The organism is Streptomyces sp. NPDC048142, assembly GCF_043202835.1.
Taxonomy (GTDB): Bacteria; Actinomycetota; Actinomycetes; order Streptomycetales; family Streptomycetaceae; genus Streptomyces.
In genome coordinates this window covers 1-43,530 of record NZ_JBIDBC010000047.1, presented here as the reverse complement: position 1 = coordinate 43,530, position 43,530 = coordinate 1, and the positions used below count along the sequence as shown (strand labels likewise).

The following is a 43,530-nucleotide window of genomic DNA, read 5'->3' as shown; positions in this document are numbered from 1 at the left end:
CACCCGTCACAACGTGGGCAAGACGACCAAACGCCCCGAGAGCATCACCGAACGTAATCACCTGAAAGCTCACAAAGGTTAAATTTTAAGCTGAGGGCCGGGCCACCCTTTCCGCTGGACCGGACACCCGCACCGCCGCCGCCCCTCACCGGCCCCGGGCCCCGTCCGTGACCCGGTCGAGCCCGTAGAGGTCGGCGACGCAGCCGCCGGGCCAGTACGAACGCCCGCCCTGGCTGAACGGCTCCAGCATCTGGCTGATCACCATGCGCTCGTACGGCAGGACCCGCTCGCCGGCCGCCGCCCCCTCGCGCAGCCGCCGGTCCTGGGCGTCCCACTTCTCGGCCCGCGCCCGCATCGCGGTGTCCAGGTTGCCCAGCGCCACGGCCGGGCCGAAGCACACCAGGACGCAGAGCGCGGCGCAGGCGGCCTTCGCCGGGGCGGTGCGGCGGGTGTGCCGGCGCAGGAGCAGGCCCAGCAGGGTTCCCGCGCCGACGAGCAGGATCACGTACAGGAGGAGGTAGTCGTTCCACAGCCGGTTGGCGGCCGGGTCGCTCACCCGGTCGCCGAACACCGGGTAGGCGATGACCGTGCAGAGGTAGCCGGAGACGAGGAGCACCAGCACCCCGGCGGCGGTGAGCAGCGGCGCGTGCGCGGGCGGGCGGGGTGTCGTGCCGTCCGCCCGCCCGCACAACAGCCCCAGCAGTACGCCGACCGCGACCGCGCCGGCGTACTGCCAGGTGGTGGCCACGGTGACGGTGATCTCGGCGAACGCGCGCAGCGACGCGGCGAGGGAGTCGGGGGCGAGCAGGGAGGTGGTCTCCGCGCCGAACCGCTCCCTGCGGCGCACGGAGCCGGGTGAGGTGATGAGGACGACGGCCCCGGCCGCCGTCCCGGCGATTCCCGCCGCGCACCACCGGCGGACGAACCCCCGGTCGGGGGCGGGGACGACCCGGCCGGACAGCAGGAGCGCGGTCAGGAGCACCATCACGACGACGATCGCCGTCTCCTCCGACAGCGTGGCGAGGAAGGCCCCCATGAGCGCCGCGACGGCGACCGCGAGGGCCCGTCCCCGGCGGGAGCGGGCGAGCAGGAGCGGGATCAGGGCGGCGCAGGCCAGGACGGGCGGCAGGGTGTGCGAGACGGCCGCGGCGGGCCAGTAGAACGTCTTGTACGTGTTCGGCGTGACGAACAGGAAGAGCGCGGTGGTCAGGGCCGCGAGCAGGAGCGGCAGGCCTCGCGGGGTGCGCAGCCGGGCCCGGCGCAGCGCCAGGACGGCCACCGCCCAGAGGACCGCGAGCACCAGGACTCCGCTGACCACGGGAAACCACTGGTGTCCCGCGACCTGGAACTTCGCGTACGCGCCGACCAGGAGCGCGTTGGCGACCCGCCCGTTGTCGTCGAAGTAGAACTTCCCGACCAGGCCGGTGACGCCGTCGTCGCGTACGGCGGGCAGGAAGCACCAGTCGTCCGCACCGGGCCTCACCCACCGCCCGGACCAGGACGCGGCGGCGAGCAGGGCGAGGGGCGGGAACGCGAGGGCGCTCACCCAGAGGGCGGTCCAGGGGCGGCCCGAGGGGCGCTCGGCCCGGTCCGCCGTCTCCTCACCCCGCGATCCCTGCGGGGCCTCGGTCACGGGAGCGTCGTCGGACTTCGCGGCTTCTTCACCTCTCCTGGGGCGAGTGGGTGGGCAGCGGTGCGGCCGCCGGACCGCCGGGCGGCGGTCCGGCCGGGACTTCCACCGCCTCCGGTACGACGGTGGCGCCGGCCCGGCCCGAGGTGATCGCCCACCGCGCCAGCAGGAACGAGACGGGCGTGACGAGGACGCCGGCCGCCAGCGCCGCGAGGTTCTTGTCCATCCCGAGGCCGCTGACCGCTCCGTAGAGCAGCGCTCCGGACGCCACCAGGTTGACGAGGCTGGAGAGGGGGTAGCGGACGAACGCGTGCCAGGTCGGCCTCGTCCGGCAGGTGACGTAGGAGTTGAGCAGGAACGAGCACACGATGCTGACCGCGTAACCGATGACGTGGGCGGTCAGGTAGGGGACCCAGCGGTTCAGCGAGGCGTAGACCGCGAGGTAGACGGCGGTGTTCACGCAGCCGATGAGGATGAAGCTGCCGAACTGGCGGACGGTACGGGACCGGCCGGGGGCGAGGACGGGGACAGCTGTGGCGGGGGCGGCTGCGGTGGGGGCGGCTGTGGCGGGAGCGGGGCGTTCGGCCGGGTCGCTGGTGACCGCCGCCGCGCCTCCGGTGAGCCGTGGGCGCTGGGGCGGGCCGTCGGGCAGCGTCCGGCAGGTCGCGTCGGTCTCCCGCACCACGTAGGGCGGGCGGTGTTTCGCCTCGTGGTAGATGCGGCCCACGTACTCGCCGATGACCCCGAGCGTCACGAGCTGGATGCCGCTGAGCGCGACGACGGCGGTGAGGAGGGTGGCGTAACCGGGGGTGTCCGCACCGTGCAGGACGACGCCCACGACCGTCCACAGGGCGTAGGCCAGGGCCGAGACGAAGACCCAGAAGCCGGTGTAGATCGCGAGGCGCAGCGGCCGGTTGTTGAAGGAGAGCAGTCCGTCGATGCCGTAGTTCAGCAGCCGCTTGCTGCCCCACTTCGACCGGCCCGCCGCCCGCTCGCTGTTGCGGTAGCGGAAGGTGACCGTGTCGAAGCCGATCCAGGAGAAGATTCCCTTGGAGAAGCGGTTGCTCTCGGGGAGGGACAGGACGCTCTCCACGGCCCGCCTCGACAGCAGCCGGAAGTCCCCCGACCCGTCGATGAGCTCCACGTCCATGCAGCGGCGGACCAGCGCGTAGTAGGTGTGGCTGAGGGTGCTGCGGAGCATCCCCTCGCCGGCGCGGTCGCGGCGCGGGATGACCTGGTCGTAGCCGTGCCGGTGCAGTTCCAGCATGCGGGGGATCAGCTCGGGCGGGTGCTGGAGGTCGGCGTCCATGATCACCACCGCCGCCCCGCGCGACATGCGGAGGCCGGCGAGCATGGCGGCCTCCTTGCCGAAGTTGCGGCTGAAGGCGGTGTAGTGGGCCCGGGGGTCACGGGCGGCGAGGGCGCTCAGCAGTACGCGGGTGCGGTCCCGGCTGCCGTCGTCCACGTAACAGATCTCGAAGCTGTCCCCGAGGGGGTCCAGGACGCCGACCAGGGCGGCGTGGAAGGCCTCGATCACCTCGGCCTCGTCGAAACACGGCACGACGACCGACAGCTGAAGGCCAGTCACACACCACCTCCGGACTTCGGGCCGCTCGTGGGGCCGGGTCTGACCGGCGCGGCACCCGGCCTCCGGCGCCGGGCCCCGGACCGCGTACGTCTGCCCATCTGACGACGGGCGGCGGTCTCCTTCCTCTCCGCACACGCGCGGGAGGGCTTCTTTCGCACGCCCTTTCATGCGAACAGCGGACGCGGGCGGGTGGAACGCCGGGTCGCGGGGGCCGAAATGCGCACATAGCCTCGCAAAGGTGACGCTTCCTCGATCGCCACGGACCCGGAGTGCCGCGCCCGGCGGGGTCTGGCTCACCGGTCCACTCACCGGCCCGCTCGCCGGTGCGCTCATCAGCCTGCTCGCCGTGCTGTCCGCCGTGTGCTGGCTGATGCTCCCCGCCGCCGCGACCGCCCGCGCCGACGACCCCGTGGAGCTGTCCCGGGACGGGCAGATCACCGACCGGGTGGGGGCCCTGGGTGACCGGGAGGGGCAGGTGGAGGACGCCCTCGACCGGTTGTACGACGACGAGCGCATCCAGCTCTTCGTGGTGTACGTACGCGATTTCTCCGGCCGGTCCGGACAGAGTTGGAGCGACGAGACCGCCGACCGCAACGGCCTGGGCCAGGACGACGTGCTGCTCTCCGTCGCCACCCACGACCGGCAGTACGCCTACTCCGTCGACGCCGGCTCCCCGCTCACCGACGCGCGGCTGCGGGAGGTGGCGGGCACCGCGATCGAGCCCGCGCTGCGGGAGAACGACTGGGCGGGGGCCGCGATCGGCGCGGCCGACGGCTACGCCTCCGTGCTGGCCGGACGCCCGGTGACCGCCCCCGCCATCACCCCGGGCCCCGCCGACCCCGGAGCGGGCGGCTCCGGTTCCACCGGCGCACGCGACTTCATCCTGCCGGTGGCTGTCGTGGTGGGCGCCGGCGCGTTCGGCGTCTACGCGTACGCCCGGCGCAAGCGGCGCACGGCGACCCGCACCACCCCGGCGGCGACCGGCTGGGGCCGGGGCGCGGGGGCGGGCGGGGCGCCGGAACCGCCGACGCCGCTGCCGGAACTGGACGCGCGGGCCAAGGAGGTGCTGGTGGACACGGATGACGCGGTGCGCACCAGCGAGGAGGAACTCGGCTTCGCCACCGCCCAGTTCGGCGAGGAGGCGGCGAAGCCCTTCACCGAGGCGCTCACGCGGGCGAAGGACGAGCTGACGCGGTCGTTCCGGTTGCGCCAGCAGCTCGACGACGCCTTCCCCGAGGACGACGCGACCCGCCGCCGGATGCTGGAGGAGATCCTGCGGCGGTGCGCGACCGCGAACGAGGGTCTGGACACCGTCTCCGAGGACTTCGACCGGCTGCGCGCCCTGGAACGCACCGCCCCGGAGGCCCTGGCCACCGTGGACGCCACGCACCGCGGCCTCGCCGGACGGGTCGCCGCTGCCGAGTCGGGCGCCGCCGGGCTGCGCGAGCGGTACGGGGAGGGTGCCGCCGCGCCCGTGGCCGCCGACGTCGAGCAGGCCGAGGACCGGCTCGTCTTCGCGGCCTCGGCCGTGGAGCAGGCCCGTACGGCGGTCGGGGGCGGCGAGAACTCCCGGGCCGCGGTGTACATCCGGGCCGCCGAAGGCGCGGTCGGCCAGGCGGGCACGCTGCTGGACTCGGTGGACCGGCGGGCGGCGGAGCTGGGCGAGGCCGCGCGGAAGCTGCCCGCCGCGCTGAACGGGACGGAGGCCGACCTCGCGGATGCGGGCGGGCTGCTCGAAGGGACCGCCGAGGGCGCGTCGACCGCGGACCTGCGCGGCCGGATCGCCCGCGCCGAGAGCGTACTCACCGATGTCCGGGGCGCGATGGCCGCAGGACCGTACGACCCGGTCGACGCGCTGCGCCGGGTGGAGGAGGCGGACGCGGCCCTGGACGAGGCGCTGGCCGTGGCCCGGGAGCAGGAGCGGGGCGAGGTGAAGGCCCGGTCCCTCCTGGATCAGGCGATGCTCACCGCCCGGTCCGCGATCGGGGCGGCGGCCGACTTCGTCACGACCAACCGGGGTGCGGTCGGCAGCCAGGCCCGTACCCGGCTCGCCGAGGCGCAGCGGCGGTGGGAGCGGGCCCGGGAACTGTCGGACACGGACGCGCGGGAGGCGCTGGCCGAGGCGCGGCAGGCGGACGCGCTGGCCCGGCAGGCGATGGGCCTGGCGGAGCAGGACGTCCGCGGCTTCGGCGGAACGCGGGGGCCCGGCGGTATGCGGGGCGGCGGCGTGGGCGGGGCGGTGCTCGGCGGCATCATCCTCGGCGGGCTGTTCGGGGGAGGTGGCCGGGGCGGGGGCATGGGCGGAGGGTTCGGCGGGGGTGGCCGATCCGGTGGCTTCGGCAGCGGGCCGGGCAGTTTCGGCGGGGGCGGAACACGGGGACGCCGGGGCGGGGGCGGCCGCTTCTGAACGACCGAACGACCTGGGGGCAGGACCACAGCGTGACCCACCTCGACATCCAAGGAGCCGTGCCATGTCCAAGCAGACCGTCCTCGGCCGCGTCACCCAGCTCGCGAAGGCCAACATCAACGCCCTCCTCGACCAGGCCGAGGACCCGCGGAAGATGCTGGACCAGCTGATCCGGGACTACACGAACAACATCGCGGAGGCCGAGCAGGCGGTGGCGTCCACCATCGGCAACCTCCGGCTGATGGAGCAGGACCACCAGGAGGACGTCGAGACGGCGGCCGGGTGGGGCGGCAAGGCGCTGGCGGCCAGCCGGAAGGCGGACGAGCTGCGCGGGGCCGGGTCGGTGGCGGAGGCCGACACGTTCGACAACCTGGCCAAGGTGGCGCTGGGCCGTCAGCTCCAGTCGGAGCGGGAGGCGAGGACGGCCGAGCCGACGATCGCCTCGCAGTCCGAGGTGGTGGACAGGCTCAGGACGGGGCTCGACCGGATGAAGGCCAAGCTCTCCGGGCTGACGGCCAAGCGCGACGAACTGGTGGCGCGCGCCGAGTCCGCGCAGGCGCAGAACCAGATGATGGACGCCGTGAAGAACATCGACGTCCTCGATCCGACGAGCGAGCTGAGCCGGTTCGAGGACAAGGTGCGGCGCGAGGAGGCGAAGGCACTGGGCAAGCAGGAGCTGGCCGCCTCCTCGCTGGACGCCCAGTTCGAGCAGCTGGACGGGCTGGGCGCCGACGCGGAGGTCGAGGCCCGGCTGGCGGCCCTGAAGACGGGCGCGTAACGCCTGGTGCGCGGGCCGGGCTCAGTACATGCTCAGGAGCTGCTCCACGGAGAGTTCGGCGGCCGGGGCCCCGTCCGGCAGGGCCAGTTCGAACCAGACGGTCTTGCCGCGCGGGGTGCGGCGCGAGCCCCAGGCGGCGCTGAGCAGGCCGACCAGCTGGAGGCCGCGTCCGCCCTCGTCGGTGTCGCGGGCGCGGCGGCGGCGCGGCTGGACGAGACCGGCGTCCCACACCTCGCAGACCAGGGTGCGGTCGCGCAGTAGCCGGAGCCGGATCTCGCCCTCGCCGTAGCGCAGGGCGTTGGTGACCAGCTCGCTGACGAGGAGTTCGGTGGTGTCGACCAGCTCGTCGAGGTCCCAGGCGACCAGCTGGGAGCGGGCCAGCTCGCGGGCCCGGCCCACCGAGCGGGGTTCGCGCGGCAGCCTCCAGTCGCCCACCGCCTCCCCGGGGAGTCCCTGGATACGGGCCATCAGCAGGGCGATGTCGTCCTCGCCGTGCCGGGTGTCGAGGGTGCTGAGCACGTGGTCGCAGGCGTCCTCCAGCTCCATCTGCGGACCGGTGAGGGCGGCCCGCAGCGCGTCCAGGCCCTCGTCCAGCGGCTGGTCCCGGGACTCGACCAGGCCGTCGGTGTAGAGGGTGAGCAGGGCGTTCTCGGTGAGCTCGACCTCGACCTCCTCGAACGGCTCGCCGCCGACGCCGAGCGGCATTCCCGGCGGTACGTCGATGAGCCGGGCGGGGCGGCCGGGCTCGACGACGGCCGGGGGGAGGTGTCCGGCGTTGGCGAACGTGCATCGCCGGGTGACCGGGTCGTAGACCGCGTACACGCAGGTCGCGAGATACACCTCGGAGAGGTCCGCCTCGCGGGACTTCTGCGCGGCGCGCGAGGGCCACTGCGCGCCCCCGCTGCCGCCGAGGCCCTCGCTGCGCTCGCCGCCGCCCGGGGAGCCGAGGCCGCGGGCGACCTCGTCGAGGGCGGAGAGCACCTCGGCCGGCTCCAGGTCGAGGAGGGCCAGGGTCCGTACGGCGGTGCGCAGTTCGCCCATGGCGACGGCGGCGCGCAGGCCGCGTCCCATGACGTCGCCGACGACGAGGGCGGTGCGGTGGCCGGGCAGCTCGATCACGTCGAACCAGTCGCCGCCGACCTCGGTGGCGGTGTTGCCGGGCAGATAGCGGCAGGCGATGTCGAGCCCGGCGGCCTCCGGATCGCCGGGGGGCAGCAGGCTGCGCTGGAGGATCAGGGCCCGTTCGTGCTCGCGGCGGTAGAGGCGGCCGTTGTCGATGCAGACGGCGGCGCGGGCGGCCAGCTCGGTGGCCAGAGCCCGGTCGCGCTCCCCGAAGGGCTCGCTGCCCTTCGTACGGGAGAACTGGACGAGGCCGACGACGGTGTCGTGCGCGACCATCGGCACGGCGAGCGTCGACTGCACGAAGCCCATCTCGTCGCCGGGGACGTCCTCGACGCGGCCCGAGCGCAGCGCGGCGGCGCAGGGCGAGCCGAAGGGGAAGCGGTGGACGGAGCCGAGCGCGGGGGGCAGGTCGTCCGGGCCCGAGGGCCCGTTGCCCGCGACGGCGGTGGGCAGGGCGTCGGCGACCGCACTGGCGTGGGCCACCCGGCGCAGCTCCGCCGAGCCTCCGGCGGACTCGCGGTGCGCGGGCGCCCAACTGCCCGGAGCGGCCTCCTCGCCGGTGAGCAGCCCCTGGTAGAGGTCGACGGTGGCGAGGTCGCAGAAACCGGGGACGGCCACGTCGAGGAGCTCGCGTGCGGTGGTCTCCAGGTCGAGGGAATTGCCGATGCGGGCGCTGGCCTCGTTGAGGAGGGCGAGGTTGCGGCGGGCGCTGGCCGCCTCTCGGGCCGCGATGTGCCGGCGGGTGACGTCGGTGGCGAGGCCCGCGACGCCGACCGGGCGGCCGGCCCCGCTGTGCACCCGGTAGAGGTTCATGGACCAGTGGCGGCGCTCGGTGCCGCCCGGAACGGTGCCGCCGGGGGCGGTGCCACCCGGGACGGTGCCGACGGAGGCGGTCCCGCCCGGGACGGTGCCGACGAGTTGGAGGTCGGTGACCGACTCCCCGGTCTCCAGGACCCGCTTCAGGATGGCGGACAGCCGGTCGGCCTCGGCCCGCGGCAGATAGTCCTCCACCGTGCGGCCCCGGTGGTCCTCGGCCGCGCCGCCGAATACCGTGGCGAAGCGCTGGTTGGCCCGGACGACGGCGAAGTCCGTACCGAACAGCACGAAGCCGAACGGAGATTGACCGAATATGGCTTGTGATGCGGCGAGGTCCGTCTCGATGCGCCGCAGAGCCCGGACGTCCACGACGATGCAGAGCGCGGCCCGCTCCCCCCGGCCCGTCAGACTCGGCATCACATAGACCTCGGCGACGCCGTGCGCCCCGCCCTCGGCCGGGATCCGGAACGGGACGAGGCCCGTCCACTCCTTGCCGTCGAGGATCTCGCCGACCCGCCGATGGCCGTCCGAGCGCAGTTCGGCGGGCATGAAGGCCTCCACCGGGTCGCGGCCGATCGCCTCGGTCGAGGCCATGCCGAACAGACCGGCGGCCCGGCTGCTCCACTGCTCGATCAGACCATCGGGGCCGATCGAGAAGGAGGCGACCCTGATGTAGTCATAGATGGAGCCGGGCGGGCTGCTCTGCCACACGACATCGCCCGTGGTCCCGACGACATCACCCGTTGTTCCAGGTATTTCGCTCACGCGACCGTCCCCTCCAGCTCACGCACCGGACCGGTCCTGCCCGCAGTATTCAGCACTACGGCCCCGACCGACACGGCGTTCACGATCACAGCAAGGTCTCAGTCCCTTTCAGCCAGGTCCTGCCTGACCTCTGGTGATCGCTGTGCTTCCCTCCACTCTCCTAACCAGGGAGAGCCAGCTCGAACCACACGGTCTTGCCACTCTTTCCGCGACGGGTCCCCCATCGACGCGCGGAACAGGCCACGAGCTGGATTCCCCGGCCGCCTTCGTCGTCGGGTCCCGCACTGCGTTCGGTGGGTGGATCCGGAAGCGGATCGGAGACTTCCACCAGCAGCCCCGGGGCGGTGGGAGGGCGGTCGGCGAGTGGAAGGACCCCGGCCAGACCCCCGGCGAAGTCCCCGGTATGCCCGCCGGCCGCCGGACCGTTGCCGTTGCTGCTGTTGCCGCCCTTGACCCTGTCGCCCATGCCGCTGTTGCCCATGCCGTTGCCGTTGCCGCCGCTGCGGCCGTTGCCGTTGCTGCCGTTCGAGCCGTCGGGCTGCGATCGGACCAGGCGCACGCCGATGGGTCCGGAGGCGTACCGCAAAGAGTTGGTCACCAGCTCGCTGACGAGCAGAACCGCCAGGTCACCGACCGCCGCGTCCAGGCCCCACGAGCCCAGAGCGCCTCGGACGGCGTGCCGGGCGCCGCGCACGGAACCGGGTTCGGCCGGGAAGGTCCACTCGGCGCAGTCGCCTTCGGTATCGATCACGCCGATCACTTCCCAGGGGCACCACGGGCGCGCCCATCTATAAATAGGGACTAAACAGCCCATACCCACCATTTGTTGGTTGCTACCGTGCGATCTGGCGTTTGGTGCATACGGCCGTACCGGGGGTATCGGGCGCACCGGGGGTCAGGTCAGGGCACCCGCCGCCTTGAGGTCGTCGAAGAGCAACTGGTCCACGGGCGGCACGAGGGCCCGGTCGGCGAAGGAGAACCACGCCATCTCCTCGATCTCGCTGCTCGCGGCGAGCGTGCCGCGGTAGTCGCCGTAATAGCAGCTCATCCGTACGACGGCGGCGTCGGGCAGGTCGTCCACGGGCGCCTCGTACGTCCCGGCATGGACGACGGTCTCCCGGATCAGGCCGACCGTCAGCTCCTCCTCGACCTCGCGCAGGAGGGTCTGCAGATCGGTCTCCGCGCCTTCGCGCTTGCCTCCCGGGATGTAGAAGACATCCTTGCCCCGGGGCCGTGCGCAGAGGATCCTGCCGCCCTCGATCCGCACCCACGCCACCGTGTCGATCAGCACCGTCATCACTCCGCCCCGCTCGCCGCGCCTCCGGCGGTCGCACCCCCGGTCGGGCGGGACCCTACCGCCCGGTCCGCCGACGCACGGAATGCGGGGCCGGGCCGGGCCGGAGCAGCGGACGGGGCCGGGGGCCGGGGCCAGAGGCTGGAACCAGGGGGCCAGGGCCGGGGGCGGAGACGCACACAAGGGCGCACGCGGGCGCGGAGGCACTCCGGGGAGGCCGCAGGGCCCCGGGAGAGGCGGAACAGTCTCCCCGGGGCCCCACGGGGCGGTCCGGCACGTCAGGGCCTGTTGCCCTGCCCCACGCGCTCCACCCGGTAGAGCTGGTGGCGGTGGCGGTCGTCGAGGCCGTCGGCGACTTCCTGCGCCTCGGCCTGCGTGGCGTACCTGCCCACGCGGTAGCGGTTGCCGCCGTCGTCCTGCCGTATCACCTGCCAAGGGAGCACGGCGCCGCTGTCGCTCATCGTGTCGCTCCCCCGCATATCGCCCCTCTCCCCACCGGCGTGCACGTCTCTAAGGATCCCCAGGAAACCGCAGTACGCATATGCCGGAGCGTACGCCCGACCTTCACTCAGTGCAGGCGGGTTTACACAAAGAGATACACATCCGGCCATCACGAAAGGGGCGCATCGGCAGAATGCGCCCCCTCATGCCCCAGCGGCATGCCCCATCAGTCCCGGCCGTCACCCCTCACCGGGCCCGACAAGGCGTCACCTCGGCTCATCTCACCGGCAGGTGGTAGGCGATCCGATACCGGTCGGCCGGCACCACCACGTCGGCCGTCTCCACGGCCCGGCCCGAGGCGTAGTACGTACGCCCGATGACGATGACCACATGGCCGGGCACACCGCCGAGCGCCAGAAGCTCCTCCGCGAGCCCCGGGCGTGCGCCGACCTCCTCGGCGACGTTGTCCACGACGACGTCGATCGCGGCCATCCGGTCGACCACCCCGCAGCCGCCGAGCGGACCCTCCTCCGGCAGCATCACGGGCGTCCGGCCGGTGACGGCGAGCGGCTCCCAGGAGGTGGAGAGCATGATCGGTTCGCCCGCCTCCCGGAAGACGTAATGCGTGCGCATCACGCGGTCGCCCGGTTCGACACCGAGCCGCGCCGCGACCTCCGGGCTCGCCCCCTCCTGCTCACTGCGGGACTCCCAGGTCCCGCGCGCCCCCTCGGCCGTCTGTTCCTGCCGGAACGGACTGGGCCCCTTGTCCGGCCGGTTGCCGGAGCGGGCGATCATGCGGGGCACGGGGCGCTCACGCACATACGTACCGGAGCCGGAGCGGCCCTCGACCAGTCCCTCCGCCATCAGGACCTTCCGCGCCTCCAGGGCGACGGTGTCCGAGACCCCGTACTCCTCCCGGATGCGGGCCTGCGACGGCAGACGGGTATGGGGCGGCAGCGCGCCGTTGACGATCTTCTCCCTGAGATCGCTCGCCACGCGCAGATAGGCGGGCTGCTCACCGAAAGTCACAGGCCACTCCCAACAGGTTGACAGTCTGCGACAGCCTGACAACCGTGGGTTGTACATCGCAAGCATAGGCCAAGGTTTCACCCAATGTGATGATTCTGTGGCGCTCCACGCATACCCCGGACGTGGGCACCGGATCAGCCCGGCCGCGCGCGAAAAGGGGGCTGGGGCGGTCGGGTGTCACCCGATCGCCCCAGCCCTGTCGTGTCAGTGGTTCACCGGTGCTGCCGTCCGGTCAGAACTGCAGCGCCCAGCCGTTGATCTTGCCGGTGTCGTACGTCCAGTTGTCGCTCACCCGAAGCTTCCAGGTGCCGTTGGCGGTCTCGGAGGAGGCGTCGACGGTGTACGTGGTGACCACGTCGTTGCTGCTGCCGCCGGAACCGTACGCCTTCAGGTTGTAGACCGAACCGTCGGGCGCGACCAGGTCGATCTTCAGGTCACCGATGTAGGTGTGCGAGATGTCGACCGGGACGCTCAGCGCGGCCGGGGCGTTGCCGGAGACTCCGGTGACGGTGATCGGCGACTCGACGGTGGAGTGGTCGTTGATCGGGTAGTCGGTGTTGTTCTCGAACCTGTCACCGGGCGGCGGCGGGGTGCCGCCGTCGCCCACGTTGAGAAGGCGGTTGGGCGAGCCGCTGCCCGGGTTGCCCACGACGCCGGTGGTGGCGGCCGCGACGATGGCGGAGGAGACCTCCGCCGGGCTCGAACCCGGGTTGTCGGCGAGGTAGAGGGCGGCCGCGCCGGCGACGTGCGGGCTGGCCATCGACGTACCGGAGATGGTGTTCGTCGCGCTGTTGCTGGAGTTCCACGCCGAGGTGATCGAGGAACCGGGCGCGAAGATGTCCACGACCGAACCGTAGTTGGAGAAGCTGGAGCGGGCGTCGCTGCTGGTCGTCGAACCGACCGTGAGGGCCTCGCCGACGCGTGCCGGGGACTTGGTGGAGGCGTTGGTCGACTCGTTGCCCGCCGCGACGGCGTAGGTCACGCCGGAGGCTATGGACCGGCGCACGGCGTCGTCGAGCACCGAGTCCGCCCCGCCGCCGAGGCTCATGTTGGCGACAGCGGGCTTGACGGCGTTGGCCGTCACCCAGTCGATGCCGGCGACGACCCCGGCCGTGGTGCCGGAACCCTGGTTGTTCAGCACCCGGACGCCGACGATCTTCGCCTTCTTGGCGACACCGTAGGCGGTGCCCGCGACGGTGCCCGCCACGTGCGTGCCGTGGCCGTGGCCGTCCTGGGCGACGTTGTCGTCGTCCACGGCGTCGTAGCCGTTGAAGGCCCGGCCGCCGAAGTCGTTGTGGCTGATCCGGACGCCGGTGTCGATGACGTAGGCGGTGACGCCCTCGCCGGCCGAGTCCGGGTACGTGTAGCTCTGGTCCAGCGGGAGTTGCGGCTGGTCGATCCGGTCCAGACCCCAGGAGGGCGGGTTGTTCTGGGTGGCGGAGACCGTGAACGTACGGTTCTGGGAGACGGACGCCACAGCCGGGTCGGCGGCGAACTTCCGGGCCTGCGCGGCGGAGAGCTCGACCGCGTAGCCGTTGAGCGCCGACCGGTAGGTCCGCTCGATGCTCGCGCCGTACTTCTTCGCGAGCGCCTTGCCCTTCGCGGTGTGGGACTTGGCCACGGCGTCCTTGAGGGTGACGATGTAGCTGCCGCCGATGACGCCGGGAGCGCCCTCGTTGGCGATCACCCCTTCGGGCGCCCGCTCGCTCGCGGTCGCCGGGAATGCGGCGGCCGCGGAGAGCGCGACGGCGGCTGCTGCGATGACACTCGCCGTGGCGAGTCTTCGCCTGGCGTGGGGGGTGTGACGCATCACTGACATGTGAGGGGTCCTCCTCATAGGCGGTGCTCTGGGGGGTGCCGGAGCCTCATGCCGCACGACAGCTCCGGGCAGGGGCATGACAAATAGCCGGTCCGACGCTCCGTTCTCTGCGCCGAACGCGAGCCGCATGTCCTGCTGCCAGCGAAAGATTGACCGATGCATGGCAAACCCACAAGGGTGCCTGTACGTGCGCCATTCATCTTCTCTACGCCTGAGCGCCCGGTCTTCAAGACGGTCCGCCCCCGCTCCGCGGATGGGGCCAGCTCTGCGAGCGCCGCCCTGACCTGGCACTTTCTGCTCGACCGGAGCCCTGGGACCGGGTCGGGAACCCCTCCGGGGCCATCGGATCGAACGCGCTTTCTCCGCAGGCGGATTCATTGTGCTGTCAGAAGGATTTCCTGCCGATCGCCGCCCCCGCGGACCCCGGATCGGCCGACAGGGTCCGTGTGACGGTCCGTCCGGAGGGCCTGGAGGACCCGGAAAAGCCGGAGAAACGGGCGGGGCGGCCGGGGTTGCGGAGACGGCGGGGGCTACGGGTGGAGGCGGACGCGCGATAAGGGGGCTCCCGGCGGACGCTCGCGCGAAGCCCTCACTCCGTCGCGGGCCGGACCGTCTTCCGGCCGGCGGCGGCCCCGCCGTCCACGGCGACCGAGGCGCCCGTCATGTACGGGAAGTCGTCGGACGCCGGCGCCGGCAGCGACCGGGCGATCCCGTCCGGCTCGGCCATCCGCTCCAGGCCGTCGATGTTGACCGACCCGAACGCCTCCTTGTACCGCGCCGTCGATGTTGACCGACCCGAGCGCCCTCCTTGTACCGCGCCCGGTCCGCGTCCGGGGTTCCGGGCGGCCGCACCGGCGCGGTGCCCGTCGTCCCGGGGAGGACGGCGTTGCCCCGGATCCCCCGACCCCGTACGCGAGGGCCGCTGCCTTCAGTCGAGGCAGCCGCAGTGTGAGGCGACCCGGTCGCCTCACACTGCGGCTGACGGACCGCCCGGCGAACCGGCGCCCCCCTGCCGGTGCGGGCGTCTGCGGCGTAGGTCCGCCCGCTCCCGGAGGACCCGGGAGCAGGCGGACGGCGGAGGCGAAGGCGGCCGTGGAGGCGGCGAGTCCGGGTGCGGCGGTGCCGAGAACGGTTCGGCGGCCGGGGAGCGGCGAGTCGGACGTGCCGGGGCACGCGGACAGCGGTCTCGTACGGCGTACCGGGGCACGCGGACGACCGTCTCGTACAACGTACCGAGGCACCCGGACAACGGTCTCGTACAGCATGAACCGGCCATCCGGGACGCGGTCCGTCCCGGATGGCCTCCGGATGTCCGCCCTCGGCCGGGCCCGGCGGCAGCCTCAACTCCCGGGCATCTGCCCCCGGCCGGGCAGCCGTGTCTCTCCTGCGGCCTCGGCCTCGGCCTTCGCGTCGCTCACCGCGGCGGCGGCCTCCTTCGCGGCTTCGTCGGCGGCGGCGACGGCATCCAGCGCGAGCGTCGAGTTCGGCTCGATCTCCGGAACCCCGACGTTGTCCTTGTCGCTGTCCGCGACATCGTCCGCTGCGGCAGCCGCTGCGGCGGTGACTGCGGCCTCGCGCTGGGCGGACGAGAGCGACCCCGTGGCCGACGCCTGGTCGCCGAACGCGGTGGTGACGGTACGAATCGCCTCGGTCAGCTCGCCCGGGATGACCCAGAACGTGTTGTTGTCGCTCTGCGCCAGATGCGGCAGCGTCTCCAGATACTTGTAGGCCAAAACCTTCGCGTCGGCGTTGTTGCGATGGACGGCCTGGAAGACGAGTTCCACCGCCTTCGACTCACCGTCCGCCCGCAGGATCATGGCCTGCTGGGTGCCCTGCGCCTCCAGGATGTCCTTCTGCTTCGTGCCTTCCGCGGTGAGGATCTTGGCCTGCCGCTCACCCTCGGCGTGCAGGATGGCCGCGCGCTTGTCACGCTCGGCCCGCATCTGCTTCTCCATCGCCTCTTTGATGGTGTTCGGCGGATCGATGGCCTTGATCTCGACCCGGTTGACCCGGATACCCCACTTCCCGGTCGCGTCGTCGAGTACGGCACGGAGCCGGGCGTTGATCTCCTCACGCGAGGTGAGCGTCCCCTCCAGGTCCATGCTGCCGATGACGTTACGCAGGGTGGTCACGGTGAGCTGGTCGATGGCCTGCAGATAGTCGGCGACCTCGTAGGCCGCCGCCCGCGGGTCGGTGATCTGGTAGTAGAGCACGGTGTCGATGTTGACCACGAGGTTGTCCTCGGTGATCACCGGCTTGGGGTCGGACGAATACACCTGCTCGCGCACGTCGAGCTTGGTGTTGACCCGGTCCGCCACCGGCAGGACGAAATTCAGGCCGGGCTGCAGCGTCCGGCGGTACCGGCCGAACCGCTCGATGTTGTAGCGGCGTGCCTGCGGAACGATCCGTACGGTGGCGGCCACGAGAAAGACCACGACAATCGCCGCCACAAGGATCGGGATGACGACCGGATCCATGCTTCCTCCTTCGCTGCGTGTTCAGTCGTTCACGGAAGGAGCTCGCGGGGATACACGACAGCTGTGGCGCCTTCGATCTCCATGACGTCCACCAGCGCTCCCACCGGGATCACCTGACTTTCGTCGAGGGCGCGAGCGGTCCACTCCTCACCGGATATCTTGATCAGCCCATGAGTCGCGGTGACCTCCTGCACGACCTCGGCCCGCTTCCCGATCAGCGCCTCGCTGCCCTCGTGCGTCAGGGGCGCCTGTGCCATGTGACGCAGCGCGACCGGACGTACGAGCGCGAGACCCGCCACCGCCGTCAGTCCCAGCGCCACGAGCTGGCCGAGCAGGCCTACGCCCACACCGGCCACGACCGCGGCGACCAGCGCCGCTCCGGCCAGCAACCCGAAAACCAGCGTCAGAGTGAAGAACTCCGCAGCGCCCAGCGCCGCGGCGGCGAGCAGCCATACGAACCACGGCATCGAATCAGCCTCCCCAAGGGGACCTACTCACCTATCTACCCTTCGGACCCCGGACGGAACCGTTTGTCCTGCCCGATCTACGGGCGGGACGCGGGGATCATGCCCGGAACACGCCGAGACCTCGGGGAAAGGCACGCAATGCCATGTTGTACGAGGCGGTGCGCATGGCTTCTCCACGCCGTGGCGGGCGGTCTGCTCGCTGCTGTCGTCGCCGGGACTCCGGTGCGGTTCCCGGCCGACCGGGCCCGGCAGCGCGCCGCCCATCCGACTCAGCTGGACCGGGCCTGCGCGGGATCGCTGCCCCGTGAGCGGTTGCGCGGCTTGGTGCCGGGGGGCGAGGCCGGAGTCCTTGAGGGGTACGGCACTATGCTCGGTCCCGGCCAGGAGAGCCGGGTGCTCTGCTGAACTGCACGCTCTCCTGGGGAACGGGCCGGTGGGAGCCGGAGTCCGCGAGTCCGGGCGGGGCGGGGGCGTGGATCGCGGTCGTCCGGATCCGGATCCGCGCGGAGGCGTGGATCGCGGCGCAGGTCGACAAGGCCGACGCGGGAGACACGGGAGACCGGTTCCTCACCGACTTTCCGCTGCCTCTTCCGCCTGGCGCGCGGCCGGCAGCACGGGAGCGGAAGACCGGGTCGTGGGCAGCGAGGTGAGCGCCTCGTTGCAGGTGGAGTGCCCCGGCGGGCTGCGCGGCCGGGCCGAACCGTCCCGGACGTTCCATGTCTCGGTGGAGCTGCCGTCGAAGTCGGACAGCGACTACGACGTTCCCACCACCGAGCACCTGCCCACCGCCCGCACCGCGTGGCCGCCGCCAACTGGGTCACCGAGCGTCAGGAGCACGGTCGGTGACCCACAGCCGGTTCGGCCCGTTCGTGGTGAAGTCGCGTTGAACCAGGTCAGGAGCCGGCCCGGCGTCCGTGCCCCGTCGGGTGAAGCTCTTGTCCCGGCGGGGGCTGATCCCGGCCAGCCCGGCCTGGCCGGGATCAGCCGTTCGACGCGCTTGGGGCCGACGTGGACGCCCCCACGCTTGAGGACGGTGCGTAAGCGGGGTGAGCCGTAGGTCGCGCCGGACCCGGCGTGGATCTGCTGGATCTGCTGGATCCTGCTGGTCAGCTCGGCGTCCCGGCGGCGTCGTTCGCACGGCTCGGTCCCAGCCTGGCGCCATCGGCAGTAGGTGGAGGAGGGGATGTTCAGTTCCCGGAGTACGGGCTCGACTCCCAGGTGCGGGTGCTCGTCGACGAGCGCTGTCGGCTGGGCCGGGTCGGGTCGAGCTGGGCCGCGAAAAAGGCCGAGGCGTCCGCAAGACCTCGTTCGCCCGCTTGAGCTGGACATTCTCCATCCGCAGAGCGGCAAGCTCCTCACGCTCGGCGGTAGTGAGCATGTCGCCTCGCCCGCCGGCGTCGGCCTGCCGGATCCCGCTACGGAGGCTTCGTGGTGCACACCGAGTTCCTCGGCCATGCGTCGGATCGCGGGCTTCGGCTCGGCGGTCCGGTACATCCGGACCGCACGCTCACGCGACTCCAGCGGTCAGTTCCTCGGGCGCAGGCATCGTCTGGGCTCCTCTCATGAGACCCATCTGACCGGCTGTCACCTACCCCGCATCTCGGCGGAGCCTCAAACTCGGGGCGGCTCAGCGTCGTGCGAACTTTCCGGCCACGCCCTGCCTCGATGTGGCCGAGTTCGATGCAGGCCATCAGGCCGACGCTGGACTCCGCCGCTCGACACCTGCTCAGTTTCGGCCAGATCCTGGAACTTCTCGCCACGAAGGATGTCTGAGATTTATCGTAGCTGCGGCAAGCTCGAGCCTCGGTACGCGGAACTGAGGCCGGCCGGCACGCTCAGGGGGAGCAATATAAGGTACGCATAAATGGGGTCATCGCCGCACCTTACTCGCCATGCCGGTCTGAAACATACCGCGCCCAACAGGCGCGAGGTACGGGGGCTGCCGGGCTGCAAGAACAAACGTCGCAGCCCGAAGATTCGGCGATGAGCCGCAGCGACGGAGAAGTCTTAGCCATCACGCCGCGCTTATTACGTGTCCGCGATCGAATTCGCGAGCCAGGCTTCGAACGTGCCTGCCTTGGGCGGACAGGCAATCCATATATGCACAGTTGACCCGGAACCAATGCTCACGTTGCCGACACACGCGACACATGGGGGTTTCCAGCACGTCGACAACCTGGTGAAACAGCGCTCGCGTGCCCATCCGATGCCGCGAGCAGCCGTGCACGGAAGGGGGAATACATAATGCCCAGAGTGGGCCGCTCACAAACCCGGTGTCAGGAACCGGAAAGAGGGATCGGCGGTCGGCGGCAGCCCATCGGGACGGGATCCACGGAATGAATGGGACCTCCCGTCGCAACAATCCCGAATCCGGAGCTCTCTCGGGACCCCACCGCCGCCTACATGCCGACCGGCTGCACTTTCAGGTCGAACAGGAAAGTGAGCGCCTGATCGCCTCCATGCCCCTCCCGGACCCCTTCGACTTCGACCAGCTGGTCGGGAACATCGCGGAGGCCGGCGGCCGACAGATCGTCATGAAGCCGATCCCGGACCACCTGACCGGACTCGACGGCATGTGCGGCCTCCTCATCAAGCACGACACACATCCGGTCGACCTGATCCTCCATCCCAGGGGCTACTCGCCGTCCCATGAACTCGCGTTGAAGGTGCACCAGCTGGTGCACCTCTGGGCCGGGGACAACACCGGCATCGTCACATCGCCCGACATCCTACGGACACGCTCGGTGACACCGGGCGGCCGGCTCTCGACGACCGGGCCCACGGACCACGACGCGCTCATCGAACTGCGCGCCGACAACGTGGCGCGGCTCATCGGCCAGAGGAGCGCGCACCGGGCCGTCGGCGGGGGCCGACCGCCGCGCGATGTCCCGCACCGTGGCGGAGCCCCCGCCCGGCCGTGAATCCCGGCAGCCGCCGGCCGACCCGACGGGCGGCGGGCTCTCGTCCGGGCGGCTCCGAGGCGGGCCGCCGGGCGGACTGGTTCGGCTGCGACGACCGTGCTCAGGTCTCGGCAGTGGGCCGGTCGGCGTTTGACGTACTTCACGCCTATGGCCAGCAAGAATGAGGATTACCGAGGCCCTTGTCCCTGCCGCTGCCGGAGGCACTTCCCAGGTGAAGAAGCGCATCGGGTCCTATCCGCGTGTCCGCGCCGAGGAAGACGGCCGGGCGGTGGTCTCGCAGGCAGGCGGCGTTCCGCTGGTTGAGATGATCCGGACGTGATCTCCACCAGCGGCCCAGCTACCGGCTCAAGAACCGGCTCGCGGCCATCGAACGAGACCAGGAAGGCGCAGCCTCATAGTTCATGTGGTCGAAAATGAGCGCATGGACGTCCCTGAGCTGCTCGAATCAGCTTCTCTGCTTGTTCCGGAAGCGACCGCCACCGAGAACGACATCACGGTGCGGGACATCTGGGACTACCTCGTCCACGACGAGTGGGAGGTCGCCCTGGGCCTGCTGGAGGAACTCGGGGACGGCTGCTCGCTCCCTCTCGCATTCTGGGAGAAGCTCGCCGACGCGGCTGAGCAGCTCCGGCTTGAGCGGAGCGCGGCCTGGTGTCATTGGCGGTGTTCCGAGATCCGCAACGGCGTGATCCGGGCGGATCTGACACTCCGTCCCGCCGCCGAGGCGCGACGCACGACGCCAATCTCCGGCGCCGGTGTTCTGCGGCCCATGTGGGACATCGGCCACCACTCGCCCACCGCTGGACGTGCGGTCAGCATCGCCTCGCTCTGGGTTGAGGACATGCCCTGTCTGGAGCCCGGCGGGCGAGCCACGGTTCGCCTCGTGCCCCTCACTCCATCCCACTGGACGCACCTTCAGCCCGGCCGGCGGATCACCATGCACGAGGACCGAACCGTGGCCGGCACCGCAGTCGTACTCGAAGTTCGCCACCCTGCCACCGCCACGCCCGCGGGATGACGTGACTGGCTCACCGCTTCCCTGCTGGTGCACACATCTATCGAGGTCAGGCCGAGCGCCCGTTCTCGTCATCGGCCAAGATCTCCCCCATCGTCTCGCCGACGAAGTCGCGGAGTTGGTCCCAGGATTCCTTGGGCATGTCCTGGCCCGCACCGCGCGCGACCATCACGGTGAACCTGTTGCGCACGGCCCGGGTCGACAGGATCAGTGCGTCGACCTCCGGCTCGTCCTGCCGGAAGTAGACCGGCGGCACGTCGAAGGCGAGCGCCAGGGCGTCGAGGGCCTCGTCCTCCGGCTCGGCGACCTTGCCGGCCCGCAGTGCCCGGACCATCGCCTCGGTGAGCACCGTGGAGCCGCTCTTCCGGTTCCCCTCGGACGCGAGGTGCGCGTCCGAGGGCGCCACCCCTCCGTAGACCTCGGTGCGCAGCGACTCCAGCTTGCGGGCCATGCGAGCGCCGTCGGCCGACGGCTCCTCCTCCGGTTCTTCGGGCTGCCCGAAGGAACGCCGCTGCGCGGCGAGCAGTTCGGCGCGGGTCACGTTGTAGGCGGCGGCCAGCGCGGTCACCGCCTGGTCGGACAGCGGCCGCTTGCCCTGTTCGGCGGCCCTTACCGGCATGGGGGACGAGGTGTTGGTGTGGTGCGCCGTGTCCGCCTGGGTCATCCCTGCGTCGCACCGCAGGTCAGCCAGATTCGGTGATTCGGTGCGCGGAAAGAGTTCGTTCAGATCGGCATCCAGGAATGCGGCGATCGTCGGCAATCGCTCCGGAGGGGGAGCTGCCAAGCCGTTCTCCCAGCGATAGACGGCGTTCACCTTCACGTGAAGCGCCTCGGCCAGAGTGGCCTGCGACAGGCGTTTGATGACGCGGCGGTCACGCAATTTACCGCCGTCGAAGAAACGGTCGGGCATAGGCATGCTCCACAAGGTGAGGGATGAAGGGATTCTAGTGCCATGCCAAGGAGGGTCTTGACATCCGAGAGATCGGCATGAGCTCGCACCCATCGCCGGAGTCACGCCCGCCCTCGAAAGAGTCGCGCGCACCGCGCCCCAGTTGTCGCGTTTTTTCCATGTTTACTGATCTTCCCTTGAGGTTGTCGCACATCTCCCAGGAGGGGCGACGAGGCGTCGGACCACCCTCGAGCGATCCAGGGACACTTGACTGAATCACTAGAAGTAGATAAATTCCTCTTCAGGTGATCGGGAGTGGTCGCCACATCAGACGACAACCCCACCCCGGGGATCAGGGAGGAGGTGCGAGCTCGGGAACGTCCCCTCCCGGATCTCCCGCACATCGTGTCCACGGCACAACCGCACTGCGCTCCACCCCGAAGGCCGGTGCGATAACGCCGGATCCTCTCGGATGTTACGGCCGACGGCCATCCCGTCCCGCCATCCGTCCGACCTCCTCCGGGTCAAGTCGGACGGCGTTGTCGAAATTCCCGTGCATCTGCGTCCGGCGGACCACGGCGGCCCGCCGCCACTCGAACCCGGTGGGCCGACGGAATTCGCTGTGCACTCCCCCACCCCACTTTCTGATTTCGCGCACCCGCGCATTCTTTTCACGTCGTCACAGGAGGCGATCCGTCATGCCCACGATCTCTGTCGGTAACTCGCGTATCCACTACACCGTGACCGGCGAGGGTCCGGCCCTGTTGCTGGTGCACGGCGTGGGCAAGGGCGGCCAGGTCACCTTCGGCCACCTCGTCGAGGAGTTCGCCCGCCGCAACACCGTCATCCTTCCCGAGTTGTCCGGCAGCGAGACCGCCGCGGACGACGGCACGCCACTGACCGTCGAGCAGCTCGCCGACGAGGTCGCCGCCGTGATCGAGCATGCCGGCCTCGGCCCCGTGGACCTGGTGGGCTTCTCGCTCGGCGGGGCCGTCGTCGCCGCCACCGCCGCCCTTCACCCCGAGTGCGTCCGCCGCCTGATCCCCGTCGGCGGCCTGGTCAAATCGGATCTCTACATCCAGAACCTGATCGGTCTGACCCTGAGCCAGAAGCACGACCCGAAGGCCTTCGGCCGCATACTCAGCACCACCGCCTTCAGCCCGCGCTTCATCCGCAGCCAGCCCAGCCTGAGCGACGTCGAGAACCTCGGCTCCGAGCTGAGCCCCTCCAGCGGCCGCATCCGCCAACTCGAGCTGCTCGTCCAGGTGGACATCCGCGATCTGGTCGGGAAGGTGCAGGCCGAGGCCCTCGTCCTGGCCCCGTACCCGGACGCCGCGGTGCCCGCCGAGCACTCCCGTGAGCTGGCCGCCGCCATCCCGAACTCCTCTTACACCGAGATCGACAGCGGCCACATGGTGATCTTCGAGAAGCCGGTCGAGTTCGTGAAGCTGGTCCAGGACTTCATCCACAAGTCCTGACGCCCGCTGAGCACGCCCCGACCCGCCGCTCACCACAATCCCGGGCCGCGGCCCCGCCGGACTCGGCGGTCGCGTGGCCGCGCCCCGACCACCCGCGGAGCACTCCGCAGCGATTCCAGGAGGAAGCATGGCCAAGATTCTGCTTGCCGTCAGCAGCCACGAGACCTTGGGGGACACCGGCAACCGGACGGGCTACAGCGTCTCCGAGGCGGCCCACCCCTACAACGTCTTCATCGGCGCCGGCCACGAGGTCGACTTCGTGGCCGTACGCGGCGGCGAGCCGCCGGCCGTCGTCTTCGACGGCGAGGAGAACGACCCGGAGATCATCGGCTTCCTGGCCGACGAGACCGTCAAGGGCAAGCTCGTGGCGACCCGAAGAGCGGCCGACGTGGACCCCTCCGAGTACTCCGCGATCTTCTACGTCGGCGGCCACGGCGCCATGTGGGACTTCCCCGACTCCCCGGACCTGGCCCGCATCGCCATGGACATCCACGGCCGCGGCGGGGTCGTCTCCGCCGTCTGCCACGGCCCGGCCGCGCTCGTCAACCTGCGCCTGCCGGACGGCACCCACCTCGTGCGCGGCAAGCGCGTCGCCTCCTTCACCAACGAGGAGGAGAACTCGCTGGGCCTCGTCGAGGTCATGCCCTTCCTCCTCGAAGACCGGCTGAAGGAGACCGGAGCGCTGCACGCCAAGGCGCCCATGTACGAGGCCCACACCGAGAGCGACGGCCGGGTCATTACGGGGCAGAACCCCGCCTCCGCCGCCCCCGTGGCGCGGCTCGTCGTCGCCGAGCTCGACCGGGCCGCCGGCGACCGCTGAGGCGATCCCCGGTTCCACCGCAGTCGTCACCGGACGAATCCCCTTGCAGATCGGCCCCGGCTCGGACCGCCGCGGCCAAGGAGGCAGACATGTACGGCTTGATCCAGGTCGCGGGCATCATCGACCAGTCCGAGGCCGACCTCATCATCGAAGAGGGCGCGGACTGGCTCGGCTTCGCCCTGCGTCTACCCGCCAAGAACGAGGACCTGTCGGAGGCCGAGGCCGCCGCCATCGTCAAGGCGATCCAGCCCGACAACAAGGGCGTCATCATCACCTACCTGACCGATGCCCACGAAATCGCCGCCTTCTGCGCCGAGATGGGCGTCGGCGCGATCCAGCTCCACGGCGACGTGACCCCCGCCGAGCTGCGTCGGCTGCGCACCTTGGCCCCGGACCTCTACGTCCTCAAGAGCCTCGTGGTGAAGACGGACAACATCGACGAGCTCCGCAAGGTCGTCGAGACCTCCGCCGAGTGGATCGACATGTTCATCACCGACAGCTTCAACCCGGCCACCGGCGCCAAGGGGGCGACCGGGCTGACCCACGACTGGGCCGTCAGCGCCGAACTCGTCCGGATCTCGCCCAAGCCCCTCATGCTGGCCGGCGGGCTCACCCCGGAGAACGTCGCGGCGGCCATCGAGGCCGTCCGCCCCGCCGCCGTGGACTCGCACACCGGCCTGGAGGACCCCACCACCCGGCGCAAGGACCGCCAGAAGGTGCGCACCTTCGTGCAGGAGGCACGCGCCGCCTTCGACCGAGTCGCCGCACAGGACGGACGGAGCCAGTCCTGATGACCACGCGAACCGAGCCGCTCCGAAGCGTGACCCACCTCCTGCCCCAGACCAACCGGCTGCGCGCCCTGCACTCGATCGTCCGCGACCACGAGGCCACACGGGAGGACTTCGTCCCCGCCGCCAACCGGATCATCCGCGGACTCCTCGACGCCGCGCTGGACCTGCTCCCCTACGAGCCCCGCGATGTCCGTACCCCGGTCGGCCGGACCTACCACGGCCTCTCCCTGGCCTCCCAGGTCTACGGCGTCTCCATCGCCCGAGCCGGCGACAGCATGGAGTCCGAGCTGCGCGTGATGGCGCCGGAGACCCGCCTGGGCAAGATCCTGATCCAGCGGGACAAGGTCACCAAACTCCCGCACCTGCACTACGCGGCGCTGCCCGCCGGCATCGGCCGGGGCCACGTGCTGCTCCTCGACCCCATGCTCGCCACCGGCGGCACGGCGCTGTCCGCGATCGGCGTACTGCTCGATCACGGCGTGCCCGAAGAGCACATCGTCTTCGTGAACCTGCTCTCCTCCCCCGAAGGGATCAAGGTCGTCCACGACCGTCACCCCGGGGTGCGGATCGTGACCTCCTCCATCGAGGAGCGTCTCAACGAGCACGCGTTCATGCTTCCCGGCATCGGCGATTTCGGCGACCGCTACTTCGGGACCGACACCCCGGCGTGAGCGCCCTCCCCGTCGGAGCGGGCGAGGCTCCGCACCTCCGGGATCTCGCCCCTCCGGCGCTTCGACCATCGCACTAAGGAGCACTCCCGTGTCCACCGCCGGCACAATCTCGTCGACGACGAAGATCTCGATCGTTTACTACTCGGGCACCGGCAACATCCACAAGCTCGCCGTGGCCGCCGAGGAGGCCGCCGCGAAGACTGGCGCCGATGTGCGGCTGCGCCGGGTCCCCGAGTACGTCGAGGCGTCCCTGGCCCCCGAATTCACCGAGTGGACCGAGGCGTGGCGCGAGAACGCCGAGGCCACCGCGGACATTCCTACCGCCGCCGCCGATGACCTCGACTGGGCCGACGCGATCCTGCTCGGCGGCCCCGGCCGGTTCGGCATGATCGCCGCACCGCTCAAGCACTTCATCGACCTCGCCTGGCCCATCAACGCGCGCGGGGGCCTGTCGGGCAAGGTCATGTCGTCGTTCACCTCGACGGGCGCCCCGCACGGCGGCCAGGAAGCGACGATCCTGTCGCTGAACACCGTCTTCTACCACTGGGGCGGAATCATCGTGCCGCCCGGCGTCACCGACGCCATCATGACGGCGCCCAGCAACGGCAACCCCTATGGCGTCAGCTCCGTCTCCGGTCGGCAGGCGATTCCGGGCCGGCTGGCGGAGAACGTCACCGAGGACAACCTCGCCGCCATCGCCTACCAGACCCGCCGCATGATCGAGGTCGCCGACGCTCTGCGAAGGGGCCGGACAGCCGTAGCGGACCGGTGACCACCCGTCAGCACCTCCGCACGGCCACGGAACACTCGGCTGGTCCCCACATCGGCCGGGTGTCCGTCACGTGCGGTCACCGCCGGAACCCGCCCACTACACGGCACACACGCACACCCTGGGGGGACTCACATGATCACCGACGCGTCTGACCGGACCCCGGCCACCCGTCCGTCGTTGCCCGAACTGCTCCTGCGCACGGCCGCCGAACGCCCGGACGACACGGCGGTGATCAGCGGAGACGAACACGTGACCTTCGCCGAACTGGTGGGGCGAAGCCGAGGGCTGGCCGGCCACTTGCGGGGCCTCGGCGTGAGCGCCGACCAGTGCGTGGGTCTGTTCATCGAGCCCTCGTCCGATCTGATGACCGGGGTGTGGGGCATCCTGTTCGCGGGCGGTGCCTACTTGCCGCTCGCCCCGGAGTACCCCGAAGAGCGCCTGCGCTACATGATCGAGCACTCAGGCGCGAAGGTGATCGTCGCCCAGGGCCACCTCATCGAACGCCTGGCCGCGCTGGCCCCTGCGGACACCGTGATCGTCCGGGTCGATGACGCACACAAGGACCCCGGCGCCGACGTCGGCATCGCCCCCGACTCATTGGCCTACGTCATCTACACCTCGGGCAGCACCGGCCGACCCAAGGGCGTCATGATCGAGCACCGGAGCATCGCCCATCAGATGTCCTGGCTGCGGACTGCCCACGGCATCGACCGCACCCGGGTCATCCTGCAGAAGACGCCGGTCAGCTTCGACGCCGCCCAGTGGGAGATCCTCGCCCCGGCCATCGGTTCCGTCGTCGTGATCGGCGGCGCCGGCGTCCACCGGGACACCGAACGGCTGGTGCACGCGATCAAGACCCATGCCGTGACCACCCTCCAGTGCGTCCCGACCCTGCTCCAAGCGCTGCTGGACACGGAGGGGTTCGACTCCTGCGTCTCACTGGAGCACATCTTCACGGGCGGCGAGGCCCTCTCCAAGCCCTTGGCCCGTACCTGCCTGGAGACCCTCCCCGGATGCGACCTGATCAACCTCTACGGGCCGACCGAGTGCACGATCAACTCGTCGTCCTTCACCGTGGCCGAGTCCACCGTCGGCGACGGCCCCAACTCGATCTCCATCGGTGCCCCGGCCGACTCCACCGAGTACCACATCCTCGGCCCCGACCGCACCGAACTGGCAGTGGGCGAGGTCGGCGAGCTGTACATCGGCGGTGTCCAGGTCGCGCGCGGCTACCTGCACCGGCCTGACCTGACCGAGCAGCGCTTCACGGACAACCCGTTCGGTCCCGGGCGGCTCTTCCGGACCGGGGACCTGGCCTGCTGGAACGCCGACGGCACGGTCCAGTTCACCGGCCGCGCCGACAACCAGGTCAAGCTGCGCGGGTTCCGTGTGGAGCTCGACGAGATCAGACTTGCCATCGAGACCCACGACTGGGTCCGGCACGCGGCCGTGCTGGTCAAGAGCGACCCGAGGACAGGCTTCCAGAACCTGATCGCCTGCGTCGAACTCGACCCGAAGGAAGCCGCCCTGATGGACCAGGGAAGCCACGGTGCGCACCACCAGTCCAAGGAGAGCAAGCTCCAGGTCAAGGCCCAGTTGTCGAACCCTGGCATACGGTCCGCCGCCGAGCTCGCCGGCCTGCCCGCCCTCGGCCTGCCCGGCCGGACCGCCACGCCGACCCAGCGCAGCCGCGCCTTCGCCCGCAAGACCTACCGCTTCTATGAGGGCGGCGCTCCGGTGTCGGAGGCCGACCTGCTGAAGCTGCTGTCCCGCCGGCCCGCAGCCCTGCGCGGGCGGGAGCTCGCGGAGCTGGGCACCGACGGACTCGGTGCGATCCTGCGCAACCTCGGGCAGCACCTGAGCCCGGAGCGGCTGCTCCCCAAGTACGCCTACGCCTCGCCCGGTTCCCTCTACGCCACCCAGCTGTACCTGGAGATCACCGGCTTCCCGGGAATCCCCCCGGGCATCCACTACCACCACCCGATCAACCACCAGCTGGTGCTGATCTCCGAGCCCCCTGAGACAGAGGCCGTGGCCGGCGTTCCCCGGATCCGGGCCCACTTCCTGGGCCGCCGCGGTGCCATCGAGCCCGTCTACAAGAAGAACATCAGGGAGGTCCTGGAGATCGAGGCGGGCCACATGGTCGGACTCCTGGAAGAGGTCCTGCCCCTGTACGGCCTCGACATCGAAGCCGCCCCGTTCGTCCCGGAGGCCAAGGCCGGGCTGCGGGTCGCCGACGAGGACCACTACCTCGGCGCCTTCGACTGGGTGCCCTACCGGGGCCCCCGCACGGACGAGGACATCGACCTGTACGTCCAGATCCATCCGGGCAAGGGGCTGGACCGGCCGGCCGGACAGTACGTCTACGAGGGCGACCGGATCCGCCCCGTCTCCCGCGACCTGATCCTGCGCAAGCACGTCATCGCGATCAACCAGGCGGTCTACGACCGGGCGGGCTTCGGCATCTCGGTGATCAGCCGCGGCCCACAGGAGTGGCGGCGCTACATCGATCTCGGCCGCACGCTCCAGCGCCTGTCGATGAACGACCTCGACATCGGCTTCATGTCCTCGGGCTACAGCTCGCAGGGCGGCGACGACCTGCCCTCCGCCCGGCGGATCGACGGCATCCTGCGCGAGATCGGCCGGCCCGGCGGCGCCTCGTACTTCTTCGTCGGCGGCCGGGTGAGCCAGGAGCAGCGGCGGCACGAAGGCATGCGGGAGGACGTGGTCCACATGCGGGGGCCCGCAGAGCTGATCCGCGACGACCTGGTCAACTACCTGCCGGACTACATGATCCCGAACAAGGTCGTCGTCCTCGACGCTCTGCCGATCACCGCCAACGGCAAGATCGACCTCAAGGCTCTCGCCGTCTCGGACAAGGTGGACGTGGGGGCGGCCGATCGTCCCTTCGTGGCCCCCCGGAACGAGACCGAACGCCGGGTGGCCGGGCTGTGGAAGCAGGTGATGAAGCAGGAGAGCGTCTCCGTGCAGGACAACTTCTTCGCCTGCGGCGGCAACTCGCTGCTCGCCGTCGGCCTGATCAACCGGATCAACCGGACGTTCGGGGCCGACCTGCCGCTCGAGGTCATATTCACCTCGCCGACCGTGGAGGGGCTGGCCCGCCGGATCGTCGGCGAGTCGACGAGCGACACCTCGCGCCTGGTCCCCTTGCAGCAGGAGGGCTCCGGACGCCCCATCCACTGCTGGCCCGGTCTGGGCGGCTACCCGATGAACCTGCGGCTCCTGGGCGAGCGGCTGGGCACGGACCGGCCGTTCCTCGGGGTGCAGGCGTACGGGATCAACCCGGGCGAGGCCCCGTACCGGACGATCCGGGAGATGGCGGCCGAGGACCTGAAGGCCATCACGAGCCGGCAGCCGGAGGGGCCCTACACGGTGTGGGGCTACTCCTTCGGAGCCCGGGTCGCCTTCGAGACCGCGTACCAGCTGGAGGAGGCCGGCCACACCGTCGACCATGTCTTCCTGATCGCCCCCGGCTCGCCCAAGGTCCGCACGGACAGCGCGGCCGGCGAGGAGCGTGTCGCCACCTTCGCCAACAGGGCCTACGTGACGATCCTCTTCTCCGTCTTCACCGGCATGATCAGCGGTCCCCTGCTGGACAAGTGCCTGGCCGTGGTCAAGGACGACGAGAGTTTCGCCGGCTTCATCAGCGAGAACCTCCCGAACCTCGACATCGACCTGGTGCGCCGGATCATCCAGGTCGTCGGGACGACCTTCGAGTTCAGCTACACCTTCCGCGAACTGCGGGAGCGACGGATCTCGGCGCCCATCACCATCTTCAAGGCGCAGGGGGACGAGTACTCGTTCCTCGACGGCAGCAGTGGCTACTCCTCCGCCCCGCCGACCGTCGTCGAGTTGGAGGGCGACCACTACTCCCTGCTCAGAACACCGGACATCGACGAGCTCGCGACGGCCATCCGCCGGCGCCTGAACATCCGGAAGGACACCGTCATGCCCCACGTCAACATCAAGCACTTTCCGATGCCGCTCAGCGAGGCGCAGCAGTCCGATCTGGTGTCGGCGGTGACCAAGGCGGTCACCGATGCCTTCGGCTGCGACGAGGGGGTGGTGTCGATCGCGGTCGAGTCGATCGACAAGGAGCTCTGGAACGAGGAGGTCTACATCCCGGAGATCGTCAACCGCAGACACATCCTCGGCAAGGTACCGAACTACGGCCCCGACACCCGCTGAAAGGACGGCTGTGACTACTACGGCCCCTCTTCCCCACCAGGACATCCCGCTCGTCTTCAGTGCCGAGGTGGCCGACGCGCTCCACGAAGGCCGCCCGGTGGTGGCGCTGGAGTCCAACGTCATCACCCACGGCCTGCCGTACCCGGACAACGCCGCGACCGCCCGGAAGGTCGAGGAGGCCGTCCGGGCGGGTGGCTCGGTCCCGGCCACGATCGCTGTGGAGAGCGGCAGGATCGTGGTCGGCATGACCGACGCCGACATCGACCGGTTCGCCTCGACGCCGGGCATCCCCAAGGTCAGCAGCCGGGACATGCCCATCGTCCTGGCACAGGGCCGGATGGGCGCGCTGACGGTCGCCTCCTCCGTGGTGGCGGCCGAACTCGCGGGTATTCCGTTCTTCTCCTCGGCCGGCATCGGCGGAGTGCACCGGGGCGCGGACAGGACCATGGACGTGTCCTCCGACCTGATCCAGTTCACGCGCTCCAAGGTCGCGGTCGTGTGTGCCGGCGGGAAGAAGATCCTGGACCTCGGCCTGACGCTCGAGTACCTGGAGACCCAGTGCGTACCGGTGGTCTCGTACCGGTCGGACGACTTCCCCGCCTTCTACTGCGTGTCCAGCGGTTTCCGCAGCCCGATGCGGCTGGACGACGACGCGGTGATCGCCCGGTCGATCGAGAACCACTGGGCGCTGGGCAACAACAGCTCGTTCCTGATCACCACGCCGGTCCGGCCGGAGGAGGCGATCGACAGCGATGAGGTCGACGCCGCGATCACCGTGGCCATGGCCGCCGCCGACCGGGACGGCATCCGGGGCCAGGCGATCACGAAGTACCTGATGCGTGCGGTGGACGCGGCTACGGAAGGCCGCTCGTCCAAAGCCAACATGGCCGTGCTCATCAGCACGGCCGAGGTCGGCGGCCGACTGGCCGCGGCGCACGCCCAGCTCCGGGCCGGGTCCCGGTCCGTCCGACAGACGCCCACCGACTGAACGCGTTCCCTCGCCCACCACACACGAATGGATACGACACCATGACGAAGCTCGACCACCAGTCCACGTCCGAAGCCGAGTCCTACCGCCCGCTCGTCTCCCCGGAGCGGGTGAAGGAGATCAAGGAACTGCGCCAGGCCATGACCTCGCAGGGCAGCGGCGAGGAAGGCGAGCAGACCCACCCGTTCCTGGGCCTGACCCTGCGGGTCCCCTCGCAGGTCATGACCCCCTGCCCCGTGTCCCCGATGCTCGGCGGCGCGGTCTTCGCCGAGGTCGAACCGGGTGACCGGGTCCTCGACATGGGCACCGGCAGCGGTTCGCTGGCCCTGATCGCGGCCAAGAAGGGCGCCGATGTCCTGGCGGTGGACCTCAACCCGCACGCCGTGGCCGCCGTCCGTGTCAACGCGGAGCTGAACGGGGTCGCCGACCGCGTCGAGTCGCGCGAGAGCGACGTTTTCCGTTCGGTCGAGGGCCGCTTCGACCTGATCGTCTTCAACCCGCCGTTCCAGTGGTTCGCCGCCACCGACTACGCGGACGTCGCGGGTACCGACGCCGGCTACCAGGCACTGACCCGCTTCTTCCGCGAGGCCCGCGCCCACCTGACGGAGAAGGGCCGCGTGATCCTCTTCTTCAGCACCATGGGTGACGTGGAGTACTTCGAGAAGCTGGTGGCCGACGAGGGCTTCGACCACGAGGTGGTCTTTTCCACCACCCGGCCCGTCTTCGACGTGCAGGTCGAGTTCACCGTGCACCGCCTGTCCTGATCCCGGACACCCACCGGGGCCTCCCCCCATCGGGGAGGCCCCGGTGGCCTCAGGCCGCGCCGGTCCATCCACGCACGTCCGTACGACAGGAGCGCTACGCCGTGTCCCAACGTCTGTTCACCTCCGAGTCGGTGACCGAGGGCCATCCCGACAAGATCGCCGACCGGATCAGCGACACCGTCCTCGACGCCCTGCTGGCCCAGGACCCGCGCTCCCGGGTGGCGGTGGAAACCCTGATCACCACCGGCCAGGTGCATGTGGCCGGCGAGGTGACCACATCCGCCTGGGCCGACATCCCCGCGCTGGTGCGTGAGGCCGTCCTGGAGATCGGCTACGACTCGTCCACGAAGGGCTTCGACGGTGCTTCCTGTGGCGTCTCGGTGTCGATCGGCGCCCAGTCGCCCGACATCGCACAGGGTGTCGACACCGCGTACGAGAAGCGGGTCGAGGGCGATGAGGACGAGCTCGACAAGCAGGGCGCGGGCGACCAGGGCCTGATGTTCGGCTACGCCTGCGACGAGGCCCCGAACCTGATGCCGCTGCCGATCGAGGTGGCGCACCGGCTGTCGCGCCGGCTCGCCGAGGTCCGCAAGGACGGGACGGTCCCGTACCTGCGCCCCGACGGCAAGACCCAGGTGACCATCGAGTACGACGGTGACAAGGCGGTCCGGCTGGACACGGTGGTGGTCTCCTCGCAGCACGCGAGCGGCATCGACCTCGACGCCCTGCTGACCCCCGACATCCGCGAGCACGTGGTGGAGTACGCGCTGGCAGGCCTGGTGGAGGACGGCATCAAGCTGGACACCGAGGGCTACCGGCTGTTGGTGAACCCGACCGGCCGCTTCGAGATCGGCGGCCCGATGGGCGACGCCGGCCTGACCGGCCGCAAGATCATCATCGACACCTACGGCGGCATGGCCCGGCACGGCGGCGGCGCCTTCTCGGGCAAGGACCCGTCCAAGGTCGACCGCTCCGCCGCGTACGCGATGCGCTGGGTCGCCAAGAACGTGGTGGCCGCCGGTCTCGCCGCACGCTGCGAGGTCCAGGTCGCCTACGCGATCGGCAAGGCCGAGCCCGTCGGTCTGTTCGTCGAGACCTTCGGCACCGCCAAGACCGACGTGTCCAGGATCCAGAACGCCATCACGGAGGTTTTCGACCTCCGCCCGGCCGCGATCATCCGCGACCTCGACCTGCTCCGCCCGATCTACGCCCAGACCGCCGCCTACGGCCACTTCGGCCGTGAGCTGCCCGACTTCACCTGGGAGCGCACCGACCGCGCCGAGGCCCTCCGCGCGGCCGCTGGGATGTGATCATGGACATCGCCGTCACTGGATCCATCGCCACCGACCACCTGGCGACCTTCCCCGGGCGCTTCGCCGAGCAGATCATCCCCGAGCGCCTGGCGACGATCTCCCTGTCGTTCCTCGTGGATGACCTTCAGGTGCGCCGGGGCGGCGTTGCCGCGAACATCTGCTTCGGGCTGGGCCGGCTCGGGCTGGGCCCGGTGCTGGTCGGCGCCGCCGGCACGGACTTCGCCGAGTACGACGGCCGGCTGCGCGCCTCCGGTGTGGACACCGGATCGGTCCGGCTCAGCACCACGCACCACACCGCCCGCTTCATGTGCACGACCGACGTCGACCACAACCAGATCGCCTCCTTCTACCCGGGCGCCATGGTGGAGGCCCAGGAGATCGACCTGGCCGAGGTCGTGGACCGCGTCGGCGACCTCGACCTCGTCCTGGTCGCCCCCGACGTGCCGGAGGCGATGGTCCGCCACACCAGGGCGGCGCATGCCGCCGGCATCCCGGTCGCGGCCGACCCCTCGCAGCAACTGGCGCGGCTCGACGAGGAGTCGACCCGGCTGCTCGTGAACGGGGCTCGGTTCCTCTTCACCAACGCGTACGAGAGCGCGCTGCTGCGGCAGCGGACCGGGTGGAGCGAGGCCGAGGTGCTGGCGCGCGTCGGCGTGTGGATCGTCACCCGGGGCGCTGACGGGGTCTCGATCCTGACCGCCGGCGGGCCGGCCGAGCACGTGCCCGCCGTCACGACGGACCGGCCCACCGACCCCACCGGCGTGGGCGACGCCTTCCGGGCCGGCTTCCTCGCGGGCCTGTCCCGGGGGCTGCCCCACCGCCGCGCGGCCCAACTGGGCTGTGCCGTGGCCACGATCGTTCTCGAGTCCTTCGGCACCCAGGAGTACAAGCTGCTTCCCCGGGACCTGTCGGAGCGCATACAGCGGGCCTACGGGGCCGAGGCCGCGGCGGACATCGGAGTATGGCCCGGGGAGTCCGCGTGACGGAGCTGCGCGAGCTCCTCGCCACCGGGACCCTCTCGTTCTCCTTCGAGTTCTTCCCGCCCCGGACGGAGGCGGGCGCAGCCGCCCTGTGGGAGGCGATCCGCCGGATCGAGGTTTTCACCCCGAGCTTCGTCTCGGTCACCTACGGGGCCGGGGGATCGTCCCGGGATCGCACGGTCGAGCTGACGAAGCGGATCGCGGCGGAGACCACCCTGCGCCCGGTGGCCCACCTGACGGCGGTGGCGCACTCGGTCGCCGAACTGCGGCACGTGATCGGCCAGTACGCGGACGCCGGCGTCCGGGACGTCCTGGCCCTGCGCGGGGACCCGCCGGGCGACCCGAACGCGCCCTGGATCCAGCACCCGAGCGGCTTCTCCCACGCCTGGGAGCTGGTCCGGCTGGTGCGGGAATCGGGTGGGTTCAGCGTCGGCGTGGCCGCATTCCCCGAGCGCCATCCGCGCTCCCTGGATTGGGAGTCCGACGTCCGGCACTTCGTGGCCAAGTGCCGTGCGGGCGCGGACTATGCGGTCACCCAGATGTTCTTCCGGGCCGAGGACTACCTACGGCTGCGGGACCGGGTCGTGGCGGCGGGATGCGACATCCCCATCATCCCCGCGATCATGCCCGCCACGGACGTCCGGCAGATCGCCCGGTTCGCCGAGCTGAGCGGGGCCACGTTCCCGGAGGACCTGGCCCGGCGACTGGAGGCGGCGGTCGGCGGGCCGGCAGGCCGGCGGATCGGCGTCGACTTCGCGGTGGCCATGGCCGAGCGGCTGCTCGCCGAGGGCGTTCCCGGCCTGCACTACATCACGCTCAACCGGTCCACGGCGACCTCGGAGATCCACCGCGCGCTGCTCGGCTCCGGCCTGACCGCACGTGCCCCGGCGGCCCGGACCTGAGCCCCTGCGCAACGGTCGGGGACGAGCCGGGGCAGCCCTCCGCCCGCATCGGGTGGGGGCTGCCCCGGCTCGTCCGCGCGCGCCTGCGTTCACTCCTCCTCGATGCCCAACAGCTCCAGGAAGGCCGCGGCCGCCGGGGTACGGCTCTCCCCGCCCCAGATCACGTACTCGGCGCGGGCCGGTGCGTCCGTGACCTCGATCGTGGCCATCCCGGCCAGGCCCTCGACGTACGCGGGCGGGAGCAGGGCCACGCCCAGGCCCGCGCCGACCAGACGGACCAGGTAGTCCGCGTTGGTCACCTCGAAGGCGACCTCGCGGGTGAGGCCGGCGGCGGTGAAGGCCAGATCGGACTGGGCCCGGCCGGCGGTCTTCGCCGGGAGGTCCACGAACACCTCCGAGGACAGCCGGCGGAGGTCGACCGAGGACTCGCCGGCGAGCGGGTGGTCCGGGGAGACCACGGCGACCAGCCGCTCCCGGGCCAGCTCCCGGGCCTTGACGCCCCGGGGGCGGGCCGTGACGGGGATGCCGAGAAAGGCCACCTCGATCTCGCCCTCCCTGACCCGCTCGACGAGCTCGTCGCTCGCTCCCACGCTGAGGCTGATCCGGGCCTTCGGATGGCGCTGGTGGAAGTCCCGGAGGACAGCGGGAATGTCCACGGCCGCGACGGTGGGGATCAGCCCCACCGCGAGGCGTCCGCGCACCTCCCCGACGGCCGCTGCGACCTCGGCGGCGGCCCGCTCCGCCGCGTCCAGGCACTGGCGGGCCGCGGGCAGGAAGGCCGCGCCCGCCGGGGTCAGCCGGACCCGGCGGCTGGTGCGTTCGAAGAGCCTCGCACCCAGTTCCTTCTCCAGGCGCGCGATCTGGTGGCTGAGCGCGGACTGGACCACCAGGCAGCGTTGGGCGGCCCTCGTGAAGTTGTTCGTCTCGGCCACCGCGATCACGTACCGCATCTGCTGGAGCTCCATGGATCCATCGTGATACGAGATCCATCAGGTGACAAGCATGTGTTGGACTGATGGATACCTCTGGCCCGACACTGGTGACGACCGCGCACGGCAGGAACGCCCCCGGGCCGATTCCGCCGGACGAGCCCGTGATCGGGGCCCCTCCGGCGTGCCCGGAAACCGTTCCCGGACTTCCCCCTCCCTCACCTGGGCGCACACCCGCCGAGGCATGCCCTCGCGCGCCTTCGTGCAGCGACATCGAAAGGACGAAGCGACCGCCATGAGCACCACGCCACCGCGTTCCGAGACGACCATCGCCGACATCTGGGTGGACCCCCGCTGCCCCTGGGCGTGGATCACCTCACGCTGGATGCTGGAGGTGGAGCAGGTCCGGCCGCTGGAGACCCGGTTCCACATCATGAGCCTGTCGGTCCTCAACGAGGGCCGTGAGGTCCCGGAGAAGTACCGCCAGGGCATGATCGACGGCTGGGCCTGCGTGCGTGTGTGCGTCGCGGCACAGCAGCGGCACGGCAACGAGGTGCTGCGTCCCCTCTACAACGCGATGGGCCGGCTGATCCACCACGACAGGGCCGGGCTCGGCCCCGACATGATCCGCGCCGCCCTGGCCGAGGCGGGTCTGCCCGCCGACCTCATCGAGGCCGCGGACGACACCTCCTGGGACGAGCCGCTGCGCACCGAGCACCACCAGGGGATGGATCCGGTGGGCTCCGAGGTCGGCACGCCCGTCATCCACGTACCCGGCGCGGACGGGAAGCCGCTGGCGTTCTTCGGCCCCGTGCTCACCCCCGCACCTCGGGGCGAGGCGGCCGGAACTCTGTGGGACGGCGTGCTGGCCGTGGCGAGCGTCGACGGCTTCTTCGAGCTGAAGCGTGGTCGTGACCGCGACCCGATCTTCGACTGAGCGGGCTGTTCGGACGTCGGGAGCCCTGGTGACTCCTACGGGATTCGAGGCGAGATGAAGAGCAGACAGAACGTACTCACGGCGGCGGTGACCGGCCTGGCTCCGGCTGTCTGGGGCAGCACCTATCTGGTGACCACCGAGCTGCTGCCACCGGACCGTCCGCTCCTGGCGACCACCATGCGCGCCCTGCCCGGTGGCCTGGTCCTGCTGGCCCTCGGCCGGAAGCTTCCGATCGGCGTCTGGTGGTGGCGCGCGCTGATCCTGGGCGTGCTGAACATCGGCGCCTTCAACTTCCTGCTCTTCTTCGCGGCGTACCGGCTGCCGGGCGGCATCGCCGCCATGATCATGTCGGCCCAGCCCATGTTCGTCGTGATCCTCGCCGCTCTCTTCCTCGGCGAGAGGATCAGAGCTGTCCACGCCCTGGCCTGGGCCATGGGTGTCGTGGGGGTGGTGCTGCTCGTCTTCAAGGGCACGGCGACCCTCGACACCGTCGGAGTCCTCGCGGCGGTCGGCGGAGCCCTGTGCATGGCCCTGGGCATCGCGCTGACCAAGCGGTGGGGCCGGCCCGAGGGCGTCGGTGTGCTGACGTTCACCGGGTGGCAACTCACGGCGGGCGGTCTGGTCCTGCTGCCGTTCTGGCTGGCGCTGGAGGACTTCCCCGACACGCTCACCAGCTCCAACATCATCGGGTTCGCCTACCTCATCACGTTCGGCGCGGTCCTGAGCTACATGGTCTGGTTCCGCGGCATCGGGCGCCTGCCCGCCGTCGCGGTCTCCTTCCTCGCCCTGGGCAGCCCCGTCGTGGCGACGCTGCTGGGCTATGTCGTCAAGGACGAGACGCTGTCCGTCCTGCAGATCGTCGGCATGGCCGTCGTCTTCGCGGCGATCGTGCTCGGCCAGCCGCGCGCACCCGGACCGAAGCCGGAAGAGACCTCCCCCGCCCCACCCGGCACCACCGTCTCGCACGTCCCCGACGAACCCGCTCTGAAACAGGAACACAGCGGATAAACGGCGGGCGCACCGTCCCTCGCCATGCTCCCCGCCGCATCCCGGCGGCCCGAGGCATGCGCGTACCCACGCCTGACCACATCCGGAGAGACGACATGAGCCTTCAAGAAGAGACCAACCCACCCGCCACAGCAGAGAATCAGGTGTCCCCGGCCCGGGGCTGGCTGGGCGTGGCCGCCATCACGGCCAGCCTGTTCGTCTTCCTCACCACCGAACTGATGCCGATCGGCCTGCTCACCCCGCTCAGTGAGAGCCTCGACGTCTCGGTCGGCGCGGCCGGCCTCATGGTCACGGCGCAGGGCATCGCGGCCGGCCTCGGCGTGCCGTTCATCGTGGCGTGGAGCCGGCGCGTCAACCGGCGCAGACTACTGGTCACGCTGCTGGCCGTCCTGGCCATCGGCAACCTGGTCACCGCGATCGCCCCGAACTACCCGCTGATCCTGGGCACCCGCCTGATCATGGGTTTCGCCAGTGGTGTCTTCTGGGCCATCGGGGTCACCATGGCCATGCGCATCGTCCCGGAGAGGCACGCCAACCGGGCCGCCGCCGTCGTGATGTCCGGCATCTCGATCGCCACCGTCGTGGGTATCCCGCTCGGCACCCTGCTGGAGAGTGCCACTGACTGGCGCACCACCTTCCTGATCTGGGCCGGCCTCAGCGCCGTGGTGTTCCTCGCGGTTGCCGCCACCGTCCCGTCGCTGCCCTCGGCCAATGCGGTCTCGGTCCGCGAGGTCTTCACCCTGCCGGTCAGGAACCTGCAGCTGCGGGTGGTCCTGATCATGGTCGTGCTCTTCGTCCTCGGCCACTTCGGCGCCTACACGTTCGTCCGGCCCTACCTGGAGGAGAGCACCTCCGCCACCGTTGGCTTCATCACCGTCGTCCTCATCGTCTTCGGCATCGGTGGCGCGGTCGGCAACTTCATCGGCGGACACACCGTCAACAAGAGCCTCCGCGGCAGCTTCGTCGTGGGCGGCCTGATCATGGTCGCCTCGCTCGTCCTGCTGCTGGCCATCGGCGCCAACAAGGCCGGCGTGATCATCGCCATGATCCTCTGGGGTCTCGCCTTCGGTGTCGTCCAGATCAGTCAGATCAACATGACGCTCTCGGCCGCTCCCGAGCAGTTCGAGGCCGCGATGTCGCTCAACACCATGGCCTACAACACCTGCATCGCCCTGGGCGCCCTCGTCGGCGGCCTGTTCGCCGACCACGTGGGCGTCACGAGCGTCGTCTGGTTCGGCATCGTCCTGGTCGCTCTCGCCGTGGTCCTCCGCGCCTCCACCGGCCGCCGGACCACGCCGGCGAGCTGACCCCTCCCGACCACCGAAGCGCGGTCCCGGGGTCCGCCCTCACACCGAGGGCGGACCCCGGGAAGGGACGTCGCGCGCAATCCCCCGCCGCGACGACCCGTACCGCCTCCGGTGCCGTGGGCGCGTGTTCCGGCCGGCGACGGCGGAGCACGCGCCCGCTTCTTGTTCCCTGCGGGGACTCCCGCCCCGCACCATCCGCCGTGCCGCCGCCGCGGCACGGCGCTCACAGAAGGCCACGGCACCGCCCCATGACGACCCCCACCGACCGCACCACCCGGGCCGACCGCACCGAGCCCGCCGCCTCCGTCGGTGCACTGGCCCGGGACCTGGCCGACGACCTGACCGCGGGCCGTTGGACACCGACCCAGCTGGACCGGCACCTCGCCCGGTTCCTCGTCACCGCGTCGGCGGGCGACGGGCAGCTCACGGCGGAACGGCTCCGAACAGCGCTGTGGGAGGGCGGCGAGCCCTGGCTCCGGCAGCCGGACAGCCGCTTCGCATCCCTGCTGGCCCGGTTGGCCCCCGGCACGGCATCCGTCCTGGACGACGCGACGGTCCATGCCCTGCTGCACCGCCTGACCCCGCGCACGTGACGCGTCACCACGGCCCCTGATGCCCCGTTCGGGAACTGAACCGGCCCGGCCCGCCCGTCCGACGCCTACGCACGCGGGTACCGGAACCAGGCGCCCGGCGGCGTCGGCATCCGTACGCACCCGCGGACGACCGGCGCCAGACACTCCACCTGCGGCCCCGCCGAGCTGCGCCGCTGGACCGCGACCTCCCACCGGCATGGCTCGCGAACACTCGCCCACCCGTACGCGTCGGGCCTCGCATGCCCAGGTACTGGTCCGAGACGCTCTGCTGGATCGCCGTGGCGCCCAGTTCAGCCTGCGCCGCCTCGCCGGCTCAAGCACCGCTTGTGGGTCCACCATCTGGAAGCGCCCATCGATCTCTCGCCCCGGCCCAACGATCAGCGACCTGTGCGCGGACGGCACAGGCCGCCCAACCCGCACCACCACAGGTCGGACGGCCTTTCGCCGTACGTATCGCATGTCGAAGCGGAACGTCGAGCGCAGAGCTGTGACCTGCGGAAATGACCCTTCCAGAGGCCATCCCAGCATCATCCCAGCACGGGAGGGCATCCCAGCACACACACCGAGCACTCAGCGATCAGTAGTGATATCGGGCAGCGAGGATGACGATCTCCTTGTCCGTCACCAGGTAGACGAGGCGGTGCTCGTCGTCGATCCGCCGCGACCACGCCCCGGGCAGGTGGTACTTCAAGGGTTCGGGCTTGCCGATCCCTGAGAACGGGTCACGCTTGACGTCCTCGATGAGCTTGTTGATCCGGGCGAGCATCTTGCGGTCGTTCTTGAGCCAGGACGTGTAGTCCTCCCAGCCCTGATCCTCGAAGACAAGCCTCACCCGGCACCCGCACCAGCGTCCGCCGAGTCCGGATCGATCAGCTCGCGCTCCGAGACGTTGATGTGGGCCAGGGCGTTCTCGTACGCCCTGAGCAGCCGGCGAGCGTTCGCCGGCGAACGCAGCAGGTACGAGCCCTCGCGCAGCGCAGCGTAATCCTCGGCCGAGACGAGCACGGCATTGCCGTGCTTGGAGACGATCTCGATGGCTTCGTGGTTCTCGTTGACCTTCTTGATCAGTGGAAAGAGTTCCTTGCGGGCTTCGCTCGCGGTTATGGACATGTCCCGACCTCTCCCATCAAGTGGTACCTAATAACGTACCACTCTCGGCGTCTCTCAGGAGGGGAACGACTGATGGATGCTCAGCTGTCCCAGCACCATCCCAGCACGGGGAGAAGCCAAGGGCCCGCCTCCGAGGAGGCGGGCCCTTCTGACCCGCGGGTCTGTCCCGTGAGCGACGTGGCGCTCATCCAGACGCTCAGACGTTGAAGCGGAATGCCTGCGGCCCGATCCTGACCTGCGGCGGAGCCCCACCCAGGGCTCTGACCTGGGATTTCCCGGTTGGCACGCGTTGGCTCCCGACGGCTGTTTACGAGTGTCCTGCGGACTGACTGCGGACTGGCCGGGGGCTCCAGGGCGGCGAAATCCCTGGCACACCGGCGGAGCCCGCAGGAAGACCGCGCAGGTAAGCGACTCCTACCCCTGCCCGTGCTGCGGGCACCGCGCGCTGGGCACGGCGCCCGTCTCGTACGAGATCCGGCCGATCTGATTCCGGGAGGACGACGAGGTCCAGCTCCGCCGGCCATGGGTAGCGGAGCGAGCAACAAGTTGCGCGTGCCGCGAGTGCACCTGTTCCGCACCGCCCATCGCGACTGACTCGGCAGTCGCGAGATGCTCTTAGTCCGTGTACGGATCAGTCAGCGCCAACGGCGTCCGGGCCGCTTCCAGAGCCGACCCCGGAAAGGCGGGCCCGGCGGTGTAGAAGCGGGCACGGGTGCGGCCGACCGGCGTCAGGACCTCCCCCGCGACCAGGTCCCGCAGGTCGCGTTGGGCCCGCTGCAGGCTCAGGTCCTCCGTTCGTTCGTAGCGTGTACGACGCACCCGCCCGGACATCGCCACATCGTGCAGGGCGGAAACCACCCTCTCGTCCAGCCCCCGGCCCTCCGCGAACTCACCCAGCACGAGCCACACCCGACTCGAACGATCCAGGCGATCGCGTACGGTCTGCACCTGCTGGTGGTAAGCGGTGAGGTTGAAACGGATCCAATCGGAGACGTCTTGGTCGGGGCGGTAGGTGGCCCCCCGACGCTGCAACTCGCGGTAGTACTCCCAGGTATTGCCAGGGCGCCCCAGCCAAGCTTCGATCGAGGAGAACTCGGGAGCCAGTTCTCCCTGCCTCGCGATCATGAGCGTTTGGAGAGATCGGGACATGCGGCCGTTGCCATCCGCCCATGGGTGGATGGCAACAAGGTGGAGATGCGCCATGGCGGCCCGCACCAGCGGATGCGGGCCGTCGTCCGCGTTCAGCCACTCGACCAGTTCACCCGTCAACGCAGGCACCTCGGCTGCGTCCGGTGCCGTATATGCCGCGATGCTGGGGTCGCGGGCGTCTGTCACGTACACCGCTCCACGGCGCCACTGCCCGGCCGGCTTCCGCGGGGTGTGCCGGTGTCCCTGCAGCATCCAGTGGAGCGCATTGAGCAGCTCCTTGCTGTACCGGAAGTCCGCGACGTCATGCAGCGTCTGGATATAGGTCATCATCCGCTGACAGGCCAGCGTCTCCTCGCGATCCTCCTCGGAGACGTCGACATCCCGCTCGCCCTCCAGCAGGTCCTCGACGTCGACCGTGGACACTCTGAAACCCTCGATCGAGTTGGAGGCCGCCACCGCATCGGCAGTCAAAAACTTGCGCAACCCTTCAGTCCGCTTCACCGGAGTGGACCGGACCTGGAGGCGCAACGAGCGACGAAGATCTTCGATCTCGCCGAGAACGCGCTGACCCTCGGCGGTGAGAGCGGGCGTGGGGAAGAGCATGCCCCTACCATGGATTGACGCAAACATTACGTCAATGCGTCAGTATTCATCGACACCTCGACATCGATCCTTCACCGGAACGACGAAGAGGTCGAGCCCGCAAGAGGGACAGGGGGCGGCAGCCTGCGCCTCGATGGCGGCAGAGCTGGTGAGAGGCGGGGCCAGACCGCGGTCATGGCGCCCATGAGCGTCACGCGCCATGCGAACGCCGAGGCGACCGAACGAGCATCTACCATCATTCAGGCCCCGGTGTTGCGACGGCCGGTTGAGTCCGGGCCGCTGCCGCGGTCCGAATGCACAACGCAGCCGGGCCAGGCCGAACCGCTCTGCGGACTGCTGCGGACAGCGCGACGGCCTGACTCGCGATCCCGCAGGTCAGGCCGCCTCCATACATGCGATCAGACGTTGAAGCGGAATCTGTAGTACAGGGCTCCCACCTGCGGAAACGCGGGTTTTGCAGGGGTCATCCCAGCACCATCCCAGCACGGGTGCTCGATCCCAACACCACGCCGGCCAGGCGGCCCTCGTACGCCTATGCAGCTCGAGCGTCAGCGCTCCAGCTCGCCTCCTCCGACGGCAGGGACGTCGCATCCGGGGGCGCGGGCCGCGTGGCGCGCTGCAGTACCTCCCGGCAACGGTCCCACGCGCTGGGCAGCAGTGAGCTTGATCCGCTTTGACGGACATTCGAGATCAGGGGTTCAGCCCCGGGAGGATGTCCATCATGGAGAGCATGGGGAAGAAGAAGCCT

37 protein-coding genes are annotated in these 43,530 nt (G+C 70.5%); 20 read left to right on the top strand and 17 right to left on the bottom strand.

The annotated features are described in order from the left end of the window. Positions 1–145 precede the first annotated feature (145 nt). A complete protein-coding gene (locus ACGF2Y_RS34365; protein WP_392955523.1) occupies positions 146–1,633 on the bottom strand; it encodes a DUF6056 family protein in 1,488 nt (495 codons plus the stop codon). Positions 1,634–1,661: 28 nt separating this feature from the next. Beyond that, positions 1,662–3,218 (bottom strand): glycosyltransferase, encoded by a 1,557-nt coding sequence (locus ACGF2Y_RS34360; protein WP_392955521.1) that lies wholly within the window; start codon positions 3,216–3,218, stop codon positions 1,662–1,664. A gap of 370 nt (positions 3,219–3,588) precedes the next feature. On the opposite strand from ACGF2Y_RS34360, the gene ACGF2Y_RS34355 reads away from it, so the two are divergent. Then, entirely contained in the window at positions 3,589–5,625 is a 2,037-nt protein-coding gene (locus ACGF2Y_RS34355) for a TPM domain-containing protein (RefSeq protein ID WP_392955527.1), read from the top strand. Positions 5,626–5,689: 64 nt separating this feature from the next. Beyond that, a complete protein-coding gene (locus ACGF2Y_RS34350; RefSeq protein WP_392955519.1) occupies positions 5,690–6,403 on the top strand; it encodes a PspA/IM30 family protein in 714 nt (237 codons plus the stop codon). A 21-nt stretch (positions 6,404–6,424) separates the two neighbouring features. On the opposite strand, the gene ACGF2Y_RS34345 is transcribed toward ACGF2Y_RS34350, so the two are convergent. The 9 genes from ACGF2Y_RS34345 to ACGF2Y_RS34305 all read right to left on the bottom strand — a co-directional run bounded on the left by ACGF2Y_RS34345 (position 6,425) and on the right by ACGF2Y_RS34305 (position 16,633). After that, positions 6,425–9,052: a SpoIIE family protein phosphatase gene (locus ACGF2Y_RS34345; RefSeq protein ID WP_392955525.1), complete on the bottom strand. Its 2,628-nt coding sequence runs from the start codon at positions 9,050–9,052 to the stop codon at positions 6,425–6,427. Between the two features lie 214 nt (positions 9,053–9,266). After that, positions 9,267–9,866 carry an ATP-binding protein gene (locus ACGF2Y_RS34340; protein ID WP_392955517.1) on the bottom strand — a complete coding sequence of 200 codons (600 nt, stop codon included), beginning with the start codon at positions 9,864–9,866 and terminating at the stop codon, positions 9,267–9,269. Positions 9,867–10,001: 135 nt separating this feature from the next. Beyond that, complete coding sequence (locus tag ACGF2Y_RS34335) at positions 10,002–10,406, bottom strand: NUDIX domain-containing protein (protein ID WP_392955515.1); 405 nt, start codon at positions 10,404–10,406, stop codon at positions 10,002–10,004. A gap of 272 nt (positions 10,407–10,678) precedes the next feature. Next, positions 10,679–10,879, bottom strand: coding sequence for an SPOR domain-containing protein (locus ACGF2Y_RS34330; RefSeq protein WP_392955513.1), 201 nt, complete (start codon positions 10,877–10,879; stop codon positions 10,679–10,681). A gap of 238 nt (positions 10,880–11,117) precedes the next feature. Further along, positions 11,118–11,870 carry a GntR family transcriptional regulator gene (locus tag ACGF2Y_RS34325; RefSeq protein ID WP_392955511.1) on the bottom strand — a complete coding sequence of 251 codons (753 nt, stop codon included), beginning with the start codon at positions 11,868–11,870 and terminating at the stop codon, positions 11,118–11,120. Positions 11,871–12,102: 232 nt separating this feature from the next. After that, positions 12,103–13,689, bottom strand: a complete 1,587-nt coding sequence (locus ACGF2Y_RS34320) for a S8 family serine peptidase (RefSeq protein WP_392955509.1) — start codon at positions 13,687–13,689, stop codon at positions 12,103–12,105. 589 nt (positions 13,690–14,278) lie between these two features. Continuing rightward, a complete protein-coding gene (locus tag ACGF2Y_RS34315; protein ID WP_392955507.1) occupies positions 14,279–14,416 on the bottom strand; it encodes a hypothetical protein in 138 nt (45 codons plus the stop codon). A 613-nt stretch (positions 14,417–15,029) separates the two neighbouring features. After that, entirely contained in the window at positions 15,030–16,166 is a 1,137-nt protein-coding gene (locus ACGF2Y_RS34310; protein WP_392955505.1) for an SPFH domain-containing protein, read from the bottom strand. 29 nt (positions 16,167–16,195) lie between these two features. After that, positions 16,196–16,633: an NfeD family protein gene (locus tag ACGF2Y_RS34305; protein ID WP_392955503.1), complete on the bottom strand. Its 438-nt coding sequence runs from the start codon at positions 16,631–16,633 to the stop codon at positions 16,196–16,198. Positions 16,634–16,813: 180 nt separating this feature from the next. Between ACGF2Y_RS34305 and ACGF2Y_RS34300 the strand changes: the two genes are divergently transcribed. Next, on the top strand, positions 16,814–17,038 hold the full coding sequence (locus ACGF2Y_RS34300; RefSeq protein WP_392955501.1) for a hypothetical protein: 225 nt from the start codon (positions 16,814–16,816) through the stop codon (positions 17,036–17,038). A gap of 348 nt (positions 17,039–17,386) precedes the next feature. On the opposite strand, the gene ACGF2Y_RS34295 is transcribed toward ACGF2Y_RS34300, so the two are convergent. Next, the gene (locus ACGF2Y_RS34295) at positions 17,387–17,962 is read right to left on the bottom strand and encodes an IS3 family transposase (protein ID WP_392955499.1); all 576 of its coding nucleotides are present in this window, start codon (positions 17,960–17,962) and stop codon (positions 17,387–17,389) included. A 1,130-nt stretch (positions 17,963–19,092) separates the two neighbouring features. Between ACGF2Y_RS34295 and ACGF2Y_RS34290 the strand changes: the two genes are divergently transcribed. Further along, entirely contained in the window at positions 19,093–19,554 is a 462-nt protein-coding gene (locus tag ACGF2Y_RS34290) for a hypothetical protein (RefSeq protein WP_392955498.1), read from the top strand. 421 nt (positions 19,555–19,975) lie between these two features. Then, the gene (locus tag ACGF2Y_RS34285) at positions 19,976–20,572 is read left to right on the top strand and encodes a hypothetical protein (protein ID WP_392955496.1); all 597 of its coding nucleotides are present in this window, start codon (positions 19,976–19,978) and stop codon (positions 20,570–20,572) included. Positions 20,573–20,618: 46 nt separating this feature from the next. Here ACGF2Y_RS34285 and ACGF2Y_RS34280 read toward each other — a convergent pair whose 3' ends face one another. Next, positions 20,619–21,485, bottom strand: coding sequence for a helix-turn-helix domain-containing protein (locus ACGF2Y_RS34280; protein ID WP_392955495.1), 867 nt, complete (start codon positions 21,483–21,485; stop codon positions 20,619–20,621). Between the two features lie 671 nt (positions 21,486–22,156). Between ACGF2Y_RS34280 and ACGF2Y_RS34275 the strand changes: the two genes are divergently transcribed. The 11 genes from ACGF2Y_RS34275 to metF all read left to right on the top strand — a co-directional run bounded on the left by ACGF2Y_RS34275 (position 22,157) and on the right by metF (position 35,146). Then, positions 22,157–22,936 (top strand): alpha/beta fold hydrolase, encoded by a 780-nt coding sequence (locus ACGF2Y_RS34275; RefSeq protein WP_392955493.1) that lies wholly within the window; start codon positions 22,157–22,159, stop codon positions 22,934–22,936. 127 nt (positions 22,937–23,063) lie between these two features. Continuing rightward, complete coding sequence (locus ACGF2Y_RS34270; protein WP_392955491.1) at positions 23,064–23,756, top strand: type 1 glutamine amidotransferase domain-containing protein; 693 nt, start codon at positions 23,064–23,066, stop codon at positions 23,754–23,756. An 89-nt stretch (positions 23,757–23,845) separates the two neighbouring features. Continuing rightward, positions 23,846–24,547 carry a phosphoribosylanthranilate isomerase gene (locus ACGF2Y_RS34265; RefSeq protein WP_392955489.1) on the top strand — a complete coding sequence of 234 codons (702 nt, stop codon included), beginning with the start codon at positions 23,846–23,848 and terminating at the stop codon, positions 24,545–24,547. Further along, complete coding sequence (gene upp / locus ACGF2Y_RS34260) at positions 24,547–25,218, top strand: uracil phosphoribosyltransferase (protein ID WP_392955487.1); 672 nt, start codon at positions 24,547–24,549, stop codon at positions 25,216–25,218. Before ACGF2Y_RS34265 ends, upp begins: the two co-directional genes overlap by 1 nt. Before the next feature lie 88 nt (positions 25,219–25,306). Next, entirely contained in the window at positions 25,307–25,990 is a 684-nt protein-coding gene (locus ACGF2Y_RS34255) for an NAD(P)H-dependent oxidoreductase (protein ID WP_392955485.1), read from the top strand. A gap of 132 nt (positions 25,991–26,122) precedes the next feature. After that, positions 26,123–30,199: an amino acid adenylation domain-containing protein gene (locus tag ACGF2Y_RS34250; RefSeq protein ID WP_392955483.1), complete on the top strand. Its 4,077-nt coding sequence runs from the start codon at positions 26,123–26,125 to the stop codon at positions 30,197–30,199. 10 nt (positions 30,200–30,209) lie between these two features. Beyond that, positions 30,210–31,187 carry a pseudouridine-5'-phosphate glycosidase gene (locus ACGF2Y_RS34245; RefSeq protein ID WP_392955481.1) on the top strand — a complete coding sequence of 326 codons (978 nt, stop codon included), beginning with the start codon at positions 30,210–30,212 and terminating at the stop codon, positions 31,185–31,187. 41 nt (positions 31,188–31,228) lie between these two features. Further along, complete coding sequence (locus ACGF2Y_RS34240) at positions 31,229–31,951, top strand: HemK2/MTQ2 family protein methyltransferase (protein WP_392955479.1); 723 nt, start codon at positions 31,229–31,231, stop codon at positions 31,949–31,951. 101 nt (positions 31,952–32,052) lie between these two features. Continuing rightward, entirely contained in the window at positions 32,053–33,261 is a 1,209-nt protein-coding gene (gene metK / locus ACGF2Y_RS34235; RefSeq protein ID WP_392955477.1) for a methionine adenosyltransferase, read from the top strand. 2 nt (positions 33,262–33,263) lie between these two features. Continuing rightward, on the top strand, positions 33,264–34,247 hold the full coding sequence (locus ACGF2Y_RS34230; protein ID WP_392955475.1) for a carbohydrate kinase family protein: 984 nt from the start codon (positions 33,264–33,266) through the stop codon (positions 34,245–34,247). Beyond that, positions 34,244–35,146, top strand: coding sequence for a methylenetetrahydrofolate reductase [NAD(P)H] (gene metF, locus ACGF2Y_RS34225; protein WP_392955473.1), 903 nt, complete (start codon positions 34,244–34,246; stop codon positions 35,144–35,146). The genes ACGF2Y_RS34230 and metF overlap by 4 nt, the downstream gene beginning before the upstream one ends. An 89-nt stretch (positions 35,147–35,235) precedes the next feature. On the opposite strand, the gene ACGF2Y_RS34220 is transcribed toward metF, so the two are convergent. Next, positions 35,236–36,111: a LysR family transcriptional regulator gene (locus ACGF2Y_RS34220; protein ID WP_392955472.1), complete on the bottom strand. Its 876-nt coding sequence runs from the start codon at positions 36,109–36,111 to the stop codon at positions 35,236–35,238. A 259-nt stretch (positions 36,112–36,370) separates the two neighbouring features. On the opposite strand from ACGF2Y_RS34220, the gene ACGF2Y_RS34215 reads away from it, so the two are divergent. From ACGF2Y_RS34215 to ACGF2Y_RS34200, 4 genes are all read left to right on the top strand, one after another. Next, complete coding sequence (locus ACGF2Y_RS34215) at positions 36,371–37,012, top strand: disulfide bond formation protein DsbA (RefSeq protein WP_392955471.1); 642 nt, start codon at positions 36,371–36,373, stop codon at positions 37,010–37,012. Between the two features lie 54 nt (positions 37,013–37,066). Then, entirely contained in the window at positions 37,067–38,020 is a 954-nt protein-coding gene (locus tag ACGF2Y_RS34210) for an EamA family transporter (RefSeq protein WP_392955469.1), read from the top strand. Between the two features lie 95 nt (positions 38,021–38,115). Continuing rightward, entirely contained in the window at positions 38,116–39,327 is a 1,212-nt protein-coding gene (locus tag ACGF2Y_RS34205) for an MFS transporter (RefSeq protein WP_392955467.1), read from the top strand. 248 nt (positions 39,328–39,575) lie between these two features. Further along, positions 39,576–39,920 carry a hypothetical protein gene (locus ACGF2Y_RS34200; protein WP_392955466.1) on the top strand — a complete coding sequence of 115 codons (345 nt, stop codon included), beginning with the start codon at positions 39,576–39,578 and terminating at the stop codon, positions 39,918–39,920. Positions 39,921–40,497: 577 nt separating this feature from the next. Here the strand turns inward: ACGF2Y_RS34200 and ACGF2Y_RS34195 are convergent. The 3 genes from ACGF2Y_RS34195 to ACGF2Y_RS34185 form a co-directional block, all read right to left on the bottom strand. Further along, on the bottom strand, positions 40,498–40,752 hold the full coding sequence (locus ACGF2Y_RS34195; RefSeq protein ID WP_094791641.1) for a Txe/YoeB family addiction module toxin: 255 nt from the start codon (positions 40,750–40,752) through the stop codon (positions 40,498–40,500). Next, positions 40,749–41,030, bottom strand: a complete 282-nt coding sequence (locus ACGF2Y_RS34190) for a type II toxin-antitoxin system Phd/YefM family antitoxin (RefSeq protein WP_392955464.1) — start codon at positions 41,028–41,030, stop codon at positions 40,749–40,751. The genes ACGF2Y_RS34195 and ACGF2Y_RS34190 overlap by 4 nt, the downstream gene beginning before the upstream one ends. A gap of 615 nt (positions 41,031–41,645) precedes the next feature. Continuing rightward, positions 41,646–42,782 (bottom strand): Fic family protein, encoded by a 1,137-nt coding sequence (locus ACGF2Y_RS34185; protein WP_392955462.1) that lies wholly within the window; start codon positions 42,780–42,782, stop codon positions 41,646–41,648. Positions 42,783–43,530: the final 748 nt, after the last annotated feature.

Coding starts and splice junctions, on each gene's coding strand:
- ACGF2Y_RS34355 (WP_392955527.1), top strand. CDS start 3,589: ATGCTCCCCGCCGCCGCGACCGCCCGCGCCGACGACCCCGTGGAGCTG.
- ACGF2Y_RS34350 (WP_392955519.1), top strand. CDS start 5,690: ATGTCCAAGCAGACCGTCCTCGGCCGCGTCACCCAGCTCGCGAAGGCC.
- ACGF2Y_RS34330 (WP_392955513.1), bottom strand. CDS start 10,879: ATGCGGGGGAGCGACACGATGAGCGACAGCGGCGCCGTGCTCCCTTGG.
- ACGF2Y_RS34320 (WP_392955509.1), bottom strand. CDS start 13,689: ATGTCAGTGATGCGTCACACCCCCCACGCCAGGCGAAGACTCGCCACG.
- ACGF2Y_RS34315 (WP_392955507.1), bottom strand. CDS start 14,416: ATGGCCGAGCCGGACGGGATCGCCCGGTCGCTGCCGGCGCCGGCGTCC.
- ACGF2Y_RS34310 (WP_392955505.1), bottom strand. CDS start 16,166: ATGGATCCGGTCGTCATCCCGATCCTTGTGGCGGCGATTGTCGTGGTC.
- ACGF2Y_RS34305 (WP_392955503.1), bottom strand. CDS start 16,633: ATGCCGTGGTTCGTATGGCTGCTCGCCGCCGCGGCGCTGGGCGCTGCG.
- ACGF2Y_RS34295 (WP_392955499.1), bottom strand. CDS start 17,962: ATGTCCAGCTCAAGCGGGCGAACGAGGTCTTGCGGACGCCTCGGCCTT.
- ACGF2Y_RS34290 (WP_392955498.1), top strand. CDS start 19,093: ATGCCCCTCCCGGACCCCTTCGACTTCGACCAGCTGGTCGGGAACATC.
- ACGF2Y_RS34285 (WP_392955496.1), top strand. CDS start 19,976: ATGGACGTCCCTGAGCTGCTCGAATCAGCTTCTCTGCTTGTTCCGGAA.
- ACGF2Y_RS34280 (WP_392955495.1), bottom strand. CDS start 21,485: ATGCCTATGCCCGACCGTTTCTTCGACGGCGGTAAATTGCGTGACCGC.
- ACGF2Y_RS34275 (WP_392955493.1), top strand. CDS start 22,157: ATGCCCACGATCTCTGTCGGTAACTCGCGTATCCACTACACCGTGACC.
- ACGF2Y_RS34270 (WP_392955491.1), top strand. CDS start 23,064: ATGGCCAAGATTCTGCTTGCCGTCAGCAGCCACGAGACCTTGGGGGAC.
- ACGF2Y_RS34265 (WP_392955489.1), top strand. CDS start 23,846: ATGTACGGCTTGATCCAGGTCGCGGGCATCATCGACCAGTCCGAGGCC.
- upp (WP_392955487.1), top strand. CDS start 24,547: ATGACCACGCGAACCGAGCCGCTCCGAAGCGTGACCCACCTCCTGCCC.
- ACGF2Y_RS34250 (WP_392955483.1), top strand. CDS start 26,123: ATGATCACCGACGCGTCTGACCGGACCCCGGCCACCCGTCCGTCGTTG.
- ACGF2Y_RS34240 (WP_392955479.1), top strand. CDS start 31,229: ATGACGAAGCTCGACCACCAGTCCACGTCCGAAGCCGAGTCCTACCGC.
- ACGF2Y_RS34230 (WP_392955475.1), top strand. CDS start 33,264: ATGGACATCGCCGTCACTGGATCCATCGCCACCGACCACCTGGCGACC.
- ACGF2Y_RS34220 (WP_392955472.1), bottom strand. CDS start 36,111: ATGGAGCTCCAGCAGATGCGGTACGTGATCGCGGTGGCCGAGACGAAC.
- ACGF2Y_RS34215 (WP_392955471.1), top strand. CDS start 36,371: ATGAGCACCACGCCACCGCGTTCCGAGACGACCATCGCCGACATCTGG.
- ACGF2Y_RS34210 (WP_392955469.1), top strand. CDS start 37,067: ATGAAGAGCAGACAGAACGTACTCACGGCGGCGGTGACCGGCCTGGCT.
- ACGF2Y_RS34205 (WP_392955467.1), top strand. CDS start 38,116: ATGAGCCTTCAAGAAGAGACCAACCCACCCGCCACAGCAGAGAATCAG.
- ACGF2Y_RS34200 (WP_392955466.1), top strand. CDS start 39,576: ATGACGACCCCCACCGACCGCACCACCCGGGCCGACCGCACCGAGCCC.
- ACGF2Y_RS34190 (WP_392955464.1), bottom strand. CDS start 41,030: ATGTCCATAACCGCGAGCGAAGCCCGCAAGGAACTCTTTCCACTGATC.
- ACGF2Y_RS34185 (WP_392955462.1), bottom strand. CDS start 42,782: ATGCTCTTCCCCACGCCCGCTCTCACCGCCGAGGGTCAGCGCGTTCTC.